Raw genomic sequence first — 53,119 nt, 5'->3', positions numbered from 1 at the left:
TTCTCCCCCGGTGGGGGGGGGGGTGCGTTCCCCCAGCCCTACCCCCCCCCCCGCGTCCGCGGGGCCCGAACCCCCCGGCTTCCCGCCCCGACTACACGTCGTGCGCGGACTGTCCTGATGGACAGTGGGCACTGTGCCGTCGGTGAGGGCGTTCGGCCGGCGAATTGTCGACACTGGCATCATGAGCAACACACGCAACAGCAGAACAGTTCATGACAGCTCTCAATCCGTAGATCTTGCAGCCAGCCCGTCGACGTCCCGCCTGTCTCGTCGTCGTTCGGTGGTGTGGCGGGTGTTGGCGGTTCCGGTGGCGGCGGCGATCGCGTTGGGGGCGGTTGGGGGTGCGGCCTCGGCGGCGCCGTCGAAGGGGGAGGCTGAGAGCCTGAAGTCCCGGGCCCAGGGACTGGTGGATGACGGTTACCCGGCGGCTCTGGCGGCGGTGAGTGATGCCGAGGGTGAGTCGGCGGGGGTGGCTGTGGGCAAAGGCAACCTGGAGACGGGGCAGGCCCCGCCGATGGACGGTGAGGTGAGGATCGGGTCGAACACGAAGACCTTTGTGGCTGTGGTGGTCATGCAGATGGTCCAGGAGGGCAGGGTCGGGCTCGATGAGCCGATCGAGACCTACCTGCCCGGCCTGATCAGGGGCGAGGGCATCGACGGATCAAAGATCACGGTGCGCCAGCTCCTACAACACACCAGCGGACTACCTGAGTACACCGACACGACTCCCGGAAGGAGCGATATCTTCCAGGTCAAGGATCACTACGCGCAGCCGCGTGATCTACTGGATACGGCTCTGGGTAAGCCGGCGGCCTTTGAGCCGGGGACGCAGTGGGCCTACACGAATACGAACTACATTGTGCTGGGGATGCTCATTGAGCGGGTGTCTCAACGCCCAGTGGGGGAGCAGATCGACCAGCGCATCATCAAGAAGCTAGGACTGTCCCACACCTACTTCCCGGCCCCGGGAGACAGGAGCATCAAGGGCACCCACCCTCAGGGTTACCACCTCAGTGTCGACGGCGAGCTCGAGGACATTACCGAGATGGATCCGGCTTGGGCGTGGGCGGCTGGTGCGATGGTCTCGACACCCAGTGAGCTCAACACCTTCTTCCAGGCGGTCCTCGACGGCAGACTGCTGACCCAGACCAGCATCGACGAGATGAAAAATGGAGCGGTTGACGCCAGCTCGCACCTTGGGCCGGGAACGGTGTACGGGCTGGGCCTGATCGGTACTTCGCTCAGCTGTGGAGGCACCTCTTGGGGCCACGGTGGGACGATCCACGGGTACCAGACCGACAACGCCGTCGGACCTGACGGCACCGCAGCCATATTCGCCGTGACCGCCCTGCCCACAGCCATCGCGGACCAGAACAACCCGGAGAGCTCCGCCAAGGAGAAGCACCAGCGGATCAAGGATGCGGTCGACGCCACCCTGTGCCATAAGTAGCGGCGCGGCCTTGGCCTGTCCGGACCTGTCTGCCTCTCAGCGGTCCAGGCCGGCCCTCAACGCCGACGTCTTCTTCATGGCAACGCAGCACGTGCTGTCTATGAAGAAGACGACGGTGAGTGGGGAGACTGTCTTAGGACGCTGGCAATGAGTCGATGAAGACCTGTGTCACCGGGCTGGGGTTGAAGGAGTCCCAAGCCAGGTACTCCACCCGGACGGGGCCATCACTGACGGGGATGCACACGCAGCCGGGCACGTCGTGGGCCACGCTGGGAGCGACAAGGGCGGCCCCCAGCTCCTGGCGCACCAATCCGGTGAGTAAGTCGGCCGTGTTCACCTCGAAGCTCACCTCACGGCGGAGCCCGGCCCTGTCAAAGGCCAGATCGGACTGCTCACGTCCCGACGACCCCTCCGGAAAGTCCACGAACGGCTCGTCTGCCAGGTCCTCAAGGCGGAGTCGGCGCCGGCCCGCCAATCGGTGCCCCTCCGACAGCACCGCCACCAGGCGTTCCCGTGAGAGCTCTCGCGTCTGCACGCCTCGCGGCGTCGCGCCTTCCGCCAGGCCGAGGAAACCCACGTCCAGCTGCCCGGCCGCAATACGACGCAGGAACTCATCACTGCCGCCAGTGCGCACGTGCACGCCGACCTCGGGATAGCTGCGACGGAAGGCGCCCAGAACCGCCGCAACATCCACTGCCGTAACGGTCGGGATCACCCCGATGGTCAGTGACCCCCGGATCTCTCCGTGAGCGGCCGCTGCCGAGGCCTTCGCGCGCTCGGCCGCCTGCAGGCACAACCGGGCCTGTTTCACGAACGCCTCCCCAGCGGGCGTCACCTCCACCTTGCGGCTCGTGCGCGCGAACAGCCTCACCCCGAGCTCGCTCTCCAGTGACTTGATCTGGCGACTCAGCGCCGACTGCACCACGAAGCATCGCTCGGCCGCGCGTGTGAAGCTCTGCTCCTCAGCGATGGCCACGGCGTATCTCATCTGTTGCAGCTCCACCCATCAATCTTATGAGCGCATCGCTCCCATCTCATCCATGTCATCGACGAATCGATGTGCGCCCTTCAGGCTGGAGGCATGACGACTCATGCCGCCCCCTCCAGCGCCACGCGCGACTCCAGGTCGGCCACGCCCGGCGGCGCCCTGTCAGACGGCCGGATGAGAATCGCCTGGATCGTCCTGACGGCCCTGGCGCCGGCCGTGTGGGGGACGACGTACATCGTCACCACCCGTGCCCTTCCACCTGGGCATCCGGTCTTCGCCGCACTGATGCGTACACTTCCTACTGGTACCGTCGCCCTCCTCGCCGCCCGGCAGCTGCCGCGCGGAACGTGGTGGTGGAAGAGCCTCATACTCGGCGCCCTCAACATGGCCTGCTTCTTCCCGCTGCTCGTCGTCGCCGCGCAGCGCCTGCCCGGAGGTGTGGCCGCGACACTCGGGGCCGCGCAACCGCTCATCGTCGCAGGCCTCGCCGTCATCGTCCTCGGTGAGCGCCTGTCGGCATGGAGGCTGACATGGGGCGTGATCGGCGTCGTCGGTATCGCACTCGTCGTCCTGGGACCGCAGGCACAGTTCGATGCCCTTGGAGTGGCGGCCGGCCTGGGTGGTGCCGTCTCCATGGGCCTGGGAGTCGTCCTTACTAAACGTTGGGGCCGGCCCGACGGCGTCAGTGCCCTCGACCTGGCCGGCTGGCAGCTCACCGGCGCCGGCCTGCTGCTGATCGTGCCCGCCGTCGTCCTCGACGGCATCCCAACCGGAATCGGTACCAGAGCCGTTGCGGGATACGCCTGGCTCGGGCTCGTGGGAGGGCTGTCCGCCTACGTCCTTTGGTTCGCGGGCATACGCCGACTGCCGGTCACGCCGACGACGCTGCTGGGCCTGCTCTCACCCCTGACCGCGGCACTCCTCGGGCACGTCATCGCCGGTGAGGCACTCACGCCTCTCCAGCTCCTGGGATTCGCGCTCGCTCTGACCGCGATGAGCGCGGGCCAGCTCGCCCCACCCTCTTCCCGATCCTCCTCTCGAAAGGACCCGTCATGAGAATCATCGTCCTGGGTGCCACCGGCATGGCCGGAACAGCCGTCGTCAACGAGGCGCTGAGCCGCGGTCACGAGGTGACCGCCGTCTCCCGGCGGCGACGTCATCGGGCCGAAGCCGGTCTCACCTCATGCCTGCTGGACGTCACCGACGTCGAGAGCGTGGCCTGCCTCCTGGAAGACAGTGAAGCCGCCGTCGTCGCACTCCGCCCGCCTGCGGGTCACGAGAGCAACCTGGTCCGACTGACGACAGCCGTCCTGGATGCCGCCTCCAGGAGCCGAACGCCCCTGCTCATCATCGGGGGCGCAGCCCCACTGAGCTCACCCAGCGATCCCGGCACCCTCGCCATTGACGACCCCACCATTGTGCCGCCGGCCTGGAAAGACGTGGCCCAGGCGAGCCTCGATCAGTTCCGGGCCTGTCAGGCGCACCGTTACCAGGGCTGGGTCTATCTCAGCCCGCCGGCGATCTTCGGTCCGGGAGACGCTGCCGGCTCCTACCGCCGCGGAACCACCACGCTTCTGCGGGACGCCCACGGAGAATCCCGCATCAGCCCCGAGGACCTTGCTCTCGCCGTCGTCGATGAGCTGGAGCGTCCCGGAGATCAACAGCACTTCACGGTTGTCACCTCGATGCCGGAAGCGGAGGCGGACTGAGGCCGCCCCGGCCGCTCCCGGTGGCTCGTCGTCAGGAGGGGCTTGAGGGCCTCTCACGCCACGAGGCCTACGGCATCAGGACGTCGGATGGGCAGAGCCGGAGCCTGGAATTGTCCTACACCAGTGTTGATGGAGTCTCCGCACTGTCCTACATACGTCCTATGAGCAGTCGGTCGCTCAGCGAGTTTCGGAGCGCTCAGGGGTGAGGCTTCGGGTCACCAACACGGCCCCGGGTGTGGCCGCGAATGCCTCACCGAGCCACAGCGTGTTCTTCGTAGTGTTCTCGCCGCGCGTGATCCGGGCTGTGTGCTCCGGTTTGTCCTTGGTCCTCGCGACGGCGTTGCCGCAGCTCCTTCTCGGTTCAGATCCAGGACTGCAGGAACATGTGCCACAGCCAGAAGGTGCGAGAGACGGTGCGGCCGGTCCAGATGGGCCACCAGAAGGCGGCGGCGGCGCAGGCCAGGGCCGTGACCACGATGATGAGGGAAATGCCTTCGCTGCGGATCTGCCAGGTGGGCGCCGTCGTCCAGTTCGCCAGAGCGTCCCACGGTCCGCGGCGGGCTCCTCCATCGGCCTCACGCTCGTCGTCGGAGGGACTCGGTGCGGTGACGGTCATTGCTGGGTAGCCGGTCAGCTCCGCAACAGCCTGAGCCGGATCGGTCGTCGCGGCGATCGCCGTACCGGTCCTGCTGCCGGCACTTATCGTCGTGGATGCGCTGCTGCCGTTGGCCTCGGGCTCCTCGCCCTCTGCGGTACCGCTGATTAGGTACATGCCCGGATCGGTCTCCACCACCGGCGGCGTCCACACCTTGGTGCGCCCGAACTGTGGACCTAAGCCCAGGAATCTGGCGGCCACACCGCGCCAGGGCCGGATGCCTTCGCCGATCTGCCCGTTCCTCAGCGCCGTCGCCTGCGTCTCGGCCTCCTTCGACCCAGGTAACGGAGGCAGTAGGCCTGCCCCCACGCCCAGCGCCAGCACGAGAACGAGCACGACGCAGGGGACGAAGGCCACCGTGTAGAAGGTGAAGATCGTGCGGTCCCGGTACTGGAACCACGGCACGTACAGACCCAGGTAACCGATCAGGGGCACCCACGCGCGCCAGTCGCGGTTCTTCACCCCGATGATGACGATGGCGGCCAGAGCAACCACGGCGGACCACCAGATGACGATGTTTCCGATCGAGGTGATCGCCTGAATGCAGTCCCCTCCCCAGCAGTTCTGCGGCACCTGGGCCTTGTCCTCCCAGAAGAAGGATGTCGGCCGCGTCTGCAGCAGCCAGCCGTACGGTTTCGACTGATAGGTGTGTGGCGAGGCAAGGCCCACATGGAACTCGTACATCTGCTGGTGGTAGGCGATGAAGTCGTTGACACTGTTGGGTAGCGAGGGGAAGGGTACCGGCTGGTGATTCTTGAGCTGTTCGAGCGTCCATCCGTGCTTGTAGGCACCGGAGTGGGTGAACCAGGACCACCAGCCCCCGACGTAGACGACGGCGGCCACCGGCACCGTCTGCAGGAAGTCGCTCACGCCCTGGGCGATCGTCCCCTCCAGGAACCAGGCTCGCGCCCCCACCCGCCGCAGCGCCAGGGTGTCCCACACGACGACGGCGACGCCGACGACCGCCACGAGGTAGAGCCCCGACCACTTGATCGAACAGGTCAGGCCCAGGGCGACGCCGGTGGCCAGAAGCCAGGGGCGGATCGTGGCATGCGGTGCCCGTGCGCCAGGCCTCGTCCCCACCAGCCTGCGGGCCAGCCTTGCTCGTGACCACTCGCGGTCGCGCACCAGGAAGTACAGGGACAAGGTGGCGAAGAACCCGATGAACACGTCCAGCAGCCCGATGCGGGACTCGGTCAGTGCCACGCCGTCGACCGCCAGCAGCAGCCCTGCCAGACCCGCGAGCAGCGGGGAGCGGGTGAGGCGCATCGTCAAACGCGTCAGCAGCAGGACAGTCGCGATCCCGGCAATGGCTGGCATGATGCGCCAGCCGAAGGATGACGACGGCCCGAAGACCTCCATCCCGGCACCGATGAGCCACTTGCCCAGCTGTGGGTGGACGACGTAAGAGGCCTCTCTGGACATTCCGGAGAAGTCCCCGGCGGCGAAGGCCGCATCGGAGTCCGCCGCCCAGTTCGCCTCGTAACCCAGGTGCCACAGGGTGTAGGCGTCCTTGACGTAGTAGATCTCATCGAACATGAGCGTCTTGGGATGGCCCAGCCCGATGAGGCGCAGCAGCGCTGCAATGATGCCGACGACGCCGGTGACCGCCCAGCTGCGGATCCTCAGCGCGCGGGGCACGACCCGGTCCACCGGCCCGAGCCCGAGCAGGGTGCGCAGCTCGTTCTCAGTGCGTCCCTCATCGTGGCCGGTCCCCTCCCGGCCCGCGGCGTCGGTCGCTGCCGGTAATGCTGGTTCCCGGCCCGCGGTCGGGTCGGAGGAACCGTCGCGGGACTGCTCGGGGGACTGTTCGGGAGACAGTGCACTCGGAGTCGTCACGCCCCGAGTCTAGGCGGCGGCGACATCAAGGAGGTGGCGACATACTGTGTCCCATGACTGAGAGTGCCCCTTCCGCAGAAGATCACGCCGCCGGAGACGGCTCAGACGGTTCAGATGACGCTGTGCGCGTCGCTCACAGTCCTGACCTGCGCGGCGGAACCATCACCCTGGCCGCCACGCCGATCGGCAACGCCTCCGACGCCTCCCAGCGGCTGCGGCGGGGCCTGGAGCAGGCCGACCTCATTGCCGCCGAGGACACCCGTCGGCTGCGCGCCCTCGCGCAGCGCCTCGACGTCGAGACCCGCGGTCGCGTCATAGCCTTCCACGAGCACAACGAGAGAGAGCGCGCCCCTGAGCTGCTCGAAGCGGCCTGCGCCGGTCATCGCGTCCTGGTCGTCTCCGACGCCGGTATGCCGTCGGTCTCCGATCCCGGCTACCGACTCGTCCAGGCCGCTGTCCGGGCCCAGGTGCCTGTTACCGTCGCTCCGGGCCCCTCTGCGGTCCTGGCCGCCCTGGCCCTGTCCGGGCTGGCCTCCGACCGGTTCTGCTTCGAGGGATTCCTGCCCCGCAAGCCGGGGGAGCGGCGTCGCGCCCTGGAGTCCCTGGCCCCCCAGGAGCGCACCATGATCTTCCTGGAGTCGCCCCGCCGCGTCCACGACTCCCTGGCCGCCATGGCCGAGGTCCTCGGACCTGAGCGCCCGGCGGCACTGTGTCGGGAACTGACCAAGACTCACGAGCAGGTGCTGCGAGCCTCGCTGGCCGAACTCGCCCAAGCCACGGCCGACGGTGTTCTGGGGGAGGTGGTCCTCGTCGTCGCCGGTGCCGAGCCCGATGCCGTCAGTCCCACCGAGGCCGCGCGTCGGGCCCTGGCGCTGGCTGAGGCCGGCATGCGACTCAAGGCCGCCTCCGCCCTGGCGGCCGACGAGGCCGGCCTGCGCCCCAACGAGGTCTATCGCGCCGCCCTGGAGCTGCGCGAAGCCACCGTCTGAACCGCCGGCGCCCCTGTTCCCTCCCATCCCCGGCGATCCTTGTACGGCCTCGGCCCGCTCCGGAGCCCCGGCCGCTCGGGTCATCGCGGCTCCGAGGGCGCCCATACCGGCTATGTTTGGATCATGAACAACGACCAGCACACCGGCCCGACTGTCCGGGCCCGTCGGGCCCTCATCGTCGTCGACGTCCAACCCACCTTCTGCGAGGGCGGCGCTCTGGCGGTCGCCGGCGGCAACGCCGTCGCTGAGCGCATCGCCACCTACCTCTCCTCCCGCCGGGATGAGTACGACCTAGTGGTCACCACCCAGGACTGGCACATCGATCCTGGTTCACACTTCTCCAAGGCCCCCGACTTCATCGACACCTGGCCCGTCCACGGTGTGGCCGGCACCGACGAGGCCCAGCTGCACCCCGCCCTGAACGGTTCGGACATCGATGCTTCCGTCAAGAAGGGGCAGTACGCCGCCGCCTACTCCGGGTTCGAGGGAGTTGACGACGACGGGCGCGCCCTGGCCGACATCCTGAACGCCGCCGGTGTCGAGGTCGTCGACGTCGTCGGCCTGGCCGAGTCCCACTGCGTCAAGGACACCGCCCTGGACGCGACGGCGCAGGGCTACCGCGTACGGGTCCTGACCGATCTGACCGAACCGGTCAGCCCAGAGCTGGGACGAGCCGCCCGCGCCGAGATGCGCTCCGCTGGCATTGAACTGACCCCCTCTTGCTGAGGCCGGCGCGGATCAGTGCCCCTACTGGTGCGGAGCGGTGTGCGGACCCCGGTCGGTGTGATCGATTCGGGCCGGTTGGGCGGGTGCGGGACGGTAGATCACCTGGCGCGGGGCGATGCCGTAGGAACCTGAAGGCCTCGCCCCGCCCGGCGCCGCCGCCTGCGGCCATGGTGGTGGCCCTGCGGGCGGCGCCTGGGACTGATTCGGCAGCGCTGTCTGTACGGGCTGGAGATCGAGCCTGTGCCGGCGCCGCTGCGCCAGGATGACAACGATGCTCGCCGGAATCAGCGCGAGGAGCCCGCCGAAGGCGATGAGCATCCCGGATATCCCCATGATGGCGAATCGGCTGGTTGACGGGTCGGAGGGTGAGACCTCCAATCTTGCGGACAGGTCTGCCTGGCAGGAGACCTGGTGGTCTCCTGACTCGGTCGTCTTGAACCACAGGACCTGCGGGGGGTCGGAGGCGACCTTGGTGCCCTCCCGGTGGACCGGCACCTGTTTTCCGTCAGGCGCCACCGCCGTGCACTCCAAGTCGGGGTCCTTGGAGGCGAAGCTGTAGACGGACTGCGTAGTCAGCTCTCTGCTGACCGTGCTGCCGTCGACCGGCACCGGCGTGTTGTGCCGATGCGCCCGGATTGTGCCGACCAGGGCGACGGCGGCCAGGCAGACGCCGATGAGGAGCAGGGCACCGCCAATGATCGTGATGGCCCACGCTCTTCGGTGCTTGACGCGGCCATCACCTGCTGGGCACGGGTGTCCGAGAGGCGCCGGTTCTATCCATGAGGTCATAGTGTCTCCTCCTCTCGATACTCAATCGCCCGGTTGGTTGAAGCGGATGAACTATGTTTTCACTGTACACGTGATGTGGTGCTGAACTGCATCGCCGGTCCTCCTGACTGCTGCGGTGCACGCAGGGCGGGCCTCAATGACATGCAGTGACGTGGTGAGTGTCGACCGGTGGGATCGGCGGAGGCTGAAGCTGCCGGGAACCGGATAGGCTGACCCCCATGACCCACATCCTGTCCGCAGTCGCCTGGCCGTACGCCAACGGCCCGCGTCACATCGGCCACGTCGCCGGCTTCGGTGTTCCCTCAGACGTCTTCTCGCGCTACATGCGCATGGCCGGTCACGACGTCCTCATGGTCTCGGGCACCGATGAGCATGGCACCCCGATCCTCGTCGCCGCCGACGAGGAGGGCCTCAGCGCCCGCGAGCTCGCCGACCGCAACAACCGGCTCATCGTCGAGGACCTCGTGGCCCTGGGCCTGTCCTACGACCTGTTCACCCGCACCACCGCCGGCAACCATTACCACGTGGTCCAGGACATGTTCACCACCGTGCGGGACAACGGCTACATGGTCCAGCAGGTGACCCGTTCTGCGATCTCCCCCACCACCGGACGCACGCTGCCCGATCGTTACATCGAGGGCACCTGTCCGATCTGCGGCGCCGCGGGCGCCCGTGGGGACCAGTGCGACACCTGCGGCAACCAGCTCGACCCGACCGACCTCATCAGCCCGCGCTCGCGGATCAACGGTGAGACCCCCGAGTTCGTGGAGACCACCCACTGGTTCCTGGACCTGCCCGCCCTGGCCCAGGCCCTGGGCGCCTGGCTCGACGAGCGCGAGGCCTCCGGAACCTGGCGCCCCAATGTCATCAAGTTCTCCCAGAACCTCCTGGGGGACATCCGCCCGCGCGCCATGACCCGCGACATCGACTGGGGCATCCCGGTGCCCGGCTGGGAGGACCAGCCCACCAAGCGCCTGTACGTGTGGTTCGACGCCGTCATCGGCTACCTGTCGGCCTCCATCGAGTGGGCCCGGCGCACCGGCGACCCGCAGGCCTGGCGCGCCTGGTGGAACGACCCGCAGGCCCTGTCCTACTACTTCATGGGCAAGGACAACATCGTCTTCCACTCCCAGATCTGGCCCGCCGAGCTCCTGGGCTACAACGGCCAGGGCGAGAGCGGCGGCGAGCCCGGGCGCCTGGGCGTACTCAACCTGCCCACCGAGGTCGTCTCCAGCGAGTTCCTCACCATGGAGGGCAAGAAGTTCTCCTCCTCCCACGGCATCGTCATCTACGTGCGCGACTTCCTTGAGCGCTACCAGGCCGACGCCCTGCGCTACTTCATCTGCGCCGCCGGCCCGGAGACCGCGGACGCCGACTTCACCTGGGCGGAGTTCGTGCGTCGCACCAACGGCGAGCTCGTGGCCGGCTGGGGCAACCTCGTCAACCGCACCGCCTCCATGATCCACAAGCGCTTCGGGCAGATCCCCGAGCCCGCCGAGCTCCAGGACATCGACCGGGCCCTGCTCGAGGCCGTCGAGGCCGGCTTCGCCTCGGTGGGCGATCTCATCGCCCAGCACCGCCAGAAGGCGGCCCTGGGGGAGGCGATGCGCCTGGTCGGCGAGGCCAACAAGTACGTCGCCGACACCCAGCCATTCAAGCTCAAGGGCGACGACCCGGAGACCCAGGCCCGGCTGGCCACAGTCCTGCACACGCTGGCCCAGGCGGTCGCCGACCTCAACCTCATGCTCTCGCCCTTCCTGCCGCACGCCGCCAACGACGTCGACCGGGTCCTGGGCGGAAACGGCCGGATCGCCCCGATGCCCCGCATCGAGGAGGTCGACGAGCTCGACCCCGACCGCCTGCCCGAGGCCTTCGACGGCCGCACCGGCTACCCGATCATCACCGGCGACTACGAGGGTGCCCCCACCTGGGAGCGCCACCCGGTCACCGTCGGTACCCCCGTGGCCAAGCCGGCGCCGGTGTTCACCAAGCTGGACGAGTCGATCGTCGAGGCCGAGCTGGCCCGTTACGCCGACTCCGTGCCCGACGACGTCACCGGCTCCTGAGGGCGCATGGGCTCGAGGAAGCGCGACCGCTCATGGCCACCGGCCGACGCCGTCGTGCCCCTGGTGGCCCCGGTCACCGACAACCATACGCACCTGCCGGTCGCGGCGGATGCCGGCGGGCCCGGGGCCGAGGCGCCGCTGACCGCGGCCGAGTTGGTTGAGCGCGCCGCCGCCGTCGGTGTCACCCGCGTGGTGACCTCCGCCTGCGAGGTCACCACCTGGGAGGAGAGCCTGGCCCTGGCCCGAGACCTGCCGGGCGTGCGCGTGGCCCTGGCCGTGCACCCCAACGAGGCCGTCCTCCACGCCGGGGTGCGCGAGACCGGCCCCGACGGACTTGCTCCTCGTGCGCAGGAGCACCACACCGAGCCGATCGAGTCCGCGATCGCCCGCCTGGAGGAGACGCTCAAGGCGCACGCCGACGTCGTCGTCGCCGTTGGAGAGAGCGGACTGGATTTCTTCCGCACCGGTGAAAAGGGGGCCGCCGCCCAGCGTGAGGCCTTCCGGGCGCACATCGCCCTGGCCAAGGAGCTCGATCTGCCCCTGCAGATCCACGACCGCGACGCGCACTCCGCCTGCGTGGAGGTGCTGGAGGCCGACGGCGCCCCCGAGCGCACCGTGTTCCACTGCTTCTCCGGTGGGGCGGAGCTGGCCGCCGTCTGCGCCGAGCGCGGCTGGTACGCCTCGATCGCGGGCCCGCTCACCTATCCGGCCAACGGGTCACTGCGTGAGGCAGTCGCCGACCTGCCCGATGAGCTCCTCCTGGTGGAGACCGACGCGCCCTACCTTCCTCCCAAGCGCTGGCGCGGCCGGCCCAACGCTTCCTATCTCATGGGGGACACAGTCCGTTTCCTGGCTGAGCAGCGGGGGTTGGGTGAAGGGGAGTTCTGTCGCCGCTTGCAGGCCACGACCGAGGTGGTCTACGGAAGCTGGTGAGACCGCCCCGATAAGGGGTCCGCCGCAGCCACCATTCGCCTCCCAGGATTATCCCAGGTGAAGCACAGGAGGGGATCAGGGCCTGTTTGCTTGGTTCGAGCACTACCTCGAGGTGTGAGCAGGTGCATTGGCACGCCCCCGCATCATCGGATACGGTGACGCTCAGTCGTCAAACGAAGGAAGTTCTATCGTGGGTCGTCACTCCCAGACCAGCTCCCTGAGTACAACACTCGCAGGCCTCGGCTCCATGGCCTCCAAGAGGCGGACCGCCTCCGGTGCTCGTGGCCGTCGTCGCGCTGAGGGGCCTGCCAAGACCGCTCTGACCCCCATGCTCTTCAAGGCGGGGGGCGCTGCAGCCGCCTTCTCCCTGGCTGTATCCGGTGCCGCCTACGCGGCCAGCACCTTCGGTGATGAGGACCGCCCCTCGGGCGGCGCCTTCGGGCTGATCGGCGGTGAATCCGACGGGAAGGCGAAGACCGCCAAGGAGTCCGAGAAGCCGGGGACCGGCAAGATCGCCAGTGCGGAGATCGCCACCACCACCGTTGACGAGCCTCAGGTCCACGGCACGGTCCAGAAGGAGAGCGATGCTCTGCCCGCCGGGCAGACTCAGGTCGAGACTCCCGGTGTCGATGGGCTGGTGCGCACTACTTATGAGGTCACCACCATTGACGGCAAGGAGATCTCCCGCACCCCGGTCGCCCAGGTGGTCGTCACCGAGAAGGTGGACGAAGTCATCCTGGTGGGTTCTGGTGCGCAGGAGCTCGCTGCGGCCCAGGCGGCCGCCGAGGCCGCTGAGGCTCAGGCCGCCGCGCAGGCGAGCGAGGGGGCTGCTGCGGCGCCGGCTCCCGTGGCCGATCCCGGTGCGGGAACCGATCCTGCTGGCGCCAAGGACGTTGCTCGCTCCATGTTGGCCGGTTACGGCTGGGACGACTCGCAGTTCTCCTGCCTGGAGAATCTGTGGAACCGCGAGTCCGGCTGGAACTACCAGGCCGAGAACGCCTCCTCGGGAGCCTATGGCATTCCTCAGGCGCTTCCGGGTTCCAAGATGAGCGCGGTCGCTGAGGACTGGGCGACTAATCCCACCACCCAGATCACCTGGGGTCTGGGCTACATCTCCGGACGCTACGGCAGCCCCTGCTCGGCCTGGGCGCACTCCGAGTCCGTCGGCTGGTACTGACCTGATCCGATCCTGCCCTGCCTCGGCCGGGATGTCGGGCCGTCTCCTTCATGCCCGACCGGATCGTGATGACGGTGTCCGTTCCTTTGGTGGGACGGGCACCGTTGACATCTCAGTGAAACGTATGTCACGTGGACGTGAGATGTCTTATTGTCGGGACCTTCGTCATTCCAGTACGGTGTCACCCGCCGTCGATCGGAAGGACATCTCCCCCGTGACTCCCCCCAGCCAGCGTCATACCCATGCCTCGCCTGAGGACCTGTACGTGCCGGCCTCGCACGAGGTCGACGACGGGCGCAGGAGCACCCGAACCATGGTGCTGCGCGCAGGTCTGGTGGCCTTGGCCATGTCGGTGGCGGTCTCCGGTGGAGCCTACGCCGCCGTACGTGTCGGTGAGCACGGCAAGGCCTCCGGTGTCGACGCGGCGGATCAACGCATCGACGCGCTCGATGCGGAGGGCGCTCGCAACGGGGTCTCGGTCACGCCGAGCACCTCCACCCTCACTGCCGAGACGGTTGACGTCACCGACCCCCACGGTTCCCTCCAGCAGGAGAGCGGCGATCTGCCTCAAGGCGAGACCAAGGTCGCCACAGCAGGCATCGATGGCGTCGTGCGCACCACCTACGAGATCATCACCGTCGATGGCAAGGAGGTCTCGCGCATCCCGGTCGCGCAGGTCGTCGTTACCCAGAAGGTTGATGAAGTCGTCCTCGTGGGTACCGGGACGACGAAGACCCAGGAACAGAGCCCGCCCCAGTCGCAGGCTCCCGCACCCTCTGCGTCGTCGGATTCCTCCTCCGGCGGATCCGCCAGCAATGGTCATGGTGATGTTGGTGACGACGTATGGGCCAGGCTCGCCCAGTGCGAGTCCGGTGGCAATCCGAAGACCGACACCGGCAACGGCTTCTACGGCATGTACCAGTTCACCCTGTCCACCTGGCAGTCCCTGGGTGGGACCGGCTACCCCCATGAGGCCGACGCCGCTACCCAGACTGAGATGGCCAAGCGGCTCCAGGCCAAGGCCGGTTGGGGACAGTGGCCCGCCTGCTCCAGCAAGCTCGGCCTGCGCTGAGCGAGTGGAGCGGCCGAGGGTCTTAGGTCCTGGGGCTGCGTGCAGGCCATGGGCGCACGCCCCGACCGGTGCATGACTGACGACCAGAGGGCGTCTAGCGTGTTCCCAGATATCTCATAGTGACAGAAGGTGGACGCCGGTTACTGTGTCCCCATGACATTGCCGGTACCCGATTCACCGGTGCCCCCGACGGGAACCGCCCGCTCAAGCATCTCAGAACCTACCGGAGTCCGTGAGGCCGCCTCCGGGGCTTCATCCGAGTCCACCGGCGTGGACCATCCCCGTTCCCCGGATTCTTCGATCTCCGGGGCATTCTCGGGTTCCCTGGCCGCCGGTCTCCTAGGCCCTGCCGAGATCCGGGGCCTGTCCCAGGCACTGGATATCCGCCCCACGAAGACTCTGGGACAGAATTTCGTCCATGACGCCGGCACTGTACGCCGCATCGTCGCAAGCGCAGGCGTGAGCCCTGATGACACCGTTCTGGAGATCGGGCCGGGCCTGGGCTCCCTCACCCTGGCTCTTCTGGAGACCGGGGCGCGCGTCATCGCCGTCGAGATCGATCCCGTCCTGGCTCGGGCTCTTCCTGTCACCGTCGCCGATCGCATGCCCGACGCCGCCGACCGCCTCGGCGTCATCGAGGCCGACGCCCTGAGCATCAGCGGCCCCGAGGCGCTGGGCGGCGCCGCGCAGCCCCCGCCCACCCGCCTCGTAGCGAACCTGCCCTACAACGTGGCCGTCCCCGTCCTGCTCACCGTTCTGGAGGTCCTACCCAGCCTGGAGGTCATCACCGTCATGGTCCAGGCCGAGGTCGCCGACCGCCTCGCCGCCGTACCCGGCTCGCGCACCTACGGCGTCCCCAGTGTCAAGGCCGCCTGGTACGCCGCCGCCCGTCGCACCCTGACCATCTCCCGTCGCGTCTTCTGGCCCGTGCCCAACGTCGACTCCGCCCTCGTCGAGCTCGTCCGCCGCCGACCCCCGGACACGCGCGCCACCCGCGAGCAGGTCTTCACCGTCGTCGACGCCGCCTTCGCCCAGCGCCGCAAGACTCTGCGCAAGGCCCTGGCCAAGGCGGCCGGAGGAACCGACGCCGCCGAGGTCGCCCTGCGCGCCGCTGGCATCGACCCCACGCGGCGTGGGGAGACCCTTGACATCACCGCCTTTGCCGCCCTGGCCGAGGCGTTGTGCCCCAACGATGCCGATCAGAGCGCCGCACCGACGTCACCGACCACCTCTCAGGAGCAGTCATGAGCCATCTGCGTGCCGTTCCCAACGGTCCCACCGGACCCTCAACAGCGCCGCCCCGCAGCGGCTCGGCCAGCTCCGTGCGGGTCGAGGCCCCGGGCAAGGTCAACCTCTTCCTGTCCGCAGGCGCCCCCGGCCCTGACGGCTACCATCCGCTCACCACGGTGTTCCAGGCGGTCCGCCTCATCGAGACCGTCACCGCTCGCCGCCAGTCCGCCCAGAACCACGGCACTGTCACCCTCACCCTGGAGGAGCCCGACGCCGCCGTCCCCATCGACGCCTCCAACCTGGCCGTGCGCGCCGCCGATCTCCTGGCCGAGGTCACTGGTGTGAACGAGGGCGTCGACCTCCTCCTGCGCAAGCGTGTTCCCGTGGCCGGGGGCATGGCCGGAGGCTCGGCCGACGCCGCGGCGACCCTCGTGGCCTGCAACGCCCTGTGGGGCACGAACCTCCCCCTGCCCGAGCTGTCCGCCCTGGCTTCCAGGCTCGGGGCGGACGTGCCCTTCCCCCTGACCGGTGCCACCGCTGTGGGACACGGACGCGGAGACCTCGTCACCCCGATCATGACCCGGGGCTCCTACCACTGGGTCTTCGCCCTGGCAGAGCAGGGCCTGTCCACTCCCGCGGTCTTCCGCCGCTTTGACGTGCTGCCCGGTGCCGGCGAACCCGCCGTGCGCGACATCCCCGAGGCCCTCACTGCGGCCCTGCGCGCCGGCGATGTCCGTGCCCTGGCGGACTCCCTTCACAACGACCTTCAGGCCGCAGCCATCGATCTGCGTCCCGAGCTGGCGCGGGTCATATCCGTTGCCGAGGAGGCCGGGGCCCTGCGCGCCATCGTCTCCGGCTCCGGCCCCACCATCGCCGCTCTGGTTGAGGACGCCGGTGGCGCCCAGCGGGTCTCGCGCGCACTGAAGGCCTCGGGCCTGGTCGCCGGCGTCCTGCGTGCCGACGCCCCCGTGGCCGGCGCCCGGGTGGTGGGCTGATGGCGCATCTGCTCGGCGTGGAGAGACTGCGCCTGACCGTCGGTTCCCGCCTGCTCCTGGATGACGTCACCCTGGGGATCGAGGACGGCACCCGGGTGGGGGTTCTGGGGCCCAATGGTGCCGGCAAGTCCACCTTCCTGGCGGCCCTGGCCGGCCAACGCGAGCCAGACGGCGGCCGCGTCACCCGCACCGGCGGCGTGAGCGTGGCCGTCCTCAGCCAGGCCGACGATCTGCCACCAGGTGCCACTGTGCGTACCGCCATCCATGGCCAGGCCCCGGAGCACGAGTGGGCCTCCGATTCGGTTGTGCGAGACATCCACGCCGGGCTCATCGCCGACCTCGACCTGTCCGCCGACGTCACCGCCCTCTCGGGCGGTCAGCGCCGCCGCGTCGCCCTGGCTGCGGTCCTCACCCGCCGTGCCGATGTCGTCATTCTCGACGAGCCCACCAACCACCTCGACGTCGAGGGCGTGGACTGGCTCGCCCGCCACCTCCAGGCCCGCTTCTCCGGAACCAGCGGTCGAGGTTCCGGCTCCCTGGTCACCGTCACCCACGACCGTTGGTTCCTGGACGCCATCTGCACCGACGTGTGGGAGGTCGTTCCCGGTGTCGATCCCGGTGGCGGACGCCCTCAGGTGGCCGGCCGTATCGAGACCTACGACGGCGGGTACGCCGCCTACGTCCTTGCCCGGGCCGAGCGTGCTCGTCAGGCCGCCGTGGCCGCCGTCAAGCGTGAGAACCTCCTGCGCAAGGAGCTTGCCTGGCTGCGCCGCGGCGCCCCCGCCCGCACCTCCAAGCCCCGCTTCCGCATCGAGGCCGCCGAGGCGCTCATCGCCGACGTACCGCCTCCGCGCGACACCGTGGCCCTGACCGCCATGGCCACCGCCCGCCTGGGCAAGAAGGTCCTCGACCTCGAGGACGTCACCGTGCGCTACCCGGTCTCCACTGGTCGGGCCGACGAGGCCGACGAGGCCGCGACCCCGTCAGAGCGGGAGATCCTGCGCCACGTCACCTGGCGACTCGCACCCGGCGAGCGCGTCGGCGTCGTCGGTGTCAACGGAGCCGGCAAGACCACCTTGCTGCGCCTGCTCGAAGGCGTCCAGGAGCCCACCGGCGGCCGCGTCGTCCGCGGTAAGACCGTCCAGGTGGCCACACTGTCCCAGTCAACCCACGAGCTCGACGCGCTCGCGGACCTGCGTGTTGTCGAGGCCGTGGCCATGGTCGGGGAGAGGGTCGTCGTCGGGGGCAAGGAGATGACCGCGGCCCAGCTCGTCGAGCGCCTGGGCTTCACCCGCCAGCGCGCCTGGACCCGGGTCGGCGAGGTCAGCGGCGGGGAGCGCCGTCGCCTCCAGCTGCTGCGTCTGCTCATGACCGAGCCGAACGTGCTCCTGCTCGATGAGCCCACCAACGATCTGGATACCGACACCCTGGCGGCCGTCGAGGACATCCTCGACTCCTTCCCCGGCACCCTCGTCGTCGTCTCTCACGACCGATACCTCCTGGAGCGGGTCACCGATCACCAGGTGGCCCTGCTGGGGGACGGACGCGTGCGCGACCTGCCCGGCGGGGTGGAGCAGTACCTGCGGCTGCGTCGTGAGGCGGTGGCATCGACCCGAGGCGCGACCGACTCGGTGGGTTCCGCGACGCAGGCCGCGGGTGGGGCCCAGGTCGAGCGCAGTGCCTCGAACGGGGCCAAACGCCATGAGTCCAGGAAGGCGCTGGCACGCATCGAGCGAAGGATGGAGCGCTCGGCCCAGGCCGTTGCTGCGCTGCACGTGCGTATGGAGGAGGTCTCGGCCAACCCGTCCCGGGTGGGGGAGCTGGCCGAGCTCGGCCGCGAGCTGGTGGCCGCAGAAGCGGCCCACGCCGAGCTGGAGGAGCAGTGGCTCGAGGTAGCGGAGACCCTGGAGACCTGAGACGGCGAATCCGTCACGTGCTCACAGGGCCCGGTTGAAGGAAGGCCGCAAAGGGCGGAGGAACAGGACCAGCGCGGGCAGGTGATGGGATGGGGAGACGGGACTGGTTGGTATTGGTAGCAGCCCTGGTCGGGGCCGGCTCAGCCGACAGGTCGCCTAGACGACGGGAGCGACCTGACGGGCCAGTTCGACGAGGTGATCCAGGTTGGGGGCGATGTCCTCGGCGGCGGCGCCCCACAGACGCATCACCAGGTCCACCGGCACGGTAGGCAGGCCGGCCAGGCGCAGGACGACGACGCCCTGGGTAGGGCCGTTGGACTCGTAGAAGGCGGAGAACCCCACCATGTCCGGTCCCGGGCGCAGACGTACCAGCTCGGCCTCGGGCAGGAGCGCGGCGATGATCTGGCGCTGGGTGGCGCGGCGCCCCTCCTTGGACCCGTCATCCTTGGCGATCTCCAGGCTGAGGTCGGTGACGAAGGGCGGGTGGGCGACGTCGTCGATGTGCATGAGGCGTGCGAAACGTCCCTGACGCTCCATGGCCTGCAGCTCATTGAGCAGGGACTCCAGCTCGGAGCGCCACTGCGGACCGGTGACTCCCAGGTGGGCGCTGCGGTGGCGCGCCTCCTCCCGAGCCCAACCCGGAGGCGGGAAGGGCGGGATGATCACCCATCGCTGGGGATCAGGCGTGACCGCGATCTGCACTGTGTGCTCCTTCCGAGACCTCGTCCGACTGCGAGGCAGTGGGCTGGGCGCCTACCATGTCTGTCCTATGAGGACCCGAGAGCGACATACGACAATTATGCCTGCATCCGCTCGCCGCCGCGTGGTCCGAGTGCTGGTGGATGCCGGGCTTATCATCGCACTCTGTGCCGCCACGGAGCGCTGCTGTGGAATCTTATTCGCTGTTGGGGTGGTTGTGCTGCTTATTGCTGTGATGACCGCCATGGTGGCGACGACCGGAGCCACGGTCGGGGGTTTGGTGACGGGGGTTCGACTTCGGAGAGTGACGGACCCGAACGGCCCTCCCGGACGGTCGGCAGTGATTTACGTCGCATTTCTAACCCTTTCTTTGGTGGCAACCGCAGGGTTGGCCCCTCTTGTTTTGTGGGTCCTCTCACTGTGGCGCGCTGAGCAGCGCACCTGGTTCGATCGGCTGGCCGGGACGGTCCTTCTCAGTGCCAGACCGACTTCGGTGTCGACCTGCTCCCTGGTGGTTGAAGGGGCGGTAATTCCTGTTCTGGGGCCGATTATCCTGGGACGTCAGCCGGCTCCGATCGAGTCTCACCCGGACGCGCAACTCGTTGCGGTGCTCCGGTCGGAGGACTCCGTGTCCAAGACGCACGCCCTGTTCGTACCCGCATCCGATGGGGTACTCGTCACAGATCTGGGGTCGACCAACGGGACTCATATCGAGGACGAGGAGGGGGTCCATCGACTCTCACCGGGTCGACCGGAGCACGTGCACCGGGGACGACAGGCATACTTGGGTGACGGTGTCTGTATCGTCCGTTGAGGAGAAATATGATGACAAACAGCCCGAACAGCAGTGCGAATAACGAGGTCTGGTGGACCGAGGGCTCGTGGACGGGCGTGGTCACGCCACACGCCGTAATGATCCTGCCCCCATCGGTGCCGCAGGATCTCACTGAGCGCCTGTGGCGGCTGCTGCGTAGTGACGGGGCCTCGCTGACGCGGGCCCTGGACGAGTTGGTGATGGGGATGGGTGGACGTCTGGGCGCGATCCCGGACTTCGTACTCGCCGTCTCAGCGCCCGAAGACATTTTCCATGTGGCGCTGCGCGGTGCCCCGCAGATGGAGGTCGACGGCAAGGCCCTGGACGCCTCGGCGGTCACCACCTGGTTCGAGACAACGGTGACCTCTCCCAGCTCGCTCGTCGTCAGCGCGCCCGACGGAGCCGGTCAGGTGAGCCGCCCGGCGATCGACGCCGTCGTGAGCACCGGTCGCCTGGTGCTGCGAGGCTCTGAGAAGTCGAGCGGGAGCCCGTCCCCCAGTCATGCATCGTCAAAGGGGTCCGGCGACTCCGACGACGATGACCCCGACCCGGCCGGTCCTGACTACTCCACCGTGTCCGCCGGGTCCCCCGATGCGGCGGTAAAGCCCTCCCGGTCCTCTCGCAGGGCGTGGCGTCGTTCCTCGCACCGTCAATCCACCTCGTCGGATCACTCGGAGCAGGGTGGCCTGTCCGAGGGGGCACCCGCCGAGGCCGCCGAATCTCCCGACACCGTCGACGATCTCATCGAGATCGCGCAGGACAACGCCGAGAAGCAGGCCCTCGAAGGCGCTCAGCTCGCCGCCTCCGCCGAGGACGCCGACGTCGTGCGGGTCGCAGAGACCAGTCAGTCCGCCGCCTCCGCCGAGGTTCCGGATGCTTCCGAGGACCCCGCCGAGCCCTCTGACCTGTTGGCCGTCGTCGCCGGTTTGTCCCAGGTTGTCGAGGATCCCACCGACGCCCGGGTGACTGCTGGGACGAGCTGGAGCGCCCGCTCCGCTGAGAGTGCCAAACCCTTCGAGGCTCCTGTGATCGAGGTTTCTCGGTCTCCTGAGGTCGCCGAGGCTGATGCCGCCTCCTCGCCGGAGGACTCCGATCAGGGCCTGTTGATCGCTCCTGACTTCGAGGCCCCGGCCCTGCCGGTCCCCTCCGCTTCGGAGGTGGGGATCGTGATCCCGCCTCCGCCGCCACCATCGAACGAGGATCTTGCCGAGGTTGCGGAGGTGCGTGGCGAGGACGGGCCCGTACGCTCTGGGGACCATGACGGGCAGACCGTCAACGGTCTTCCCGAGGACCTCTCCCAGGAACTGCGTGCTGAGCTGCTCAGCCAGGGATTCGGTCCTCTGGAGCCGAGCTGGCCGACTCAATCCGCGGGGTCGGCCGGTTCTGCCGCAGAGGCCGACACGGCGGCCGCGCTCGTGCAGCCTCCTGCTGACGAGCCCTCCTCCGAAGACCTCGGACACGGCGACCATGACGGGCAAACCATCAACGGTCTGCCCGAAGACCTGGTGGGCGAGCTCGTCTCCCTCGTGGGCTCCGAGCCCTCCAGCCCGGCGTCCCCGGTCTCTGCGAGTTCTCCCGGTGAGCCGGACGCCATCCGGATCGTGCTGTCGGCGGTGTGCCCCCAGGGGCACCCCAACCCCACTAACTACACGGCGTGCCGCGTCTGTGGAGCCGAGCTCAACCGCCCGGCCAAGTCGGTGGCCTGCCCCCCTCTGGGGTACGTGGTCACCTCCGGCGGCGAGAGCATTGAGCTCAATCGTCCCCTCCTGGTGGGGCGCAATCCCGTGGCCGACGACGTCACCAGCGTCGCGGAGGTCCCCATGCGCGCGCTGACTGTCGCCAGCCCCAACCAGCTCGTCTCGCGCAACCACATCCTCATCGACCTGGATGCGTGGAGCGTGCTGGCCCAGGATCTGGGCAACTGCAACGGCACCGTTCTCAACCGCCAGAACGAGGCGCCTGTGCGCCTGTCCTCGGCAACCCCGGTGCTCCTGCGCAGCGGAGACGTCCTCGACCTCGGCGACGGTCAGACCCTCGCCTTTGAGAACCTCCCCTGATGCTGGATCACAAGGGACCGCCTCCGGTTATCTCTGGGTTCACCTACCTGGAGAGACTCGGAGCGGGAGGCTACTCGACGGTCTATCTCTTCGAGCAGCACATGCCCCGCCGCGAGGTCGCGGTCAAGGTCATGAACGCTGACGTCGAGGACAAGACCGCCTCCCGCTTCGAGTCGGAGGCGAACCTCATGGCACGGGTCTCCTCCCACCCGGCCATCCTGTCCATCTACGGCGCGGGCGTCTCCGCCGATGGCCACCCTTTCCTGGTCATGGAGTACTGCCCGCCGCCGCAGCTGGGCGCCATCTTGCGCCAGGGACCTCTCAATGTCGCCGAGACTCTGTCGACTGCGATCCAGATCGCCGGAGCGGTGGAAACCGCTCACCGGGCCGGTATCGTCCACCGTGATATCAAGCCCGCCAACATCCTGTTCACCACTTACCGCCGCCCGGTGCTCTCGGACTTCGGCATCTCCGCCATGAGCGGTCCCGAGGGGCCCGAGGAGTTGAGGGGCATGAGCGTGCCCTGGGCTCCTCCCGAGCAGCTGGTCGGGATGCGTTCCGCCAATCCGGCCTCCGACATCTATTCCCTGGGTGCGACCACCTTCGCCATGCTCACGGGCCGCAGCCCCTTCGAGACCGACGGTGTTCCGGACGTTTACGAGCTCTCCCGTCGCATCGTCAAGGATCCTCTGCCTCCGCTGGGTCGTCAGGACGCTCCGCCGTCGCTGTACCGTGTGCTGTCCGTGGCGATGGACAAGAACCCGACCTCCCGCTACCCGACAGCGCTGGCCTTCGCCCGTGCGCTCCAGCAGGTACAGGCCGAGCTCGACCTGCCGATTACCACAGTCGACCTGTTCCAGGAGCCGGATAAGAAGACGTCACGGCGTCCCAGTTCCGACGAGAACGACACCGCCACCAAGATGGGTGTGTTCAACCAGGTCGACGTCACCAGCGAACATATCGCCATGCGGGTTGAACCCGACGGCGGCGACGAACGCTCCTCTGCGGGGTCGGAGGCCGGTGAGGCGAGCCGTTCGAGTCGGATGCGCTCCGTGCTGACGGCACTGCTGGTCGTGGCTATGGTGGCAGCCGTCGTCGCTGCCATCGTCATCTCCCGGATGCAGGAGACGACGAAGAGGCCTGAGAATCCCATCGCCACTATCGCCCCGCAGACCGATTCGAACCCTTTGCAGGCCTCGGTGCCAATGGTCGGCGACATCGAAGGCGAGCCGCTTGGTGACGGTAAAGTGAAGTTCACTTGGGGTGAGCCGGAGACCGCCTGGACCGGTAGCTATCTCTACCGAGTCAAGCTGCCTGATGAGGAAACCCAGGTCGACTCCACTCGGACCAACGAGGTCGTCGTCGCCGCCCAGGAGGGGCGCACCTGCCTGGAGGTCACCGCGGTGCGCTCCGACGGCAAATCGTCTCAGGCCAAGACCGCCTGCGTCGACACGCCTTGAAGGGACCCCGGGGCTGGACGGCCCAGACAGTGGAGTGACGGAACTCGCACATCAACGGAAGTCGCGAGCCCCATCACGTCACTGAGGGGATCGACGTCGCGATCAGATGACCTCGACCTTGAAAGCGATGCGACCGAAGAAGATCGTGCTGCCCTCCAGGGCTGACAACGCCTTGTCCGGCACGGCCTCGATGCTGCGTCCGTCGCCGTACTCCACCCGGGTGCCGTTAGTGGAGTGCAGGTCGGTGACCCACACTCCATCCAATAGCGGGAAGATCGCGGCATGCGTCTTGGATACCGAGCGTGTGGGGTCGTCGAGCGCGATGCGCTCAGCACCCGGGTAGGCCGAGATGTTGTCGGGGTCGCGTCCCACCACCGTGGGCTCGTGGATGAGGATCGGGGCGCCACCCAGCAGTGGTGCGAGACGCACCGAAAGGGCCGGTGCAGCCGAAGACGCTGATGGCAGAGAAGGTGTGACCGTCTGGGCGCTCGTGTTCGGAGCCGGGTCGGCGGGGGCGCTGGAGGCGGCTGTGGTTGTGGCAGCGGTCGCAGGGGTGCCGGCACTGTGCTCGGTGCGGACCGGGCCGCCGCTCGATGCTGCTGCAGGGCTTGTCCGGGGGTGTGTGGGAGTCCCGTCGGTGGGCTCACGGCTCTCATGACGTGCGGCCCGCCCCTCGGTGGAATCGACGTGAGAGGTGCTGTGGGAATCGCCGCGCATCTCCTGTCCTTCCACGGGGTCGGGTATTCCCGGTCCCTGGAAGTGGTGCGTGGTATGCGTCCGCTGCGACGGCGTCTGGGAAGGGGTTGTGCTCGCCGAGCCGGCGGCGGTCCCGGAGGCCTGGGTGCGGCTGGGGTGGCTGTGCGATGTCGGATGGGCCTCCTGCGTCGTCGATGCCGGTACGCTGCCCGGCACCGCGGCAGGGTCGGTCAGGTCCAGCCGGGCCGGCCGGGAGGGGGCCTGCGAAGTCTTCCTGGGCGAAGCGTCCTCGGAGAGGATGCCCCCTTCCGGAAGAGAGTCCACCGTAGCGGCATCCACCGAGGTGGGAACCGATGACCAGGGCACTGAGTCGATGAGTGCCTGCATGTTGCGGTCCCCGGAGGGAAGGATGCTGGATGTGTCGAAGGTGTGCGCGACCTCCGGGGCCGAGCTCGCCTTGGCGGCGAAGCGATGCCGCTCGGAGGTGAAGAGACTCTCGCGGCGAGGAACACCGGGTTGTGACGCCGGCTCTCGCTGATCCTTCGTGGGTGCAGCAGATGGGTCGGAGGTCTTCTTGTCGGTGCTACCGGACTGAGTCCTCCAGCGCTGGGAGTGGGCGTGTCGTGGTTCCATCGTCTGTGATGTTACGGGTTTTGTGGCTTTCGGGCGCGGGACTTGTGTCGAGGGTGTCGCATCTTGCGAGGAAGAGGCCTCGGAGGGCTTGGAATCGGTTGGAGTTTTAGAGGATTCCGCTGAGGGCGTCCTCGTTGAGCGGGAACCGTCGGTGTTGGACTGTGCGGCTGGATACCGGCTGGTCGGCTGCGCTTCGGCCCCGCCGGAGGCCTCATGGTGTTCGGACGTGTCGTCCGCCACTGCATCGAGGGTGGCTGTGTCGGCTTCCATCGGCGATGAGAGTGTTGATGAGGGCTCCACCGACGTGGACGGCCTTGGCGATGAGGGCTGGTCGACAGCCGGTTGCACGGAGGGGGTGGTATCGGTGGGCGCCTCCGATCTCGCTCCGCTGGAGGGTCTGGTCGGTGCCTTCGCCTCTGTTGCGGCGCTGAGTGCGGTGGATGCCGTGGTGCTCGGGGCTTGGGCCGTTGAGTCGGCCGATCCGATGGTCTCGTGCGTGGGGCCGTCGGCCGCCTGATGGGCCGATTGCGCCGCTGATCTGGTTGATGCCTCAGCGGCGGCCAGTGCCGCGGAGGCCTGAGGATCCATGGGGGTGGCGGAGGCTGCGGCCACGGCTGCAGCATCGGAGACCTCCGGACTGGCGGAGGCGGCCGATGTCGCCGATACGGAGGGGGACGACACGGTCGCCGCCTTGGCTGCCTTGGCCGTCCTGGGAGCCTTGATGAGGCCGTAGCCGTCCGCCGAGACTGCGACGCCGGAGATCGCCGACTTGTAGGCGGCCGCCGTTGCGGGAGCTGTCCGTGGTGAGGACGGGCTGTGTGAACCGGCGGACATGGCGCGGCCGGCATGCCGGGCGGGCTGTGCGGGGCGGGCAGGACGAGGCCTGCGGATCGAGGAGGACACCGGGTCCGACGTCGTCGGATGCGCAGTCCCGCCGGCTGAGGCGACCAGTCCCGCCTCGGTGGCACTCTGAACGCCCACGGCCATGTCGTCACCGGTTCCGTCCGTGATACCGGCGCCGGCTCGGGTACGGGTCTCGGTGCTCGCAGAATCTGTATGGGAGCCACTTGCCGGAGATCTCTTCTCCGCCCTCTGAGAGCGCCGACGACGGGATCTGGGGGCGTCGGACTGGTCAGTCCCATGGGAGGGCTGCGAGGCAGAGGGGGCCTCGGTGTCGGAGCGCTCGGCGTCCTCGGCGCCGTCGGATGCAGGGGCGGCCACCGGTGCGGTCGTGGTCTGAGCGGAGTGTGGAGCAGTGTGCCGCCGGGACTCGCCGACGGCGCCGGCCACCGCGGGAGAATCCGCGGATCGTGTCTCTGGAGCAGTTGCCCTGGTGGCGACCTGACCCGGTCTGCTCGACTTCCTCGCATGGAGCAGCGCCATCCCGGAGAGCTTGTCGTGCCAGCCTCGTCCCTCGGGATCGGTTGCCGCCGTGCGCATGAGGGCAATGGTTCCCAGGCCGAAGGTGGTGACACTGACGGCCAGGATGAGGTCTGCGTGAAGGAAGGAGCCCAACGGCGAGGGGGCCTGGTGCTGAGCGCTCAGCATGCGCACCTTGAGCAGCCTCCCGCCCGGGGACCATCCGGTGGCTGCGATGGCGAGCCAACGCGCCCCGACGATCACCCCGAAGGCGATGAGCCCGCTGGTCAGGGGTGGGCGGCCGCCCACCTGCCAGATGACGGCGGTCAGGCCTCCCACCAGAAGTGAACCGATGACGAGGTCGATGACTCCGGCGACAACACGCGCCCTGACCGGGGCGGGGGGGAGTCGACGATGCGGCGGGTTCGGCTTGTGTGCAGCAGGATCAGCCGCAGTGGGCTCTGAGCCACCGGGGGCGGCCGTCTCCGCGCCACTGTCAGGCTTGCCGTCGTCTGGATTACCAGGGGCAGTCGGCGTGATGCCGTACTGACTTACGACCTCGGTTCGCGACGCGTCATCGGGCAGGTGGGAAGACGTCGGTGGCCCTGCAGCGGTCGAGGCGCTGCGACGGGTGTCAGCCGTGATCGTCATGACTGCAACCTCCTGGGTCGACGTGACCGCCTCCCGGCGGGATGGACAAGAGAACGCGGGGAAAGGCGGGCCACAGCCCGTCCCAGGCGTGAGCGCTCCGACCCCATGGAGCGGACAATCGCGTCTGAGGAGTCCCACAACTCCCCTAGAGCGTACGACGCGGGTTCCCCGAAGCTGAAGACCTGGGTGTCGACTGCGCCGGCGAAGCGGGGCAGATCGGCCTGCGGGAAGTGGGGAGCCAGCTGCGCAGCGGCCTCCCGCCGGGTGGCGCCCCACCCAGGGACGCGCCCCAGGTCGCGGGCGCGGTCGAGGATCTCCTCCCACGCCCCCAGGGCCTTGCCGATGCCGGTGCGTCCACGCCGTCGGTTGCGCCTCCAGGCCTTCCACCCCAGAACGGATCCCACGATCACAGCGATGACAAGGATGGAGCCTCCAACGACGATGACCGCCGTGGGTATGCCGCCCTTGTCGTCGTCCTGGGGATCGTCGTGCTGCGGGTCCTCGTAGTTCGGGGGCAGCTGGGCCGGATCCTCGTTGGGCAGCGGGGGCTGAAGGACATTGGGTTCGGGGTTGGAGACCTTCTGGGTGGTCTGCTGCTGAGGGACCTGGTCACGGTCCGGGGTGACGTCGAAGGACACCCACCCCAGATCCTCGAAGGGGATCTCCACCCAGGCCTTGACGTCCTCGCCGGTGATGGTCTTGGCGTCGCCGTCGGTGGCCGGGTCGAAGCCCATGACTACACGGGCGGGAATGCTGAGCGAGCGGCACATGAGCATCATGAGGACCGAGTACTGCTCGTCGTCGCCGATGAGGGAGTCGGCCTCCACCATCGAGGCGATGCGGGCCGCCCCATGCCCCGGCTGGGAGGGGCTTTGGGTGCCGTCGGAGTAGTAGCTCGTGCGCAGGCGCTGCTGGAGCGCCCGCACCTGGGCGATGGGGTTGGATTCGGCCCCGACGATCTCCTTGGCCAAAGAGGCCACCGACGACGGCACCTGATCAATCGGCCCCAGCGCGGTCTGGGCCATGGAGGCCTTACTGAGCGCGGCCTCGGAAGGCGATGTGTAAGGGGCGACCCTCTCGGTGAGGACGTCTCCCTCGGCCAGGCCGCTGGTGGCGATCCCGGTGGAGGAGAATTTGTCGAAGTACATCCCCTCGCGCAGGGCCGACTGACGTGGGCCGGAGGACTCGATCCGAATCGTCTCAGGCATGGTGGGGACCCACGGGAAGCTGTAGTCCTCGATAGTCAGGGAGGAGGTCTGCTTGTTCCCGTCGAGCCTGCTCACCGTCAGCTGGGTCTTGTCACCGATGCGCTCGAAACGCGACTGGCCGTTCGTGTTCTGTCCGATATGGGCGGACAATCCGTCGTAGGAGTCCAGTGCGGCGATACGGATGCGCCCGCCCTTGGGCAGATTGGTGGGCTTCATGAGCTGGGTGTGGGCCTTGTCGGTCTCCAGGGTGCGCACCAGGGACAGCGGGCTGGCGTACTCGGTCAGGTCCAAGGGTGGTTGGAACAGGTTGCGCACCACGGTCCGGGAGGCCGGGGCTGCCGGGGTGAGGGCCAGGGCGGCCAGGGACGTGGACAGCAGCAGAACGACCGCGACGACCATCCCGCGCAGAGCCGCCCGACCGAGGTCACCGGTGCTTCGGGCGCTTGTGCTCCCCGAAGTGGTGGAGAAGGAACTCAGGTCCAGGGCCTCGACGACGTGGCTGCGCCGCTGCCGTAAGGAGCCGCAGGTCCACAGCGCCAGGATGCCGGTGACGAACAGGATGCCCAGCATGGTGGGACGAACGGTCTCCTGTCCGCCCCAACCGATACTGACGGCGGGCAGCAGGATCAGGCTCAGACCGGCCAGGACCTCGCGGCCCGCCAGGATGAGGCGGGTCGCCAGCGCTGAGACGACCAGCCCGACCATCCATGGAAGCACCGTCATGCCGCTGAAGGAGTTCAGTGGCATCGGTACGGTCAGGGCGTCGCGCCACACGGTGACTGTGGCGGCCAGGACGGTCTTGACAGCGGAGAACCCGGAGCCGACATCGGTCAACAGCCATGGGGCGAGCAGGACGTGCGCCAGGGCCAGCGCCGCCATGCTCGGCAGCACCGATAAGCGCAGGCGTGAGCAGGCAAAGGCCATCAGGGCGCCGGTGAGTGCACCGTATCCGACAGCGAGGCAACCGGCTATGGAGGCGAAGATCGGCAGGAAGGGAATCGCGCCGATCGTGATGATTCCGGCCATCAAGGTCAGTTCGAGGGCGGCGATTGCCGGGGTGGGCGGCTTGGCGCCCCGTCTCGGTGGTAAGAACCGGCGGGCTGAGAGTGCCGGCCTGGACGGACGGGACAGGAGCGGGCCGGCACCGGTGACCGACCGCGCCGGACGTGTCGTTTCGGTGCTGTAGAGACTGCGTGTGGGCGACGATGACGTCGTCGCCCGCGAGGAGGATGACTCGGGAGAGCGGGCGGACGACCGTCCGACTCTCTGCGAGGGGGACTCGGCCGGGGACCGTGCTCCGGCGGGTGACTCGGAGGCCGGAGAGCCCGCGGTGCGCGGGGGCAAGGTGATGGAGGACGTAGAAGGGGTCATAGTGCTCGCCTCAGTGCGGTGGGGAGCTGCTCAAGACGGTCCATGTCCACTACCGGCATCGTTCCGGCGTGGAGACGCGACAGACCCTGCTGACCTGCGCGCAGGGTGACGGCCCTCATGGACAGAGGAGCAAAACTGCGGACCCGGGCCAGGGTGACTCGGTCGACCTCCTGGCCGGTGACAAGGACAAGGATAGAGGCCTCGGGGTGCGCCGTACAGGCGTGTCGCGCGAGGAGATCGCAGCCAACATCCTCTTCACCGGTGCTCAGCAGGCAGGACGTGTCCAGCATCCGCAGGGACGAGGAGGTCGGCAGCGAACCGATCTGGGTGACGAAGCGGACCTCACGGCCGTCCTGGATCGCGTCCATGGCCAGGGAGCAGGCGATCGACACCGCGGTCTCGAAATCCTCCTCACCGGCGTAGTCCTCCTGACGGGTGGACAGCAGGACGAGCAGGCTGGAGCGGCGAGTCTCCTCGAACTGACGCACCATGAGCCTGCCGGTGCGCGCGGTGGTGCGCCAGTGGACGTTGCGTCGGTCATCTCCAGGGACGTAGTCGCGCAGGGCGTGGAAGGCGACGTCGGAGCTGGACAGGTCCTGGGTGACGGCGCCTTCGATGTCCCGCAGGACACCATGCAGCGCGGTGCCCAGACGCAGGGTGCGCGGGTGGATGTGGATGTCCTGCGGTGTGGTCAGGGAACGCTCGCGCTGAAGCAGCCCCACCGGGTCACGCTGAACCGCCAGGACGGGCCCCACGGTGACGACGCCGCGGCGCTGGGTGGGCAGTACGAATCCCCGTTCGTGAACCGCCCGGGGCGTCAGAGTGGGCACGACGAAGACGGCGCGTCCCGGCCCCACGGGCATCTCCATGCGTGAGGGCAGCAGCGGCCGGGAGCGGGGGTTGGTGACGGTGAGCCGGATGAGGGCATGGTCACCCACGGTGACGCGAGGCTCAAGCAGGTTGTGGCTGACCGAGTAGCCGCCGCGAGGGATGAGCCACAGCCAGGCGGTCACTACAACGATGCCGACGACCATGGTGGCGCTCCAGGCCTCCTGCCATCCCATCACGGAGCCGGTCAGTCCGCAGGCTACGAGCAGTGCGAGGCAGCCCCAGCCCACAGGGGTGATCGTGTGCAGCAGCCAGCGCACTGGTCGCAGTAGTACCGCGATGGCGTCGACGAGCCGGGACCGCGCCGGCCGGGCGGTCAGGGCCGCGCTTGCGGAGGCCGATGGCACTGACGGTGTTGAGGACGCTGAGACCTCGGGGACTTCCGGTAAAATCGCGGTGGGGGAGGCGGATGCGCCGACCCTGCCCGCGTCCCCGGAGGGGGACTGGCGGGCGGAGGTCTGTGACGTCGTCTGAGGCGGCATACGGCTCAATCGCGGGTCGTGGGTGCGGGGATCTGCCCCAGGGCGGTGGTGATGACGCCGGCGGCCGTGGCGCCGGTGAACTCGGCGTCAGGGTCCATGACCAGGCGATGGGCCCACACGACCTGGGCGAGATCCTTGATGTCGTCGGGCAGGACGAAGTTGCGGCCCTGGGAGGCGGCCCATACGCGGGCGGCGCGGGCCATGCCGATGGCACCGCGAGTGGATACGCCCATGCGGGTCTCCTCAGTGGCGCGAGTGGCCTCCACCAGGGCCCCGATGTAGTCCAGCACCGAATTCTCGATGTGGTTGGTGGCGGCCAGGTCCGCCATGGAGGCCACGACGGAGGAGGCCACCACCGCGGACAGGTTCTTGGAACGGTCCGGATGAGCCGAGCCGGATAGGATCTGGGTGAGCGCCTCCCGGTCGGGGTAGCCCACGGAGGCCTTCATGAGGAAGCGGTCGAGCTGGGCCTCGGGCAGGCGGTAGGTGCCGGCCTGCTCGATGGGGTTCTGGGTAGCGATGACCATGAAGGGCCGTTCGGTGGTGTGGCGCACGCCGTCGACCGTCACCTGGGACTCCTCCATGACCTCCAGGAGCGCGGACTGGGTCTTGGGGCTGGCCCGGTTGATCTCGTCGGCCAGGACGATCGAGGAGAAGATGGGCCCGGCGTGGAAGTCCCACGAACCGGTCTTCTGGTCGTAGATGGTCACACCGGTGATGTCGCTGGGTAACAGGTCGGGGGTGAACTGGATGCGTGAGTGCGTTCCCTGAACCGAGGCCGCCAGGGCGCGGGCCAGAGCGGTCTTACCGGTGCCGGGGGCATCCTCCAGCAGGAGATGTCCCTCAGAGAGCATGGTGGTCAGAGCCAGCTTGATCACGTCCTCCTTGTCCAGCAGCGCCTGACTGACGTTGTTGACAATGGTGGAGAAGGCGTCAGCGAACCATGTCGCGTTCTCGGGGGTCATCGGCATGGAATCAATGATCCTTCGGGTGGAGGGAGGCGTGTGTGTGACTTGTTGCGTGCTGGGCATCGATACGATCACCGACCCGGTCACTGTTGGGTGCAGGCGATTGTCTCGTTCCAGTTCGGGGTTTGGCCGGGGAAGGTGTGTCGGGCGTAACCGTTCCTATCGAGGGCTACCGTCTCCTCGTGCCAGTAGACGTTCCAGTCCCATCCGTTCCTGTAGTAGTAGCCGCAGCTCATGGTGCTGTTGGGGTTGCCAGTGAGGTCAACGACCAGCCAATAGCAGCTGCCCCAAGAGCCGAAGGGGCGACAGGTCTGGGTGTAGTCGATAGGGAACTGCTGCTGGGCGCCGACCGGAAGAGTTTCGACATTCGGCTTCTCCGGGGCTGTCACCGAGCTGCAGCTCCAGTCGGACTTGCCGGAGTCGTTCTTGGCCCGCACGCATCCCGTGACGGTCTCACCAGGTTCGATATCGGTGGAGAAGGTTTCTCCAGGGCTGATCCTCCCCTTCTCGAAGTCGTCGGAATCATCGCCCTTGTACTTGATCTTGTACTTGTACTTGGTGGGCTGATCACCTGCCGGTCCGGGCGACCAGGTGCAGGTGACCTGGTCGGTGCCATCGAGTGAGCAGGAGACCGACGGTGCCGACGGCGGACCGTAGGGCGCCACCGGCGAGGAGGCGACGACCTCGGAGTGCTGCCCGCCGCCGTTGGCCCGGGCGTAGACCGTGTATGCCTGTCCGTCGGCCAGACCCCGGATGGTGGAGGAGCCGGTCCAATTGACCTGGTCGACCGAGTACTCCACCGACAGGTCGCCCACGCTCCAGCCGTTGCCTGCGCGGGGCGAGGCGTTCACGGACAGCTCGCCACTGTTGCCGGTGGCCTTGACGACGGGGGTCGACGGGGGCAGCGGAGTCGACTTGAAGGTGTAGCTGGCCTGGGCGGAGGTCCTGGTGCCGTAACCGTTGTCGGCCTCGACCCAGAAGGTCCAGGTCCCCGAAGACAGCGAGACGGTGGTGGAGGTGGCGTCTCCGACGTTCTTCGAGTCGCCGGCGTTGCCGTTGGTGTAGTGCAGCGTGTAGGTCACGGGGCTGCCGTTGCCGTTGGCCGCCTGCCAGCTGATGCCGACCGTTCCCCCGTTGGGAGTGATGACAGGCGTCCCGGGGGCGCTTGGCTCCCCATAGGGAGACACCGGGTTCGATGAGGAGGACCAGTCCGAGGGGTCTCCCTGGCTCGGGACGGCGCGCACCTGCGCCGTATAGCCACGGCCCGGGGCCACCGAGAACTCGGCCTGGAACCCGGTCAGACCTCTGAGGATCTGGCCGTCCGAGAGGCGCACGTCATAGGTCATCCCGGCTCCGGTGGGATCGTCCACCGGGCTCCAGGCGGCAGTGACCGTGCCTGAGCCGGCCGTCAGCATGGGGGCGGCCGGGGTCTTGGCGGCGGCGTTGTGAAGGTAGGGCACCGTCGTGGCCTCGGAATCGCCGTACTTGTTGGTGGCCACTACCTGGATGCTGTAGGAGTGGCCGGTCTCCAAGCCGGTGATGAGGCAGTTCGCTGTCGAACAGGACTGCTCAACGCCGTCGACCCTCACCTTGTAGCCGGTGATGGGAGGGCCGTTGGAGTCACCGTCGGTCCAGGACACGCGCGCTGAGGTCGCGCTCACGGGCGCCACGTTCACCCCGGAGGGGGCTGCGGGCACCACGCTTCCCACCTGCACGGTGATGGTGCCGGTGACGGCCCGTGATTCGGAGCCGGTGGAGTCCAGCACCTTGTACTCGACGGTGATGGTGCCGTGGAAGCCGGCGGCCGGGGCGATGGTCACGGTGGTGCCGGAGGCACTCACCGTGCCCTGACCGGAGGTGATCATCGGAGTGCCGGACAAGGTGATCGGCTTGTCCGGGAAGGGGTTGCTCACCGCGGTGGACACGTCGGTGCTCACCGCTTCACCATTGCGGGACTCCAGGTTGATCGGTGCCGTGGTCATGAGCGGCTTGTTGGAGGCACTCACCCTCACGGGCAGGGAGGCGCTCACAGGTGGGTTGACGCCGTCGGAGACGGTGATCGGGATGGAGCCGGTGGTGCCCTCGGAGGACTTGTTCGCGGCCTTGACGGACAGCGATGACCCGCTCAGGGAGATCTCGAAGCCCGCGGGGGCGGGGCCGGCCTGGAAGGAGAGCTTGTCACTCGGGTCCGGGTCGGTGGTCATGGCCGCCAGGTTGGCCGTGACGGCTCCCTCGCCGGGTGCCACCGTCACTTCGGTGGGGGTGAATGTCGGTGGCTTGTTCGTCGAGGAGTCCACGACGATCGGCAGTGTGAGTGTGGCGCTCAGGGCGTCCGAGCCGGTGCCGTCGGCCACTGTGAAGGTCACCGAGGTCTGACCGGTGAAGCCCGACTCGGGTGTGAACGACAGTGCCGTCCCATCCGAGGCGGTCTTGGCGTCCTTGGTGCCCTTGGCCATGTGTATCGAGGAGGAATCCGTGATGACGGGCTTGGTGCCCTCACGGGTGAGGATGTAGGAGGACAGGTTGATGTCCGTGGTCTTGTCCGCCAGTGCGCGGGCGGGCACGGCCGAGGGGTTGATACGGGGCCGCAGGGCGGACCTGGCGGGCACCACGACGACGGCATGACCGGTCAGCCCGTCGGTGTCGGTGACTGTGTAGAGCACGAGCCGCTGGGTCTCGCCCACCGTCAGGCTGATGGAGTCCTTGCCCACCTCGACGTCGGGGTCGGAGGAGGAGAGCTTGAGGTCCCACGGCGATCCGTCGGTGTCCTTGTCGTTGTCCAGCACCGGGATGGTCACTCTGCCGTTGGCGTCGACCTGATCGACGGTGACGTAGTCGTCCACGCCCACCGGATTGGCCAGCGGCGCGTTGTTGGAGACCTGCACGGTGACGGTTCCCGTGTCGGTGCCGCCGCGCCCGTCGGAGACGGTGTAGGCAACCGAGTGGTTGCCCTCCTTGCCCGGCAGCTCCAGCACCAGGCGTCCGGCGCGGGTGGACACGCCCAGCGATGGGTCGCTGGAGACCGGGTCGCCCTCCAGGGACAGACTGTCTCCGTCGGTGTCCAGGTCGTTGGACAGGACGTCCACGGCCACGGTGCGCCCGGGCTTGGCCACGACCAGGTCGTCGGTGGCCACAGGTGCCACATTGATCGGTGAGGCCTGAGCGACCCCCACTCGCACCGTCCCGGTGGACTGGGCCCCGAAACGGTCCTCGACGACGTAGGTGAAGGTGTCGGTGCCGGTGGCGCCCTCGGCGGGCTTGTAGGTGAGCCACGAGGAGTTGACCTCCACCGAGCCCAGGGAGGGGGCCTGGTTGAGGCCCACGAGACTCACCGAGTCGCCGTCAGGATCGATGCCGTCCAGTGGCACGGTGATGTTTGTGGCCGAGCCCGACAGGGTGCGGGCCTCCAGGTTGCGCGGGGACGGGGCGGAGTTGTGGTCGGCGTCCTGCGCGCGCACCTCCACGGTGAGGACCCCCGAGGCGGTCTGCCCCTGATCGTCCTTGACCGTGTAGGCGTAGGCCGTGCGTCCGGGCCGGTTGCCGGCGCGGAAGCGGAGGGTGTCCTCGCTGACCCAGGCGGTGCCCAGCTCGTCGCCCACCAGGCTGACCTGGGAGTCCACCGACAGATTGAGACCTGAGGGGGAGGAGTCGTTGTCCAGGACGGACGCGGTGACGACGTCGCCGGCGCGCACGACGGCGGTGTCATCGGTGGCGACCGGTGGCTGCGGCTGGGACTGGGTCACTGGGACGATCGCGACCTTTCCAGTGGCGCTGGACGTGCCGTTGGTGACGGTGTAGTCGATCGTGAGGTTGGGCGGGACGGTGCTGGACGCGGTGATCTGCAGCAGGGAGTGGTCCACGACCGTGACGGTGACACCGGAGTCCGGCGGGGTACTCACCGACTGCAGGACCAGGATCCCTCCAGAGGGGTCGAAGTCGTTGTTGATCGGGGCGATGGTCGTTGAGCCGCCGTTGCGCAGCAAGGCGGTGTCGTTCTCGACCTCGGGTGGCACCGTGGCGTCCGCCTTGGGGGTGACGTCGACGCGCACGATCCCCTGGGCCGTGTTGGCCCCGTCCATGACGTCGTAGGTGAGGTAGTAGGTCTGGGCCTGGGCGCCGGCGTCGGTGGTGAAGGTGAAGACGCCCGCCTGCTGGTCGACATCGATGGAGGTCCCCGCCGGCGCCTCCTGGACCGCGGCCAGGCGCAGGGTTCCCCCGGAGGGCGAGGTGTCGTTGCTCAAGGGGGAGACGACGGCCTTGGTCCCGGCGACGACGCGTACATGGTCTGCGTTGGCGATCGGCTTGGCCGACTGGGCCGGCTGCACGTCGACCTTGACCACACCGGAACTGGTCTCCCGGCCGTCGGAGACGGTGACGGTCAGGTCCCGGGTGCCGGTGCCGGCTCCCAGCTCGCGTACGGTGACGGTGCCCTCGTTGGAGACCTTGACGTCCATCCCCTCGCCCTGGGCGGAGACCAGGTAGAGGTCGTCCCCATCGGGGTCCTGCCAGTGGCCCAGTACGTCCAGGGAGCCGGAGGCCCCCTCGGCGACGGTGAGGGTCGGAGTGGTGACCTGGTTGGGGGCGGTGTTGACGTCCCAGCCGTGGACGTCCACCGTGGCGACGGCGGAGTCGCTCATGCCGCGGCCGTCGTCGGCGGTGTAGGGCACGGAGTAGCTGCCGGTGGCATTGTCCGGGACATCCATGCGCAGAGCCAGTCCGCCTTGCGCCTTGGTGGCCGTCAGTGATCCTCCGGTGTCCTGCGGGGTGGCGGTGAGGACGTCACCGTCGGGGTCGGAGTCGTTGGCCAGGACGGGCAGGAGCGCGGAGCGGCCCGGACGCACGCCGACGTGGTCGTCAACTGCCTTGGGGGCGTGATTCTCCTCGGTGCGTTCCGGTGGTGTCTGGGACTCCGAGGTGTCGGCGGAGTCGTCCTTCTGGTCGGCATTGTCGTCTGTCTGAGCAGTCTTGTCCGTCCAGTCGTCGATGAGGACGAGGTCCTCGTTGGGCAGCCACACCGATCCCGTCTCCAGGTCGTTGAGCACGATGGCATCGCGGTTGACCCGGAAGAGCGGGGCGGAGGAGGAGGCCAGACGGTCGTCGTGGACGGTGTCGGTGTCGCCGAGCAGGCCCGAGCAGCTGCGCACGAACTGACCCGATCCGGACCAGGCCGCATACACGCACTTGCCCAGGCGTACCGGCTGCGCGGGGACGCCCTCGGGGACGGGGCTCTCCTTGGACGACGGCGTCTTGGTCACCTTGCCGCCGTCCAGAGGTACGGACACCAGGGCGTCGCGGGAGGCGACCAGGACGGAGTCCGCCTCGGGACCGGGCTGCTGGAGCACCAGGCCGGAGGCTCCCAGGTTGACGGTCTTGCCCTCGGGCAGGTGGAGGACGCCGGTGCTGCGTTCCAGAACCACGGGCTTGTCACCGACGGCCGTGATGGCCAGGTCGGTGCCGGTGGTCAGCGACAGGGAGGTGTTGGCGGCCTCCTTCCAGGTCTTGCTACTGGCCTGCAGGGAGACCAAGGACTTGGTGGTGGCCGAGGCGGCGTGGATGGAGCCGTCGTTCCCGACGACGGCGACGACGTCGGGCATGCCGGTGACCACTGGGGCGGCTGCGGTCAGAGAACCGACCGTCTTGGCCCTGGTGGCACGGATGGTGCCCTGGACCTTGTCGATGGCGATGACTCGGTCCCCGCCCTGGGCGATCGTCACGCCCTTGGTGAGCTGGGTGCGCCCGGAGAAGGAGACCTGGGAGGGGTCGACCGATGACACGGAGGCGTCACCGGAGTCGGGGACGAGTACGTCCTCGGCGTTCTGGGTGACGTCGAAGGACGACGAGGAGGTACGAATCGCGCCGTCGACCTCGCGGGAGGGGAAGTTGAGTCGGGCAACGAGGTGGTTTGAGGTCGAGGTGACCCACACGCCGCCGTCATTGAGATGCAGGTCGGCTTGGGCCACGCCGTCGTGCAGCCAGGCGGCCGTCGCCAGGGCGGCTGCGCACAGGACCGCTGCCAGGGAGGACAGGCGCTTGCGCAGCCGTTGACGCTGGGCCCGCGACTGGGGGATGCGGAAGGTCGCCGCCAGGCGGGAGGTGGTCGTGCCGGAAGTGAGTCCCGACCCTGTGCGCTGAGCGCTGTCGGCGGCCGTGGGGTCTGCGGACTTCTTGGGCCGGCGGTGCGGACGCAGGGCGCTTGCGGCGCGGGCAAGAGGACCGCGGCGGTCTGTTGCGGACTGATCGGTCTGGGTGGCACCGGTGCCGGATCGGTGGTTCCCGCCGTCACCGGCACCGGAGGCGGCTGTGGCGGGATCGATGCTGTCCGACGGGTTGCCGGGCGCTTCGAAGTCGTTACGTGAAGTGGTCACGGGGCCCCTTGGGGACTGCGGGAAGCGACCTCCTGAACGAGAGTCCGGCGCAGCATCGTCGAGGAGGTGGTGGGTGTGTACGGCAGGTAGACCACCGAGGCGCCGACCTCGGCCATCTCGGCCTCGAGACGGCGGCCCTTGTCCGTCCCCTCCCAGTCGGTGCCCTTGAACAGCACGTCGAAGGGCGAGCGGCGCCAGGCCAGGCGCTTGTCCTGGTCGTAGTCGGGGACTACGGAGTCCACCATGCGCAGGGCGGATACCATGGCCAGGCGTTCGGCCAGAGGCACGATGGGACCGCGCCCCTTCATCCGCTCCAGCGACTCATCGGTGGCGACTCCGGCGATGAGATGGTCGCAGCGCTTGGCGGCCTCGGTGAGGATGTTGAGGTGTCCCACATGCAGCATGTCGAAGCCGCCAGGAACGTAGCCGGTGATCATCAGTAAGCCCCCTTTCCGCCGATGACCGCGCGCAGCGTCCCGGCGAAGATCTTCGCGTCCAGGGCTCCGCCCCGGTTCTCCACGTAGTGACGGTCCAGGGCCACGGTGGAGGCCCAGGACAGGTCCGACCGCCCGGAGACCTGCCACAGGCCGGTCAGTCCGGGCTTGACCAGGAGACGACGCAGTGCCTCGGTGTCGTATTTGGCGACCTCGACGGGAAGCGCGGGGCGGGGCCCCACCAGACTCATGTCTCCGCGCACGACGTTGATGAGCTGGGGCAGCTCGTCGATCGACAGGCGGCGGATCCAGCGGCCCACGCGGGTGATGCGCGGGTCCTGCCGGTCCTTGAACATGACTTCGTTACCGGCGTCGCCGCCGGCCTTGACCACTGACGCGCGGCGAGCGTCGGAGTCGATGTACATCGAGCGGAACTTCCACATGGTGAAGGGCTTGCCGTTCTGACCCACGCGGGTCTGGGTGTAGAAGACCGGTCCGGGGGAGTCGATACGGATCGCAACTGCGGTGGCCGCCAGCAGCGGCGAGATGAGGAGCAGTCCGATGGCGCCAGCGACCCGGTCGAACAGGGCCTTGCCCAGCGCCCTAGTGCTGCGGGTCTTGACGGCGATGAGGCCGGTCCAGCCGTGTGTGACGGTCAGGGCCCGCATACGGCTGGGTACGACGTCCTGCAGGCCGGGGGCGACGACGAGGCGCGCCTGGGTGGACTCCAGGCCGCGCATGAGGGTCACCAGGTCTTCCGGGGTCACCGAGCCGACCGTCATCACGGCGTCGATGCGCTCGGCGTGCAGGGTCTGAGCGATGTGCTGAGGGCTGCGTACGGGCTCCGCCGAGTGGAAGGCCCGGTCCTGTCCGGAGGACAGGTAGCCCACGATGAGGAATCCGTCCATGGGGTGGCGGCGCAGCTGGGTGAGCATGGGCTGGGCTCCCGAGCCCATGACGATGAGCGTGCGGCGCAGCGCGTGTCCCTCGAGGCGGCGACGGTGCAGCCAGCCGGACTCGATGGAGCGCCCGGTGATGGACATGAGGAGCTGGACGGCCAGGGCGGTCAGCAGGGTGGCGCGCGCGGCGCCGGAGAGATCGGCCAGCAACAGTGCGACAGGGATGCTCACGGTGGCGGCGGCGGCGAAGCGGACCGTGCTGGGGCCGGCCTGTTCCACGGCGTCGATGCCGAGTGCTCCGAGGGACCAGGCGGTGAGCACCATCGTGGCACCCACGGCGGCTGCGGTCCCGGCCAGCAGGAGATTCCCGGCCAGCAGTGCGATCCAGGCAGGAACGGCGATGGCGAAGAGGTCGGAAAGTATGAGCCAGATGGTGAGATCGCGGCGCGTGCGCGCCCAGGGACTGCGCGGAGCGGTGGCGGGGGCGGCGCCGGTTGCTGCTGCCGAGGAACGCCGGTACTGCTCGCGCTGAGGCAGTGTCAGGGTCGAACTAGACAAGGTGGACTCCGCAGGGATGGTCGAGGGTGGGTAATAGTTGGTCGAGTAGTGCTGACAGAACGTCGTGAACAGCAGCAGTTTTAGAATGCTACTAACTCTGGGCGGCGATATTTGTGGGAAGTGGCCAAGATCGCAAGGCCAGGACAGGAAGTCGGGATGAGTTTGGGGTGACTCTATGTTACAGGTGAGCAACGATACGGGGGTGCCAATACACTTATGAGGGACCTTTCAGAGTTCTTCCAGCGGGGGGTGTCTGGCCTGGTCAAGGCCACTTTGCTGGGGTTGTGCCAAGGGGGGTCGTTGGGGGATCGGTCAATGTCACAAGTCGATAAACAAAAGATAGCAGGTTGTTGATGATTGTGCGTCTACCCTCATGCCTGTCTTCAGGCCTCCTCTCGACGCCGAATTGTTACCTTCCTACAACATCAGGAGTGCGATGTGATCCAGCCGAGCTCTTCGGCGCCCACGCCGGCCCCGACGGCGGGTGCTGACCCCGTAGGTGCTACGGATCGTGGGATGCCTGTGGACACTGCAGGAGCAGCAAGTGTTTCAGCGGTGGATGAAGGTGCCGGAGTGGCGATGAGATCGTCTTTCCGGTGTCGGCCGCTGCGGCGGATCGGCAGGGCGCTCAGGCGGGGGTCGTCGTCGGGCGCCAGCTGGTCGTCTGTGGGAACCACAGCTGTCGCCAAGATTGCGGTCATGGGGATCTCGGGCGTCTTCGGCCTGGTCAACACCAGTCTCATCATCAGGTACTTCGGTACCGACGCCTTCGCCCAGTATGGCCTGCTGGCCACCTTCCCCACGCTCATGCCCTTCACCGACCTGGGGATCGGCGCGGTCATCCTCAATACGGTGGCGAGCTCGACCGACCCGGCTCATGACTCGACCGTGCAGCGCACGATCACCACCGCCATCCGGGTCCTGCTCGGATCCGCCCTGGTCATCACCACGGTCGGCGTCGTCCTCATGCTGCTGGGGGTGTGGCCTTGGCTGTTGGGCGGCAAGCTCATGGAGGGGGGAGGGCTCACCGCCACCGTTTGCCTCATCATCTACGCCGCAGCCCTGCCGATGTCCGTGGGGCAGCGCGTCATCATCGGCCTGGGGCGCTCGGCCACCCAGGTCATCAGCCAGGGTGTCGTCTCCCCGGCCATGTCCTGCTTCCTGCTGCTGGCCATCATCACCGGGCTGGGGCGTGGCAATGCTGTGTCCATCTACTCCTACATCGCCAATGCGCTGGTGTCTGTCATCTGCATCGTTGTCGCCTGGCGGGCCACCCGCCCCCTGTTCAGGGGCGCTCTGAGGGATGTGCCGCGTCTGCGCAGCGTGCGGGGCGTGCGCATCGTCAACACGGCGGGTCCACAGCTCCTCCAGTCCCTGGCCATCCCGATCGCCTTTCAGACCGACCGGCTCCTCCTGTCCCATCTGGGCCAGTCGCAGGCCCTGGCCGAGTACAACCTGGCCAACAACCTGTTCAACATGCTGACCCAGACCGTCATGGCGGCCGGGGTCGCCATGTGGCCGATGTTCGCCCGTGCTCGCGCTGACAAGCGTGTCGAGAGTCCCTTCAGGCCGGCGATGATCTTCAGTGGGGGCGGCTTCCTCCTGGCGCTTGCCCTGGTGGCCGTCACTCCTTGGGCCGCCCGGGTCATGTCTCACGGTAAGATCGTCCTGCCGGCCGCTCTCGTGTGGGCCTTCGCCGTCTACGTCGCCGTCGAGGCCGCCAAGCAACCGCTGGGCATGTATATGACCGACCCTCGTGGGCTGCAGTTCCAGGTGGTGCCGGTCCTCATCCTGGTGCCGATGAACCTCGCCATCTCCTGGGTCCTCATTGGGCCTTTCGACGCCGCCGGCCCTATCCTGGGGGCGGTGATCTCGGTGGTCCTGTGTCAGATCGTCCCGTATGCCTGGTGGGTGCGCCGTGACGTGGCCCGGCGCCGTCGCGAGTTGGCGGAGCAATAGGCGCAGGACGCGGGGCGGTGGCCTCTGCTTCCAGCTCCAGTTCCCAGTTCCCGCCGAACAGTGGCCCGAGCCGCACCCGCGGCCCGCCGTTCGTCGGCCGCTTCCCGCCACGCCTGACTCCCCAGCACTTCCCCGTCACTGTCCATCTGATCCCGGCCCGATCCGCGGGCCCCATCCAAGGAGACGCTTCATGAGCTCCCCTGCCAGTCCCCCCACCATCGCCGAGAACATCAGGGCACTGTCCCGTGCCCAGAAGTCCAAGGCCGGCGCCCCCCTCTACTCCCGCATCATCAACCGCCCCGCGGGTCGTGTCTTGGCCGCGATCGCCCATCGGCTGGGTGCGACCCCGGACCAGGTGACGGTGCTCTCGGCGCTGTGCACCTACAGTGGCATCGCTCTCATCGCCCTGTGGCGTCCCACAATCGTGTCCGCCGTGGCGACCGCCCTGCTGCTCATGGTCGGCTATGCGCTCGATGCTGCTGACGGGCAGCTGGCAAGACTGCGCAACGGCGGATCAAAGGCCGGCGAATGGCTGGACCATGTCGCCGACGTCATCAAGCTTTCCACCATTCATGGTGCCATTGCGATCTCCCTTTTCCGGTTTACGAATCCGACGCCCTCGGTTCTGCTTATCCCACTCGCTTTCGGAGCGGTCCAGAATATCCATTTCTTCAGTTACATCCTCACCTATCAGCTGCGCTATCACGGCGGTACCCCCATGGCCAAGGATGAGGTTCGCCCGGGCATCATCAAGTCGGTCCTGTCGGCTCCCACGGACTACGGGCTCATGTGCTTCGTGCTCATGACCCGCTTCGCCCCCGCGGTCTTCCTGTGGATCTACGGCATCATGCTCCTGGGCTACGCGGGTTACGTGGTCCTGGCCCTGCCCAAGTGGTACCGGGACCTGAGACGCGACTCCCAGTAGCTCGTCGGCTCTCCGCCGTTGGATCCGGGGTCGGTCTGACAAGGGAGCGCCGAGGGGCGGCCAACGGCGCTGCCAGAGCGCCTGCTGTTTCAGCAAACCTCTCCGACAATGTTCACTTAAGGAATCTTATGGCTCTGCTTAGCGGCCGCAAGGCGTTACTGGTCTATACCGGACGTAGGGACGGTTTGGGTAACCGAGTACGTGCGCTCCTGTCCGCCCAGGAGCTCGCTCGGGTCGAGAATCGGGATCTCTATTACGTGTGGAGTACCGACGAGTACTTCGGTCCCCGTATGGATGAGCTGTGGCACTTCCAGGGGGGAAGATCGGTATCACGGCTGATCTCCCGGACGCTCGTTCCCTTGGCTCGGTACCGCCGACCCAAGGGTGTTCAACTCACACCTGCACTGCGTCGAGCCCACCTGTGGCAGATCCGTTCTCACGGTCTGCCCATCACCTGGCAGGATCCTGCCTGGAAGGAGGCAGGGGAGGATACGGGTACGCACGCCGGCCCACGTCCCTGGACCGAGCTGTTGCGCGAGCTCACCCCCGTCGACGAGATCGCCGATCAGGTGCGCTCCGTCTATGACACCCACCTGCGTGGGCGTCCCTATGTCGGCGTCCAGGTGCGCACCCACGCCGTCTCCCATGCCAAGACCATCGAGTCCTCGCCGGTGGAGTGGTTTGCGAATCGGATGCGCCGGATCCGCGCCGACCACCCCGAGGTCCCCTTCTTCCTGTCCTGCGACACCTCTGAGGCCCAGGAGCAGCTGGCCGGTGAGTTCGACGGCTGTGTCTTCCTGACCGACAAGGGCGGCTACAACACCACCACCGGCGTGCGCGCGGGGTTGGTCGATCTATACCTGCTGGCCAGCTCTCAGCACCTCATCGGGGCCTCCTTCTCCAGCTTCGTGGAGATGGCCGTCTTCCTGTGCGACGGCGTCGTCCCCTTCGAGCGACCCGACCAGCCCCTTGACGGCGACTTCAGCCTGTCCCTGGGACTGGCCGAGGACCCCCTGCGCCCCGCCCGGCGCTGAGGCCGGCGTCCCGTCGACGCACGCCGAGCCCGGCACCTTTCGTGCAGCCCTACGGCTTCTCGGTAGGGCTGCACGAAGAATGTCGGTCTCGGTGGAATGGTGGGGGCCTCAGTGCTCGAGGAGCTCGTCCACGATCCGGGCCATGGTGGTGCGGTAGCCGGCCACGGAGAACCGCTCAGCGGCCTCTTGCTTGCCCTGTTCGGCCAGCCGGGTCGCCAGGGCCGGGTCCGCCTCCAGGGCGCCAAGGGCGTCGGCCAGGGCCTCGGCGTCGTCGGCGGGCACGAGCAGACCTGTGACCGTGTCGGTGACGACCTCGGCCAGGCCCTGGACCCGGGAGGCCGCCAGTGGCCGGGCGGCGTGCATCGCCTCGACGGCCGTGTTCCCGAAGGGCTCGGCCCGTGAGGGCACGACGACGGCGTCGGCGGCTTCCAGCACAGGCCAGGTGGGGCGTACATAGCCCAGCAGCTCAACGTGCCCGTCCAGGTCAGGCCGGGTCGCACGCTCGCGCAGCTCCTCCTCGTACCACTCGTAGCCGGGGAAGACCGATCCGCACACGCGCAGAGATGCGTCCACGCCCGAGCGGCGGAGAAGTCCGACGGCGTCGAGAGCCACGTCCACACCCTTGCGTGGTGACAGACGCCCCACCATGGCGATCCGGAAGGAGTCGCCGGGCTGCCTGGGGCGCAGCGGCTCCGGAGGCCGCTCCGGACCGGCGACGCCGTTGTGGACCACCTCCGTGCGCGAGGCCAGGCGCGGCTGGACGTCCAGGAGCGCGTCACGGGCCGCCCCGGAGTTCGCCACGATTCGGGACGCCGCCAGAAGCGGGGCGTTGAGCCCGGCACGGATGAACCGGCGCTGGGTGTCCTCGGCCTCATGGACATGCGCCAGTACCGGGACGCCGGCCGCGCTCGCGGCCACCGGCCACCACGGGATCGTCACCGTGTTGGTGAGGACTGCGCCGGCTCGGCTGGCGCGGATGATCGTGCGCAGGCGCGCGATCTCCGGGAGCGACTGGGTCCCCAGTCTCGTCAGGCCCTTGGGGCTCAGCAGCGCCTTGCGCAGCACTGTGAACGGCATGACGGCCACACGAGCCCCGGCATCGCGAAGTACCGAGACCAGGGGGCCATCCAGGGGAAGGGCCACGAGAACCTCGTGCCCGGCCTCGATGAGCCCGTGGATGGTCTCGACCAGCTGCCAGTCCGAGCCGTAGAGGTCGGGGGAGGGGTGGGCCACGAGGATCCGGGTGGCGCTGGCGCGGCCGTCTCCTGCCGTGCTCCGGCTCATAGGCTCACCTTCCCGGTGCGGCGCCCGGAGGGGCGGTGACGGGTGGGTCCCCCGAGTGCCAGGCGTCGGGCCAGGGCCTCGTAGCCGGAGGTGACCTCGTCCCAGTCGTAGAGGGCGGCCCGCTTGCGGGACTCCTCGCCACGCACGGCCTGGGCCTCGACGTCGGACTCGGCAGAGGCGACCAGCGCGGCCACGTCGTCGGGCGACGTCCAATAGCGACCGGCCTGGCCCAGGACCTCCCGGTTGAAGGAGACGTCGAAGGCGTCCACTGCGGCCCCGGCGCCGATCGCGCGCAGGAGGGAGGGGTTGGTTCCCCCCACGGAGTGACCGTGGTAGTAGACCAGAGCCCCGGCGTAGAGCGCGTCGAGCAGCTCCTGGTCCCACAGACCACCGAGCAGTCGGACGCGGTCGTCTGCCAGGGACTCGATGCGGGTGGTGTACTCGTCGGCGTACGGGGCTGAGCCGACGACGACCAGCGGCAGCGTGGCGCCGGAGCGCGCGTAGCCCTCGACGATGACGTCGACGTGGTTCTCCACCTCGAAGCGAGCGACGACCAGGTGGAAGCCCTTGGGGGCCAGGTCCAGCTCGGCCAGGCGCGAGGTGTCCGCAGCGATGCGGGGAGCCCCGTAGGAGATGAGATCGGTGGGGGCGTTGAACTCGTCGGTGTAGTAGTCGGCGATGCCCTGGGCATCGGCGATGAGGGCGTCCGAGTAGCGCACGGCCAGGGCCTCGGCCGCTCGGTAGTAGCGCTTGCCGGTAGGGCCCCACTTGCCGCGACGCCATTCCAGGCCATCGACATGGGTGGCCACTGGGACTCGTGCGGCACGCAGTGCGGGTAGGAAGGGGGAATTGGCGGCGTTGAAGACGAAGGCGGCATCTGGGTGGGTGCGGCGCAGCAGGTGGGCCACTGACAGGGCCGTGTGCGACAGGGTCTCCAGGCTGCGGTTCTTGACTGAGGGGAGCTCGACCAGCCGCATCCCGAGATAGGTGTTGGGAAGCGGCGTGTCCGGTTCGGGGTTGCGGCAGTAGACAAGGACCTGGTGACCGCGGGTGGCCAGGCGCCGGCCCACCTCTTCGATGGCGGTCTCGAAACCTCCGTACCGGGCGGGGACGCCTCGCGTCCCGATCATGGCGATGCGGAGCCTGTCCGGGTTCACAGCAGTCAACGGAGTCCTTTCGAAGGGCGGCGGAGCCGGTAAGGGACGAGAACGGGTGATCCTGACCGGATATGACGTCAGTCGGGGCCGCCGAGGTGATGGAGGTGAGTGCAGCGGGTTCGGGTCGCGTCCGCGAGCTCGTCGGCATCCGACGGTTCGGCTGCAGCGCCTGCCCGGTCAAGATTGTAGAGGCAGGCGAGGTCGTGCTCGCGTGATGCGTGCGCTGGAAGACGGACGCATCGGGTGCGGCAACAGCTCGGGGCAGCAGGCTCTGACTCGGTTCCGGCGCAAGCGGCACGCTCTGCTCGGGTGGGAACTGGGACTGGAAGACAGATCCAATTAATGAGAGGCTATCGACCGAAAAGGTGAACATTGGGTATGGTACCCAGGTGTTTGGTGATTGATTCCACAAAAAAGAGTGGAAGAAAGTCCCTCCAAGCCGTTATCAAAAAGTTACCTATGTAATAACCTCGTGGTCGGCGCCCCTCTCGCCGCCGCCCCATGCAAGGCGGGAGTGCCCCGTCATACTGCGCCGCCCACCTATGTTCCCTCGTATCGTAAGAAACGGAGCACTCGTGCATCCTTCCCGTGCTGTCTCCAGTATCTCCAGTATGGGGGTGGTTCTCGCCGCCCTCCCTCTCGTTCTTGGGTCGCTCGTGACCCCTACGATTGTCGCTCCTCCGGCCGTCGCGGCTCCGGGGCAGACTGCCCTGGCTTCTCCTCAGGCCCTGCCCACCGCCCAGATCGACGGTGTCGTCTGGGACCAGGCGGTGGTCGGTAACACCGTCTACGCCGTCGGAGAATTCAAGAATGCTCGCCCGGCCGGCGCTGCTGCCGGTGAGAACGAGTCTCCTCGCTTCAATGCCATGGCCTACGACATCACGACGGGCGCCCTGTTGGACTGGGCGCCGAAGGTTGGTGGCAAGGTCAACGCGGTCGAGGCTTCGGCCGACGGCTCCACCCTCTATCTCGGCGGCAACTTCCTGTCCGTCAATGATGAAGCCGTTTATGGCGTTGCTGCGGTGGATACTGCGGGTCGGCGCAAGCCGCTGGCGGCCTCCGCTACAGGGGAGGTTATGGATCTGGAGGTCTCACCGGATGGTTCCACTCTCTACATGTCTGGCGCCTTCACTCAGATCAACTCCGCGGCACGCCGGCGCGCCGCGGCCTTGGATCTCAAGACCCAGAAGCTGACTGGCTTCGCTCCTGCGGTCGACGACTCTATTGTGCGCTCTATCACGGTGGCGGCTGACAACTCGGCTGTGGCCATCGGTGGCTCCTTCAGGTCGGTGGGCGGTTCCTCCAACGGCTACGGCGTCGCCGTCCTGGAGAAGGACGGGTCGCTGCGTCAGACCAACCTCACCAGCGTCATCCGCAATGCGGGGCAGAAGTCCGGGATCATGAACCTGAAGTCCGACTCCAGGGGCTTCTACGGTGTCGCCTACTCCCAGGAAGGCGCATTCGAGGGCATGTTCCGAGCCGACTGGGCTTCCGGGGACATCAACCTCATGGCCGACTGCCACGGCGATTCCTACGACGTACTGCCCACCAAGGATGTCATTTATATCGCCGGTCACTCCCACGACTGCAGCAACATCGGTGGCTTCGCCGATGGTGCGGAACAGGGCATTTACCACCATGCCGTCGGCTTCTCCAGCACAGCCACCGGTACCGTGGGTCATAACACGGCCTTCGGCTACACCGACTACTACGGGCATCCCGCCCCCACCCAGTACGACGGATTCCTGCCGGGATTCCAGAACGGTACGCAAACCAAATCTCAGCAGGCCACGTGGACCGTCGAGGGCAACGATCAGTACCTCGTCTATGGCGGTGAGTTCGTGGCCGTCAATGGATCCTCCCAGCAGGGGCTCGTCCGCTTCTCCATGAGCGGCGGCGATCCCGGTGCCAAGGGTGCTGACGGGGACAACGGCAACAACGGCGACAAAGGTAAGGACAAGAAGAAAAAGAAGAAGAAGGATAAGGCCGACTGGGACAACCAGGACGACTGGGACTGGGATGACCAGGACGGCAACCAGGGCGGCGATGGCTGGTGGTGGTGACCGTGAGGCTGACGAGTCCCACCGGCTTATCCACTGATTCACCCGCTTCTATGCCCGGTCGTGATGTGCTCCCGGACTCAGTGGACGCTCGGGGTGTTACCTGTCGCAGCGGAGGTCGTACGCTACGCCACGTGTCACGAACTCGAATGTTGATCCTGCCCGCCGTCCTGGTCCTGGGGCTGGGACTGGCCGCCTGTGGGGGCGGGAAGTCCGGCGGCTCCTCGACCCCGTCCGCAACGCCTGCCGGCGGCGCGGCCTCCAGCACCGCCGTTCCGACGACTCGGACCGCCGAGCCCACGGCGGCGCCGGCGACGCCGCCGGACGATGTCATCACTCCAGACGCCTCGTCAATCGATCCCAAGGCCGCCGAGAACGGCGACCTGTCGAAGGATGAGTACCCTGAGGCTCCGCTGGACAAGTCCGTCAGCATTGACGGAGGCATCGTCATCTCCGTCGGGCAGCCGCAGGCGCAGGACTTCGCCAGTGCTCCCGGTGAGATGGGGGGTGCTGGCCTTCTCGTGCCGGTGACGGTGATGAACAGCTCCGACCAGGACATCCCGTTGGCCAGCGTACTGACCACCACGGTCAGCTATGGCGACGGTATCGGGACTCCCGCCAGTGAGGTCATCTCGTCTTCGGACGCGGTGCCCGCAACGCTCGCCGTGGGTCAACAGGTGACTGTCAATCGTGCTTTCGTCATCCCGGTCGAGGTGCGCGGCAACATCAAGGTCTCGGTCGACCTGGGCGCCGATCACAGCGCCGCCACGTTCCGAGGGGCGGCCGGCTGAGCCTCGACACTCGCGCTATCGCTCCGTTCAGGCGCTGTCCGTCGTTCTCGTGCAGGCGAGTGACGGGCAGCGCCTTGGCGTGTTGAGGGGGGCGAATCGTTGCCTCGTTGTGATGTCGTCCAGGGTGATGTCGGGATCGAGTCCACATGATGGTCGCCGGGAAGGCAGAGGTGGATGCTCAGGGCTTGCTGAGGCGGCGATCTGCCCGGCATGGCGCCTCAATCGCATGATTCGACCAAAAGGTCGATGTTGTGGAAAGGGGCTGTGGGGCTGTGTGAAGCGCCAAAGGCTCGGCAGACATGTTGTCTTCGGTGTACTATGAGCCAGCCCGGCGCCCCTGGTCGGGCACGGAGTGTCAACCATATGCAAGGTTGCGTGTCCGTGATCTGAGTATGTTCTGAATGGAATCTCTGTGAAGCTCCCCCGCCGAATCCTGAGCGGCCTTGTGGCCGCGGTCCTTGTCCCCTTGGGCGCGATAGCGCTCGCACCGGCGGCGCCCGCAGCCGCTGATGAGCCGGCCCCTGTCGGCGCTTCCGGCACTCCCGCCACCGTATCGGCCGATGCCCTGCCCACCGCACAGGTCAATGGCATCGTCTGGGACCAGGTGATTGTCGGCGATATCGTTTACGCGGTTGGTAAGTTCAGTGCGGTCCGTCCGGCGGGCTCTCCGGCCGGCCAGAACGAGTCGCCGCGTGGCAACGCAATGGCCTACAACATCAACACCGGTGAGATCCTCGACTGGGCACCCACCACTGACGAAAGCATCCATGCGATCGCCGCTTCCGCGGATGGTCAGACCCTCTACATCGGCGGCGACTTCACGCAGCTCAACGGCCAGACCGTGTGGCGCATCGCCGCGGTCAAGGCCGCCGATGGCCAGCGCTCCCCGCTGGGCGCCGCCGCCAGCCATAGTGTCAAAGCGCTCAGTGTCTCCGCCGACGGCTCAACCCTCTACATGGGTGGTGCCTTCACTCAGATCAACCGCTCGGCCCGGCAGCGCGCCGCGGCCCTCGATCTGAGAACCCAGAAGCTGACGGACTTCGCGCCGGCGGTGGACAACTACTCCGTTGAGGCGATTGTCGGGGCCGCAGACGGATCGGCCGTGGCCATCGGCGGCTCATTCGAGTCCGTCGGGGGCAGTGACCGGCCCGGCTATGGTCTGGCCATCCTTGAGAACGATGGCAGCCTGCGCAAGAACAACGTCTCCAACGTGGTTCGTGGCGCCGGCAGTCGAGCCGCGGTGATGAGCCTCAAGGCGGATGAGCATGGTCTGTACTCCGCGAGCTACTCCAGGACCGGCTCCTTCGAGGGCGTCATGCGTCAGAACTGGAACACCGGAGACATCGATTACATGGCCGACTGCCACGGTGACTCCTACGACGTGCTGCCCGCCGGCGATGTCGTCTACGCGGCCAGTCATACCCACGACTGCTCTAACATCGGCGGATTCCCCGATGCTAGTTTCCAGTACCACAGCGCCGTCGCTTATACGAACGCCGCCACTGGTACGGTCCAGCACACTCATATGGGCAACTACCAGGACTACTACGGGCAGAACGGCACCACCAACCTCAACTTCTACCCCAGCTTCACTCCGGGCAAGGTCACTGGCGCCACCCAGTCCGCCTGGACGGTGGAGGGCAACGACAAGTACGTCGTCTACGGTGGTGAGTTCCTGGCCGTCAACGGCACCGCTCAGCAGGGCCTGGTGCGATTCGCTCGTCGCGACATCGCCCCCAACAAGCAGGGTCCCATGGACAAGGGCGGTGCCTTCAAGGTCGCCGGTTCCTCCCCGCGCGCCGGCGTCGTCTCCCTGTCCTTCAGGGCCAACTGGGATCGTGACGACAACACCCTCACCTACAACGTCTACCGTGACTCCATGAACGGGCAGCCGATCTCCAGCCAGTCGGTGACCGCCGGCTTCTGGGAGCGCCCCGATCTCAGCGCCACTGACGTTGTCGAGCCCGGAAGCACGCACCGCTACCGGGTTCAGGTGACCGACCAGTGGGGAGCCTCCACAGTCTCTGACTGGGTGACGGTCAAAGCCGGTGAGGGGCAGGGCCTGGGGAAGTACGGAGTCCGTGTTCTCAACGATGGCGCATCCCACTACTGGTCCTTCGATGAGACCGACGGTGACAAGGCGGAGGATATCGCCGCCCAACGAAACATGACGATTTACGGTAAGGCCTACAAGCGCGGAGGCGAGTCCGTTCTGGGGAACGGCGCTTCGTTGGCCCTGACCTCGGACGGTGACAACAACTCACACGCCTCGACCCAAGTCGCCGCTCAGACGCCGGTCGCCTTCTCCATGGAGGCCTGGGTGCGTACCTCCTCCACCTCGGGAGGAGCGATCATGAGCTACGGATCCTCCGCGGACTCCCAGTCATCGAACCGTGACCGCGTGCTGTACATGCGCAACGATGGGGCACTCAGTTTCATGCTCTACCCGGGCAAGCTGACCACCATCACCACCACCAAGAACTACAACGACGGCCAGTGGCACCACATCGTGGCTTCCATGAGCCCGACCGCTGGCGCCATGCTTTACGTGGACGGTAACCTCGCCGCCTTCGACGGCACCATGACCAGCGGGCAGACCTACTCCGGGTACTGGCGTATCGGTGGCGACTCGCTCACCGGATTCAATGGTCAGCCCTCCAGCACCAACATCCAGGCCGACATCGACGAGGCCGCCGTCTACAGCACGCCGCTGTCCGCTCGCCAGATCGCCGAGCACTACACGACCGCCACCGGCAAGGAGGTTCAGCCCGACGACAACGGTGGTAAGGATGAGTCCGGCAAGGACAAGGAGCAGCCGGGCAGCGCCCTGCTGGACGACTCCTTCGAGCGCGCCGTGAACGGTGGCTGGGGCAAGGCCAACGTCGGCGGTGAGTGGAAGACCACCTGGAACGCCGCCGCCTTCTCCGCGGACGGCGCCAGCGGCCGGATCGCCATGGCCGGTCCTCGTTCCTCGACCGCGATCGTCTCCGAGCAGGTCAAGTCGACGTCGACCGACGCCGTCGTGGACTTCTCCTTGGATGCAGTTCCCTCTGGAAACGGCGCCTTCATCTCCTACGCCGCTCGCACCACCAAGGCCGGTCAGTACCAGGCGACGGTCCGCATCGGCAGCGCCGGCAACCCGGTCGTCACGGTCTCACGGGTGGCCAAGGGCCGGGAGACCGCCCTGGGCACCTACGTCCTGCCCCAGGCCTACACCGCCGGCCAGCCGCTCCACCTGCGCATGGTGGTCGACGGCGCGGAGTCGACCAACATCCAGGCCAAGTTCTGGGCCGGCGACACCGAGCCCGCAGAGTGGGGGATCGAGGCCATTGACAACGACAAGACCCTCAACGAGCCGGGCACCGTGGGTCTGACCACGTACATGTCCAGCTCAGCGGGTCCTGAGACCGTCAACCTGGCGGTGGACAAGATCACCATCAAGCAGCACTGACACCTGCCGGTGACGGGCCGGGCCGGGAAGAACAACCTTCTTCCCGGCCCGGCCCGTTTCGTTGCCTACTGGGAGCAGCTGCCCGTGAACCGGGGTGCTGCGAGGCCGATGTGATCCGCATTCACCGCACGCATGGACCCAACCAGACACCTGTCGCTCCACCGCTCAGGACTCGGCCACTCCCCGATATGTCACACGGCGGCAACACGGCCCATCCCTAAGATCGCCTCATCGCGAGAACACACCAGGAGGAACCATGATCAGGGTAGCGATCAACGGATACGGCAACCTCGGCCGCGGCGCCGAGCAGGCGATCACCAAGAACACGGACATGGAGCTCGTCGTCGTCTTCACCCGGCGCGACCCGGCCTCGGTCACCACT

General features: G+C 67.7%; 34 protein-coding genes and 1 pseudogene. 22 read left to right on the top strand and 13 right to left on the bottom strand.

From position 1 onward, the window contains the following. The first annotated feature begins 181 nt into the window (after window positions 1–181). On the top strand, window positions 182–1,450 hold the full coding sequence (locus tag RWR81_RS05265; RefSeq protein WP_314455472.1) for a serine hydrolase domain-containing protein: 1,269 nt from the start codon (window positions 182–184) through the stop codon (window positions 1,448–1,450). Between the two features lie 133 nt (window positions 1,451–1,583). On the opposite strand, the gene RWR81_RS05260 is transcribed toward RWR81_RS05265, so the two are convergent. Further along, window positions 1,584–2,453 carry a LysR family transcriptional regulator gene (locus RWR81_RS05260; protein ID WP_314455469.1) on the bottom strand — a complete coding sequence of 290 codons (870 nt, stop codon included), beginning with the start codon at window positions 2,451–2,453 and terminating at the stop codon, window positions 1,584–1,586. Between the two features lie 78 nt (window positions 2,454–2,531). Between RWR81_RS05260 and RWR81_RS05255 the strand changes: the two genes are divergently transcribed. Continuing rightward, window positions 2,532–3,494 (top strand): EamA family transporter, encoded by a 963-nt coding sequence (locus tag RWR81_RS05255; RefSeq protein ID WP_314455466.1) that lies wholly within the window; start codon window positions 2,532–2,534, stop codon window positions 3,492–3,494. Next, window positions 3,491–4,147 carry an NAD(P)H-binding protein gene (locus tag RWR81_RS05250; RefSeq protein ID WP_314455464.1) on the top strand — a complete coding sequence of 219 codons (657 nt, stop codon included), beginning with the start codon at window positions 3,491–3,493 and terminating at the stop codon, window positions 4,145–4,147. The genes RWR81_RS05255 and RWR81_RS05250 overlap by 4 nt, the downstream gene beginning before the upstream one ends. Before the next feature lie 361 nt (window positions 4,148–4,508). On the opposite strand, the gene RWR81_RS05245 is transcribed toward RWR81_RS05250, so the two are convergent. Then, entirely contained in the window at window positions 4,509–6,641 is a 2,133-nt protein-coding gene (locus RWR81_RS05245) for a phospholipid carrier-dependent glycosyltransferase (RefSeq protein WP_314455462.1), read from the bottom strand. 53 nt (window positions 6,642–6,694) lie between these two features. Between RWR81_RS05245 and rsmI the strand changes: the two genes are divergently transcribed. Both rsmI and RWR81_RS05235 read left to right on the top strand, forming a co-directional pair. Continuing rightward, window positions 6,695–7,630: a 16S rRNA (cytidine(1402)-2'-O)-methyltransferase gene (rsmI, locus tag RWR81_RS05240; RefSeq protein ID WP_314455460.1), complete on the top strand. Its 936-nt coding sequence runs from the start codon at window positions 6,695–6,697 to the stop codon at window positions 7,628–7,630. Window positions 7,631–7,753: 123 nt separating this feature from the next. Next, window positions 7,754–8,356 (top strand): isochorismatase family protein, encoded by a 603-nt coding sequence (locus RWR81_RS05235; RefSeq protein WP_314455458.1) that lies wholly within the window; start codon window positions 7,754–7,756, stop codon window positions 8,354–8,356. 21 nt (window positions 8,357–8,377) lie between these two features. Here the strand turns inward: RWR81_RS05235 and RWR81_RS05230 are convergent, their stop codons facing one another. Further along, window positions 8,378–9,145 (bottom strand): hypothetical protein, encoded by a 768-nt coding sequence (locus RWR81_RS05230; protein WP_314455455.1) that lies wholly within the window; start codon window positions 9,143–9,145, stop codon window positions 8,378–8,380. Between the two features lie 218 nt (window positions 9,146–9,363). Between RWR81_RS05230 and metG the strand changes: the two genes are divergently transcribed. The 7 genes from metG (at window position 9,364) to RWR81_RS05195 (ending at window position 18,534) form a co-directional block, all read left to right on the top strand. Further along, window positions 9,364–11,211: a methionine--tRNA ligase gene (metG, locus tag RWR81_RS05225; RefSeq protein WP_314455452.1), complete on the top strand. Its 1,848-nt coding sequence runs from the start codon at window positions 9,364–9,366 to the stop codon at window positions 11,209–11,211. Between the two features lie 6 nt (window positions 11,212–11,217). Next, the gene (locus tag RWR81_RS05220) at window positions 11,218–12,144 is read left to right on the top strand and encodes a TatD family hydrolase (protein ID WP_314455449.1); all 927 of its coding nucleotides are present in this window, start codon (window positions 11,218–11,220) and stop codon (window positions 12,142–12,144) included. Window positions 12,145–12,334: 190 nt separating this feature from the next. Continuing rightward, window positions 12,335–13,321, top strand: coding sequence for a G5 domain-containing protein (locus RWR81_RS05215; RefSeq protein WP_314455446.1), 987 nt, complete (start codon window positions 12,335–12,337; stop codon window positions 13,319–13,321). Window positions 13,322–13,535: 214 nt separating this feature from the next. After that, window positions 13,536–14,393 (top strand): resuscitation-promoting factor, encoded by an 858-nt coding sequence (locus RWR81_RS05210; protein WP_314455443.1) that lies wholly within the window; start codon window positions 13,536–13,538, stop codon window positions 14,391–14,393. Between the two features lie 153 nt (window positions 14,394–14,546). Further along, window positions 14,547–15,641, top strand: coding sequence for a 16S rRNA (adenine(1518)-N(6)/adenine(1519)-N(6))-dimethyltransferase RsmA (gene rsmA, locus RWR81_RS05205; RefSeq protein ID WP_314455440.1), 1,095 nt, complete (start codon window positions 14,547–14,549; stop codon window positions 15,639–15,641). Beyond that, entirely contained in the window at window positions 15,638–16,618 is a 981-nt protein-coding gene (locus RWR81_RS05200; RefSeq protein WP_314455437.1) for a 4-(cytidine 5'-diphospho)-2-C-methyl-D-erythritol kinase, read from the top strand. Before rsmA ends, RWR81_RS05200 begins: the two co-directional genes overlap by 4 nt. Further along, window positions 16,618–18,534 carry an ABC-F family ATP-binding cassette domain-containing protein gene (locus RWR81_RS05195; RefSeq protein ID WP_314455434.1) on the top strand — a complete coding sequence of 639 codons (1,917 nt, stop codon included), beginning with the start codon at window positions 16,618–16,620 and terminating at the stop codon, window positions 18,532–18,534. The genes RWR81_RS05200 and RWR81_RS05195 overlap by 1 nt, the downstream gene beginning before the upstream one ends. Before the next feature lie 156 nt (window positions 18,535–18,690). On the opposite strand, the gene RWR81_RS05190 is transcribed toward RWR81_RS05195, so the two are convergent. Next, window positions 18,691–19,236 (bottom strand): hypothetical protein, encoded by a 546-nt coding sequence (locus RWR81_RS05190; protein ID WP_314455431.1) that lies wholly within the window; start codon window positions 19,234–19,236, stop codon window positions 18,691–18,693. Here RWR81_RS05190 and RWR81_RS05185 point away from each other — a divergent pair. From RWR81_RS05185 to RWR81_RS05175, 3 genes are read left to right on the top strand one after another with little or no spacing between them, the layout of a single operon-like run. Beyond that, window positions 19,193–20,047 carry an FHA domain-containing protein gene (locus RWR81_RS05185; protein WP_314455428.1) on the top strand — a complete coding sequence of 285 codons (855 nt, stop codon included), beginning with the start codon at window positions 19,193–19,195 and terminating at the stop codon, window positions 20,045–20,047. The two genes, RWR81_RS05190 and RWR81_RS05185, sit on opposite strands and share 44 nt — an antisense overlap. Before the next feature lie 8 nt (window positions 20,048–20,055). Continuing rightward, on the top strand, window positions 20,056–22,104 hold the full coding sequence (locus RWR81_RS05180; protein WP_314455425.1) for an FHA domain-containing protein: 2,049 nt from the start codon (window positions 20,056–20,058) through the stop codon (window positions 22,102–22,104). Further along, window positions 22,104–23,564 (top strand): serine/threonine-protein kinase, encoded by a 1,461-nt coding sequence (locus RWR81_RS05175; RefSeq protein ID WP_314455422.1) that lies wholly within the window; start codon window positions 22,104–22,106, stop codon window positions 23,562–23,564. The genes RWR81_RS05180 and RWR81_RS05175 overlap by 1 nt, the downstream gene beginning before the upstream one ends. Before the next feature lie 102 nt (window positions 23,565–23,666). Here the strand turns inward: RWR81_RS05175 and RWR81_RS05170 are convergent, their stop codons facing one another. The 7 genes from RWR81_RS05170 to RWR81_RS05140 all read right to left on the bottom strand — a co-directional run bounded on the left by RWR81_RS05170 (window position 23,667) and on the right by RWR81_RS05140 (window position 40,076). Beyond that, window positions 23,667–26,903: an RDD family protein gene (locus tag RWR81_RS05170; protein WP_314455420.1), complete on the bottom strand. Its 3,237-nt coding sequence runs from the start codon at window positions 26,901–26,903 to the stop codon at window positions 23,667–23,669. Next, the gene (locus RWR81_RS05165) at window positions 26,900–29,137 is read right to left on the bottom strand and encodes a transglutaminase domain-containing protein (protein ID WP_314455417.1); all 2,238 of its coding nucleotides are present in this window, start codon (window positions 29,135–29,137) and stop codon (window positions 26,900–26,902) included. Before RWR81_RS05165 ends, RWR81_RS05170 begins: the two co-directional genes overlap by 4 nt. Before the next feature lie 341 nt (window positions 29,138–29,478). Continuing rightward, on the bottom strand, window positions 29,479–30,852 hold the full coding sequence (locus tag RWR81_RS05160) for a DUF58 domain-containing protein (RefSeq protein ID WP_314455414.1): 1,374 nt from the start codon (window positions 30,850–30,852) through the stop codon (window positions 29,479–29,481). A 5-nt stretch (window positions 30,853–30,857) separates the two neighbouring features. Then, window positions 30,858–31,823 (bottom strand): MoxR family ATPase, encoded by a 966-nt coding sequence (locus RWR81_RS05155; protein WP_314455411.1) that lies wholly within the window; start codon window positions 31,821–31,823, stop codon window positions 30,858–30,860. Between the two features lie 80 nt (window positions 31,824–31,903). Beyond that, a complete protein-coding gene (locus tag RWR81_RS05150; RefSeq protein ID WP_314455408.1) occupies window positions 31,904–38,185 on the bottom strand; it encodes an Ig-like domain-containing protein in 6,282 nt (2,093 codons plus the stop codon). Beyond that, a complete protein-coding gene (locus RWR81_RS05145) occupies window positions 38,182–38,622 on the bottom strand; it encodes an adenylyltransferase/cytidyltransferase family protein (protein WP_314455405.1) in 441 nt (146 codons plus the stop codon). The genes RWR81_RS05150 and RWR81_RS05145 overlap by 4 nt, the downstream gene beginning before the upstream one ends. After that, window positions 38,622–40,076 (bottom strand): sugar transferase, encoded by a 1,455-nt coding sequence (locus RWR81_RS05140; protein WP_314455402.1) that lies wholly within the window; start codon window positions 40,074–40,076, stop codon window positions 38,622–38,624. The genes RWR81_RS05145 and RWR81_RS05140 overlap by 1 nt, the downstream gene beginning before the upstream one ends. 699 nt (window positions 40,077–40,775) lie before the next feature. On the opposite strand from RWR81_RS05140, the gene RWR81_RS05135 reads away from it, so the two are divergent. From RWR81_RS05135 to RWR81_RS05125, 3 genes are all read left to right on the top strand, one after another. Continuing rightward, on the top strand, window positions 40,776–42,035 hold the full coding sequence (locus tag RWR81_RS05135; protein WP_314455482.1) for an oligosaccharide flippase family protein: 1,260 nt from the start codon (window positions 40,776–40,778) through the stop codon (window positions 42,033–42,035). A gap of 190 nt (window positions 42,036–42,225) precedes the next feature. Then, window positions 42,226–42,960: a CDP-alcohol phosphatidyltransferase family protein gene (locus tag RWR81_RS05130; protein WP_314455399.1), complete on the top strand. Its 735-nt coding sequence runs from the start codon at window positions 42,226–42,228 to the stop codon at window positions 42,958–42,960. A 128-nt stretch (window positions 42,961–43,088) separates the two neighbouring features. Beyond that, window positions 43,089–43,994 carry a hypothetical protein gene (locus RWR81_RS05125; protein WP_314455396.1) on the top strand — a complete coding sequence of 302 codons (906 nt, stop codon included), beginning with the start codon at window positions 43,089–43,091 and terminating at the stop codon, window positions 43,992–43,994. 108 nt (window positions 43,995–44,102) lie between these two features. Here RWR81_RS05125 and RWR81_RS05120 read toward each other — a convergent pair whose 3' ends face one another. Then, window positions 44,103–45,278 (bottom strand): glycosyltransferase family 4 protein, encoded by a 1,176-nt coding sequence (locus tag RWR81_RS05120; RefSeq protein ID WP_314455393.1) that lies wholly within the window; start codon window positions 45,276–45,278, stop codon window positions 44,103–44,105. After that, window positions 45,275–46,408 carry a DUF1972 domain-containing protein gene (locus RWR81_RS05115; RefSeq protein ID WP_314455479.1) on the bottom strand — a complete coding sequence of 378 codons (1,134 nt, stop codon included), beginning with the start codon at window positions 46,406–46,408 and terminating at the stop codon, window positions 45,275–45,277. The genes RWR81_RS05120 and RWR81_RS05115 overlap by 4 nt, the downstream gene beginning before the upstream one ends. Before the next feature lie 638 nt (window positions 46,409–47,046). Here RWR81_RS05115 and RWR81_RS05110 point away from each other — a divergent pair. The 4 genes and pseudogenes from RWR81_RS05110 to RWR81_RS05095 form a co-directional block, all read left to right on the top strand. Then, a complete protein-coding gene (locus RWR81_RS05110) occupies window positions 47,047–48,498 on the top strand; it encodes a hypothetical protein (RefSeq protein WP_314455391.1) in 1,452 nt (483 codons plus the stop codon). Between the two features lie 131 nt (window positions 48,499–48,629). Further along, the gene (locus RWR81_RS05105) at window positions 48,630–49,286 is read left to right on the top strand and encodes a hypothetical protein (protein ID WP_314455388.1); all 657 of its coding nucleotides are present in this window, start codon (window positions 48,630–48,632) and stop codon (window positions 49,284–49,286) included. A gap of 412 nt (window positions 49,287–49,698) precedes the next feature. Next, window positions 49,699–52,737: a LamG domain-containing protein gene (locus RWR81_RS05100; protein ID WP_314455385.1), complete on the top strand. Its 3,039-nt coding sequence runs from the start codon at window positions 49,699–49,701 to the stop codon at window positions 52,735–52,737. Between the two features lie 256 nt (window positions 52,738–52,993). Next, window positions 52,994–53,119 (top strand): annotated as a pseudogene (locus tag RWR81_RS05095) (diaminopimelate dehydrogenase); the annotation flags it as partial.

The organism is uncultured Actinomyces sp., assembly GCF_963526355.1.
Lineage (GTDB): Bacteria > Actinomycetota > Actinomycetes > Actinomycetales > Actinomycetaceae > Actinomyces.
Note: the sequence above shows the minus strand (reverse complement) of the source record. Positions and strands in the feature narration are given on the sequence as shown.

What these genes read in the sequence shown, in the direction of transcription:
- RWR81_RS05265 (WP_314455472.1), top strand. Translation starts at nt 182, where the DNA reads ATGAGCAACACACGCAACAGCAGAACAGTTCATGACAGCTCTCAATCC.
- RWR81_RS05255 (WP_314455466.1), top strand. Translation starts at nt 2,532, where the DNA reads ATGACGACTCATGCCGCCCCCTCCAGCGCCACGCGCGACTCCAGGTCG.
- RWR81_RS05250 (WP_314455464.1), top strand. Translation starts at nt 3,491, where the DNA reads ATGAGAATCATCGTCCTGGGTGCCACCGGCATGGCCGGAACAGCCGTC.
- rsmI (WP_314455460.1), top strand. Translation starts at nt 6,695, where the DNA reads ATGACTGAGAGTGCCCCTTCCGCAGAAGATCACGCCGCCGGAGACGGC.
- RWR81_RS05235 (WP_314455458.1), top strand. Translation starts at nt 7,754, where the DNA reads ATGAACAACGACCAGCACACCGGCCCGACTGTCCGGGCCCGTCGGGCC.
- RWR81_RS05230 (WP_314455455.1), bottom strand. Translation starts at nt 9,145, where the DNA reads ATGACCTCATGGATAGAACCGGCGCCTCTCGGACACCCGTGCCCAGCA.
- metG (WP_314455452.1), top strand. Translation starts at nt 9,364, where the DNA reads ATGACCCACATCCTGTCCGCAGTCGCCTGGCCGTACGCCAACGGCCCG.
- RWR81_RS05220 (WP_314455449.1), top strand. Translation starts at nt 11,218, where the DNA reads ATGGGCTCGAGGAAGCGCGACCGCTCATGGCCACCGGCCGACGCCGTC.
- rsmA (WP_314455440.1), top strand. Translation starts at nt 14,547, where the DNA reads ATGACATTGCCGGTACCCGATTCACCGGTGCCCCCGACGGGAACCGCC.
- RWR81_RS05200 (WP_314455437.1), top strand. Translation starts at nt 15,638, where the DNA reads ATGAGCCATCTGCGTGCCGTTCCCAACGGTCCCACCGGACCCTCAACA.
- RWR81_RS05195 (WP_314455434.1), top strand. Translation starts at nt 16,618, where the DNA reads ATGGCGCATCTGCTCGGCGTGGAGAGACTGCGCCTGACCGTCGGTTCC.
- RWR81_RS05185 (WP_314455428.1), top strand. Translation starts at nt 19,193, where the DNA reads ATGATCACCCATCGCTGGGGATCAGGCGTGACCGCGATCTGCACTGTG.
- RWR81_RS05180 (WP_314455425.1), top strand. Translation starts at nt 20,056, where the DNA reads ATGATGACAAACAGCCCGAACAGCAGTGCGAATAACGAGGTCTGGTGG.
- RWR81_RS05175 (WP_314455422.1), top strand. Translation starts at nt 22,104, where the DNA reads ATGCTGGATCACAAGGGACCGCCTCCGGTTATCTCTGGGTTCACCTAC.
- RWR81_RS05170 (WP_314455420.1), bottom strand. Translation starts at nt 26,903, where the DNA reads ATGACGATCACGGCTGACACCCGTCGCAGCGCCTCGACCGCTGCAGGG.
- RWR81_RS05165 (WP_314455417.1), bottom strand. Translation starts at nt 29,137, where the DNA reads ATGGCCGGAATCATCACGATCGGCGCGATTCCCTTCCTGCCGATCTTC.
- RWR81_RS05160 (WP_314455414.1), bottom strand. Translation starts at nt 30,852, where the DNA reads ATGCCGCCTCAGACGACGTCACAGACCTCCGCCCGCCAGTCCCCCTCC.
- RWR81_RS05155 (WP_314455411.1), bottom strand. Translation starts at nt 31,823, where the DNA reads ATGCCGATGACCCCCGAGAACGCGACATGGTTCGCTGACGCCTTCTCC.
- RWR81_RS05145 (WP_314455405.1), bottom strand. Translation starts at nt 38,622, where the DNA reads ATGATCACCGGCTACGTTCCTGGCGGCTTCGACATGCTGCATGTGGGA.
- RWR81_RS05135 (WP_314455482.1), top strand. Translation starts at nt 40,776, where the DNA reads ATGGGGATCTCGGGCGTCTTCGGCCTGGTCAACACCAGTCTCATCATC.
- RWR81_RS05130 (WP_314455399.1), top strand. Translation starts at nt 42,226, where the DNA reads ATGAGCTCCCCTGCCAGTCCCCCCACCATCGCCGAGAACATCAGGGCA.
- RWR81_RS05125 (WP_314455396.1), top strand. Translation starts at nt 43,089, where the DNA reads ATGGCTCTGCTTAGCGGCCGCAAGGCGTTACTGGTCTATACCGGACGT.
- RWR81_RS05120 (WP_314455393.1), bottom strand. Translation starts at nt 45,278, where the DNA reads ATGAGCCGGAGCACGGCAGGAGACGGCCGCGCCAGCGCCACCCGGATC.
- RWR81_RS05115 (WP_314455479.1), bottom strand. Translation starts at nt 46,408, where the DNA reads ATGATCGGGACGCGAGGCGTCCCCGCCCGGTACGGAGGTTTCGAGACC.
- RWR81_RS05110 (WP_314455391.1), top strand. Translation starts at nt 47,047, where the DNA reads ATGGGGGTGGTTCTCGCCGCCCTCCCTCTCGTTCTTGGGTCGCTCGTG.